Genomic DNA, 57,671 nt, shown 5'->3' on the forward strand with positions numbered 1-57,671 from the left:
GGCGATGATGAAGCGCTTTGCTTTATCTCGCTAGGGCTGCGCATGTTACGCTTTCCTATTTTTTTGTCAACACTTAATTTGAAGTTTTTGTTTTACTAAAAAGTCATTTTAAGTTTTACTCAACGCTGACTCGTTTTGCTTTGCTTATTGTGCGTAGCGCTCCGTGTCAGTGGGGTCGCATTATAGGGCGATCCTTTTTTTGATCAAGTGTTTTTTTCAAAGTATCGCTCGTTTGCGCATTTAATAAGCTAAATATACATAAAAACGTTTTTCCGCATATTTTTAATGCAATTTTCTGAGCTATATCTACTTTTATTATTGCGAAGTTTATTAATCTAGTTAAGATAGCTTCCTTATTTGTTAAATTAATGTATATCCCCTGTTTATTGGTAACTTTATTATGAAATCATCATCTCAGAAGTCTTTTTTAATTACATTTATACTGGCTATTATTGGATTTATCGTAATGCAGCTATTATTTTCTAGCATCCAGGTCAGCGCCCCACTCGCATTAGCGGTTGGAATTCTAATTGGTGGCTTTACTGTGACTTTGGCTTCTTCAAGCCAACCGTCTAGTGACAAAGCTGAAGTCGCCACTAAAACTCTCTATGTAGGTAACTTGCCGTATAAAGCAAATGAAGGTGTGGTTCGTGAATTATTTGCTCAACAAGGACAAGTATTCAGTGTTCGATTGTTAAAAGATAAGAATACGGGTAAACGCCGTGGTTTTGGCTTTGTTGAAATGGCTGAGAAAGACGCTGATAAAGCAATTTCCCAACTTAATGATTTAGAATTTCAACAACGCACATTAAAGGTACGCGCTGCAAAGCAAAAACAATTCAATGATGAAGAAGAAAGTACTAGCAATTTAGGTTAATTGCTCGCAGTACAATGTTCGTATTGCCTGTCAAATTGTTTGGGGCCGTTGCATAAAAATGTAACGGCCTTTTATTAATTGGCTTTTGGTAACCTAATTTATCATTCAACAAAAAACCTACACGCTTAGCGATAGCAACGCCCGAATCGATGAGCTCAACCCCCTCTCCATAGTAAAGTTTTAATTGTGCTCTTAATATGGGAAAGTGAGTACAACCTAACACAATGCAATCTACCTGAGGGCTTATATTAATCTGCTCTAACTCACTGTAGAGGAGCTCAATGTCAAAATTTTGATACCAATAAAGTTGCTCAGCAAATGAGACCAAGTGTGTTGAATGATGTAAATCTACTTGGCAGCCTTTTGCATATTCACGTATGAGTGAATTTGTATAGGTGTTATTTGAGGTAGCTGGAGTTGCAAGTAATGCAATATGCTTTTTACGGCTACTTTCAGCTGCAGGTTTTATAGCTGGCACTACCCCAACAATAGGAATGTCCGTTATTTCTCTCGTAGCCGCTAAAGCGTGTGTTGATGCTGTATTGCATGCGATAACAATAAGATCAACAGAACAATGAAATAGATTAACTTGTTTTACTAAGCAAGCTAGGCGCGCCTGAATGGTTTGCTCAGATTGCAAACCATAAGGTAGAAGTGCATTGTCCATCACATAACTATACTCTGCATAGGGCAGTTGTGCTTGAATATGCTCAAGTACACTTGTACCACCTACGCCTGAATCAAAAACCAAAATGTGCGGCAAAACACTGCAACTCCTCTACTCTATAGCTGGCGCAGTGTGCCATGGACGACGCTAAAAATAAATTAATTCTTGTCTTGTGCTTGCGTATTGAGCTGGTCAAAGAACCCTTGAGCATAATCAAGAAATTCATTTAACCTGCTTTGTCCATCATTTATCCAAGCAAGAATATCAGGTAATTGTTTCTCAATACCTAGCTTTCTCCCTTGATCATGAATGTTTTCTAATTGCTTATCTAAAGGCTGTAGCCCCTTTTCAATGTCTCTAACAGGATTAGTTTGCTGGTACTGACTAATTGCTGCCGTCGTTTTTGATTGGCGAAGATCCATAGTGAAATTAGCAATTTGATCGTTGTCTATATTGAGTGCCTTAGCTTTATCAAAAGCATCTTCATAATCACCTGAAAAAAATGAATCGCTGACATTACGCACATCTTCCATCATCTCATTAATAGCTTGCTGCTCTTGTTCATTAAGTTCACCATTTACACTTATGGAAAAGCTCACCTCATGTTGACTCTGCTGTCCCATTGCAAATCCGTGATCATTACCCTTTTGACTGTAGCTTGCTGCATTCGTTTGTGAGCGAACATCACTAAAGGTGATTTTTACTTCATCTCCCTCCGCCGTCTGAAAGTTGTATTGCGCTTGATTAGATAAGCTAGCGTATTGCGCCCCACTTACCTGCATAGACTGAGATTGAGGATTAAAAAGGGCCTCTTCAAACTCATCAAGTCCATTAAAAATGCCTTCTTTGGCTTTTTCTATACCTTGTTCAATTTCGCTATTAAAGGCGCTAGCTCCCTTTAATTCATCAGTTGCTTCATCAATCCCCATCTGTACACCTTTACGGGCAGCGCCAAGCATATCTTTGAGCACATCATCATCTTTACCGTCAGCCTGAGCACGCTTTACAGCTAAAGTAACAAAGTCCAGCACATTTTTAGTGATAGCTTCAAAATCAAATACCGGTTTTTCTTTTTCAGCCTTTTTCTCTATTCCTAATGCCTGCGCAAGTTTGTCATCTAATACCATCGCGGCAAGTTTATTTTTATCACCAGAGTAACTGTCTGAATTAAAGTTAACACTAGGCATAAACACATTAGGCTTGTTTGCTTTGTTTGTCATTGCTGGGTTAAGCAATTGATGTAACTGTCCAATTTTCATAACATGGCTCCAAATATCGAGGTCATTTTTCATTTAATATAACCACACGTTCCTTGTTATCGACCGAAATGACCTAAGCTGTAGCTTCTTAGTATAAAAAAGAAACACTTTTTATGCGATAAACTGGACAAATCTGCCATGCTCCCTAAAATAGCGCGTCTCTAATTTGTAAGGTACTGGTAATTATGGCTGTCATTTTAATTGATACTTCCACCTATGAGCAACAGCTCAACGAGAAACAACAACGCATTAATAAGCAATTTGCAAAATTCAATGCACCTAAATTGGAAGTATATGACTCGCCCAAAGCTCAGTATCGGCAACGTGCAGAGTTTAGAGTCTGGCATGATGGTGATGATTTATTTCATATCATGTTTGATCAAGCTACCAAACAAAAAATACGCGTGGAGCGCTTTGACCCTGCCGCGCCTCTCATTCAAGAGATGATGCAAGTAATGATGAATAAGCTACGTCACAATGATATTTTGCGACGTAAACTTTTCCAAATTGATTATCTTTCAACACTCAGCGGGGAAATTTTAGTAAGCTTGCTTTATCACAAGCCATTAGATGAGCAATGGCAAGAAGCAATGCAACAATTGCGACTAGAGTTACAACAAACGTATCAAATCGATTTTATTGGCCGAGCTAGAAAACAAAAAGTAGTCTTCGGCAATGATTATGTTACTGAGCAACTCAAAGTTAATGGCCGTGACTACGTGTATCAACAAGTAGAAAATAGCTTTACTCAACCAAACGCTAAAGTAAACGAGAAAATGCTGGCTTGGGCTCAATCGCTTTGCGCACCGCTGGATAACGACTTATTAGAGCTATATTGTGGAAATGGCAACTTCTCTATTGCACTTGCTGATAGCTTTGACAAAGTACTTGCAACTGAAATATCTAAATCTTCTGTTTACTCAGCACAATATAATATCGCAGCGAATAACATTAAGAATTTAGATATCATTCGGATGTCGAGCGAAGAGTTCACTCAGGCAATGAACGGCGAGCGCAGTTTTTCAAGACTCAATGGCATCAGCCTACAAGACTATCATTGTCAGACTATATTAGTTGACCCACCACGAGCGGGGATGGATGAGCTCACTTGCCGATTAGTCGCCAATTACGACAATATTATTTATATCTCTTGTAACCCTGATACATTGGAGCGTGACCTTGAACTTTTGTGTCAAACACACTCCATATCACGCATCGCTATTTTCGACCAATTCCCTTACACCCACCATGTGGAGTCGGGTGTTTTTCTAAAGCGTAAATAGCGCTTTACTTTTTAAGTATAAAAAAGGCCAGTTGCTTTGAGCTCTGGCCTTTAATCATGTTTAATGGTTTTAACTTACTTCACAGCCAAATAATTGATCAATGCGCTTATCTGATCAGGCGTTGTGGTTTTCGATTCACGCAATAACAACTTATATTTACCATTTACAATAAATGTTGGTACGCCTGTTAATGCGCCTTTATTTTGAAATTGCTCTTGCATGCGAGTCATACGCGACGCTTTAGTGCGAACTGAAAAGCTCTTATATAATTTATCAAACTTATCGCCATCTACCCCTTGTGATACAAAGATATCTTTTATATCCGCAAGCTCATTAATTTTTGCGCGTTTGGTATGAATATGAGAAAACAGCGCTGAAACAATGTTATCTTTTTGTGGTAACACAGTCGCTGTCGCCAGTGCATTGGCCATTATTTTTTGTAGTTCAGGGTCACGAGGGCCTACAAAGTTCACATGACTTTTCTTGAATTTAACATCATTATTTAATTTTGGTGTAAAATCTGCAATCAGAGGCTCAAACGCCTTACAAGCTGGGCAATAAAATGAGAAGTACTCTGTCACTTCAGGTTTTTTGGTACCACGCTCTGAAACAACTTCATAATGAACACCCTCTTCAAACTGTGCCGCATTTGCAAGCATTGGCAACATCATTGCCACTGCTGCGGCTTTAATTAATTTCAACATACCTTTCTCCAATTCTTATTTTGCTAGTAAGTACTTAACCAATGCTTCTAAATCTGCTTGGCTTTTAACCTCACGCATATTAATTTTGTACTTATCATTGACAATAAAAGTAGGTACACCTGAAAGCGCCCCAAGCTTACCAAACAGTTCTTGCTGCTCTTGCATTTTTTGTTCGGCAGCAATCACCAACATACTGCTCATACTTTGGTCAAAATCTTTTTCACTAATACCGTTAAGTTCTAGTAACTTCTTTACATCTTTAATATCTGACAATTCAGCTTTTTTTTGGTGAATACTATCAAATATTTGTGCGGTTACTTGCTGCTCTTTACCAGCCTGTTGCGCGATAATATAGGCATAACTCAAATTGCTTTGCACTTGCGCTGGTAGACCTTGTAAAAAGTTTACATGACTTTTTTCAAATTCAGCCCCCTTTGGTAAACTCTCTTCCAATGCCATAGCAATTGGTTCAAACTGATAGCAATGAGGACAGTAAAAAGAGAAAAACTCCGTCACCTTTGGTGTTTCACTTTTATCATTTTCTATCGTCTGATAGTGCTTACCATCAGTAAAATCAGCTGCGTTGACTGCAAATGCCAACATCGCAATACACAACAGCAAGAAGGATTGTTTTATTGTTTTAAACATGGATATCTCTCAATTTTTATGGAATTAACCTAAGCGCAGGCTCATGTAATGTTGCAAACTGCTCTTTTAGAGCCAATATTTGCTGCTCCCAGTATTTGTCAGTTGCAAACCACGAAAAGTTCCGTGGAAAAGCAGGATCTTGCCAACGAGTGGCAAGCCAGCCCATATAATGCACCATACGCATTGCTCGCAGCGGCTCAATTAAACTTAACTGACGCTGTTCGAACGAATTAAACTCTTCATAGCCCGACAGCAAAGTGTCGAGCTGTACTGCCTGCTCATGCCTGTCACCATTTAACATCATCCATAAGTCTTGGATCAAAGGGCCTTGTCGACAGTCATCTAAATCAACAAGCATTAAACTATCACCAGCCCACAGAATATTGCCAGCATGACAGTCTCCATGCAAACGGATTTGCTCAACTTGATGATATTCTTGCTCTGTTTTTGTGATTAAACGATCTAAAATGGTGATAAAGGGCGTCTCTAAATGCATCGGCAAAAGCTGACTGTTTAACACGGCAGACTTAGCTTTATACAGGTAATCTTGGCAATTTACCTTAGGGCGGTGGCTAAATTGTTGTGACCCAGCCACGCTATGCATCCGCCCTATGTAACGGCCCAATATTTCAAGGTGGTCTAAGTTATCCATTTCAAATTGGCGACCACCAACGCTAGGAAACAAGGTAAAGCGATATCCTTTGTAGTGGAATAGGCTCTCTCCATCACGAGTAATTGGCGCAACAACCGGTACTTCCGCTTCTTGTAAGCTAAATGCAAATTGATGTTCTTCCAAAATTTGCTCATCACTCCAACGCTGCGGACGATAGAACTTAACAACATAGCGACAGTTATCTTCTGCCTTAAATTGATACACCCTGTTTTCATAACTATTTAATGCCATTAAACCAGACTCTGGATATATCCCTATACTCTCAATGGCATCTAAAATGAAATCGGGGGTTAAATTAGCAAAGCTAAATTCGCTCATAATTCTCTCTATGTATAAAAAAGCGGGTTTCCCCGCTTTTGTATTTCAGTGCCAGTGTACTGAACTATTTACCCTTAAAGAAGTTTGTCTGCTGAGTTAAGCGACTGTTTGGCTCATCTATAGGATAAATGGCAAACTCAAACTCCGTCACAGGCTTTTTCAAGTCATAAGGGTCAATGATAATGGACAATGGAACATTCATTGAACGCCCAGCATCAACTGTTATTTGTTGCTTACCCAAAAACTCAAAATTACTTAAACCAACAACCTCAATATGAAACGCTTGAGCAACTTGGGCTTTATTGATCACTTTAAGGGTATAAGTATTTTCAACTAGTCCTTCAAAGTTGACCCGATATAATTGGTTTCTATCACGAATAATGTCCAACTCCATTGGCTTTCGCATAGCAATGTTTGCAATCAGAGCGCCAGAGAGTACCAATAAAATGCAAACATAACCGATTAATTTGCCTCTAATAGGTTTAGTTTTCTCTGCTGAGGCTTCTAGATTGCGCTCTGTTGTATATGAAATAAGACCCCGAGGGTAATTCATTTTATCCATTACCCCATCACAGGCGTCGATACAAGCTCCACAATTGATACACTCATACTGTAAGCCATTACGGATATCAATCCCTGTTGGGCAAACCTGCACACACAAGTTACAGTCTATACAATCACCTAAGTCGAGTAATTTTGGATCTTGCTTGCGTGAACGCGGACCTCTTGATTCACCGCGCGCTTCATCATAGCTTACGGTAAATGTATCTTTATCAAACATGGCAGACTGAAAGCGTGAGTAAGGGCAAATATGTAAACACATAATTTCACGCATCCACCCAGCGTTACCGTAGGTGCATATCGCGAAAACAATAATACTCAAGGTGGCATAACCACTGGCAGAAAAAGTCAGCAGGTTGGGTACTAATTCACGAATGGGTGTAAAGTAACCAACAAAAGTTAACGCGGTATAAAAAGAAAATAACATCCAACTGCTATGTTTAGCTGTTTTACGCCAAAGCTTGTCAAGGTTCATAGCTCGTTGATCTAATTTTTTTCGCTGGTTTGCCGTGCCTTCAAATTTTTCTTCAAACCAAATAAATATAAAGGTCCAGACCGTTTGTGGGCACGTATAACCACACCATACTCGGCCATAAAATGTAGTTACTAAAAATAACGCAAATGCGGCAATCATGAGAATGAATGCCAAGATAGTTAAGTCTTGCGGCAACAACGTTAACCCAAAAATATTAAATTTTTGTTCAAATAAATCAAATAACACCGCTTGCTGGCCATTAAAGTGTAGCCATGGCAAAAGCATAAAAGCTAACATACCCACAAAGCCGATTCTTTTCCTTAATAATTGATGAAGGCCTTGCACGGCTCGCACATAAATACGATTCCTCGGATTAAACCTATCTGGTTGCAGGTCATCCGGCTTTTGGATTTTGACCTCTGAAGGTATATTTTTAACTTTTATTTGCTTGTCCATCGAAGCTCCTTAGACCGCTATGATCGACTGTTACTTGCTACGGTAACCTCAACTAGAATAGGGATATTATACGCAAGCTTGGTAGGTGATTGATACCAAACAAATCAATATTCCCCCATAAAACAATCTGCACGTAATGTTTTAAGTAGGGCACAGTATTGAGTATACACACCATATCTGAGCTTGCTTTTCACTGTGCTATTTTATTAAACTCAAGGCGGTATTATCCTATCGAGATCAAAATTGCCGTTATTATGAAAAAATTTTTAATTTTTGTGTTGTTAGTCCTTGCACTATTTACAACCGATATTGAGGTTATAAAACAACCTAGAGAGCAATTTCTAGCGCAAAGTATCGACTTTTTGAGTGAATCAACAAAAGTGCAACGTCCATCAGCGGCAACGCGAGCACGTACACGCATAGACCAACAAATAGAGCTCACAGAAAAACAAGCGACTCATTTAGATGAACAACTAAGTAGTGAGATCGCGTTGAGGAAATTTTTTCAACAATACTGTGTAGAGCGTGAAATGAGCTTATTCTTTTTCACTGATAAATTAGAAAATATTTGCGACATAATAGAGCGTTCAATTCAAAGAACAGGAATATAATGGACTTTAGTCAATTCAATAAACGCCGTGCTGCATCATTCAACCAGCAAAAACAATTACTTAAAAAGCTTAGTGCTGGGAAAACAGTGTTGTGTGAAACATGTCAACAGCCTTTAAAACTTAATTTGGCCGTTGATATTGCTCAAAAAGGGCTTGTGTATTGCCAAAAGGGATGCACACAAATTGAGTTAGAAATCACTTAAAACCCTTCCTCTTCATCATATAAGCCACTCTCTAAAGCGACTGTTTCAATAAGCTGAGCATAGCCTTGTGCAAACTCTTGTGCTAACTCCCCTTGCTGATGCACAAAGAGAGCTTCATCGCAGTCATGACTTGCACAATATGCAGCAACTTGCTCATGTTCTAATGAAAAAAAAGCAAGCTGCTCAGTCGCCATTTGTAGCGCTTCTTTGAATTCACTGCTCACCTTGTTGGACGTTAACAGTGGCTCAAAGTAGCTGCTTGTACCATGTACAAAGCCAACACTCCACAAATGACGATCCCCATAATCAACCTCACCAGAGCAAGGAAGTTGATAGCACCCAGAAAATACTTGCTCACTGATTTGGTGATGTAATGCCATATAGGAAAATACAATGGTTTCATCCATTGCCAAATCGTTCCCCGAGACCTGTGCTAACCACTGTTCTACTTCGGTGGCATCAGGCCCACAAATAAGCGCAAACAAGTAACCTTGGACGGCACTCAAAGGCATCGCACTATCTCTTAAAGCGATGTACTCATTTAACTGCTGACGGTGTTGGGGTGTAAAATTAAATTCAAGCATTATCTTCTTTATAAATTTACTGGATAGCGACCTTCAGAGTCTGGACGCCCTAAAAACTTAACTGCATCGTGTACTTCTTTAGGTAAAGAAGCATCGGGTTTGATATTACCAGCAACACGGAACTGAAAATTATCAGCCAGTACCGCATCAGCTTGTAGCCCTAAACGGTTATCAGGGTCTACTAACACAGCGATGTCACCTGTTTTACAACTCAAATTACCACCAAGTTGGCCTATTTCAAACCAACCTGTTAGCCCCTCAACTGTAATGCCTGGACTACGGATCTCTCCTTGTAATGCCTCACAATAAGGCGCACCACTTTGATAGTTATCAATATCAAGTAATACACGCCCCTTTGCTTTAACAGGTAATGGTAAGGTCACTTGCGACATAGCTTGCTCAACACTAAACCGTATAGAAGCATCAGATAACCATACGGATTGATCAAACAGCCCAACAGTAAAGTCACCACGACCAGAAATATCTGACTTATCACGCGCATTACCAAAACGTACATTGCCTTGCATATCGCCCAGTAATAGCGCGGGTGCTTCTATACTCCACCGTACGTTGTTTAACTGTACATTACTCACTCTCACTTCGCTTACTTGTCCTTGCCACAAAGTGCCACTCACAGCACCAATTTGCAGGCTCGGTGGCAGTTGCTTACCAACAAGCTGCAGGGCAACTGACGCTGGCATGTTGAAAACTGTAAATAAACTAAAGGCCATAATAAAAATGAGTATTAAACTAACTGTCTTTTTCATATTTAATTCTCTAACAACAAACGGCTCACACGCACGTAACCTGGCAGGTTATCTTGCGCCAAATCTAAGCTCTCTATTTTCACGCCATGCTTATTAGTCAACTCATCTAACCAAGCGATCAATTTATTGAACTCTACTGAATCTATGGTGAGCCTCAGCGCACCTTCACTAGGCTGCATTTTACTGATATTAACTTGGTGCTGCCCGCGGGTGCGATTGACCAAAATCGATAAATTACTCGTTTTACCCGTTTTACTTATCACCGCGCTCTGTTTTAACTGAGCAACACTATTATTTACCCAAGCCACGAGCTCTTGCTGGCGAAGTTTATCCTTTTGTGCTTTTTCTACCGCTGCACTCAATGGTTTAAATACTCCCATAACGAGCACAAATATAACAAATACGATGCTTGCAACAATCAGTAGCTTTTGCTCTTGCTCTTTAAGCGATTGCCAATACTTTAAAGCTTGTTGTTTCATACATCACCTCGCAGTCGGATTTCTCCAATCACTACATCACCGTCATTATTTAAAGAGCCTTGCTGAACCGTTAAGCCTCGCTGCTCTAAAATAGCTTTGACTTGCCCAAATACTTGGAAGCCATTTGCTCGAGCACGAATTCTCAATTCATTCCTGCGACGGTCATAACGTAATGTCTCAGGTGTAAAGTTGTTAACCTCACCATATACCGCGACCAAATGATTCGTCAGCTCTAAAAAACCACCATGTTCGGTATTGCTCAAACCAGCAAGCTCACCTTCAATTTGCTTCTTGAGTAAATGGGGACGTACCACTTTGCCCGGAAAAGCTTGCTGATAGGTTGCTACTGCTTGCGCTTTAAAATCATCAGCTTGCTTTTGCAGCATGACTAATTGAGTGCCTTTAACAACCACAAAACAGCCAATAGCAATCCCAGCAGCAACTAACCCACTACGCCAATCTCGCCACCATTGTGGTTGCTTTTTCTTTGCAGCAAAAACACCTTGGCGTAAATTGAAAGTACTATTTCCTAACTGCTTAGCTAGCAGTGCTAAGGGAAGTTCATACTCTGACTCTTTAGCTTCTTTAGGTGCAACCTCAGGCACACCTTCAGCGGGGCTATAATGCACAATTTTACTCGGTTGCAAGGCGTGTAAATAATCGGCTCCCCAGCTTTTTTCAATCGCGCTAATATGCCAAAGCCCTAATCGGCATAGCCATTGCTCACCAAGTTCAATCATTGACAAAGTATTGTCTGGTTGCTCAGGTAAAAGTAACGCATCAGGCACAACTCGCGTTAACTCAATATCATGTGCATCAAAAAGTGCTAACCATTGCGAAAACCATTGCTTATCACACACTGCTACTTCAACGCAGTGTTGTTCACCATCAAGTGCTGGTTGCCCAATGGCAATAAACAACTCATCGACATCACAAGCAAGATGCTCTTCGAGCATAAATGGTAGCGCTTGCTCTAATTTTCGATTCCACTTTGTTGGTAAAGGCACCCGCTTTAGCTGTACTTGAGATGCACTTAATAACAGAATGACCTCTCTGTTCACCGCCTTTTGTGATAACTGCTCAAGTTGCTCTGTGCTTTGTAATTGTCCACTGGCAATGATTTGTTCATCTGCCGATGAAAATACCAACCAATGAATTGGGTTTTGGTGTGACTGATCCACACGGACCATTAATTTCTCTGTCACTGTACGCCTCCAAATTTTCGCGCCAGTATGGTTGCTTGACCTTGATTTATTTGAATAATTGAGGTCATTGCAAAGCGCCTATCGTCAAATAACGCTTTTGCGCGTAACTTAAAATAATTACTATCGATGGTGAATAATTCATTACTTTTTTTATCTACTTTAGCGCCTTGATTTCTTGCTTCTACAAAAAAATCTTCAACGCTATCAAAACCTTTTTCTGGCCGAGCTGATATCACCGCTTCTGCACCTGATGAGCTCAACCCCTCTAATAAACCACTTAACAACAATGCCTGTTCAGCTTTTATAGTGTTTACATTCACTTTTAATTCGATGTTACCCGGAATAACACAAACATAGGGTAATAATTTTTCCATCACTAAAGGATTAAAGCCTTTTATAACACGTAGTTCAGACTCTGATGCCAATAAGTTATTGGCACTTAAATAAGGTGTCGTTTTAGACATATATTCATCTTCTTCCGCGCCTGATCGAAAAGTAATACTGTCCTCATCTAACCAATCGTAAACACTATCGGCTAAAGCCTCCTCGCTTTCATCCAGCGGTAAATCTTCAATATTTTTCAATAGAGCTAACAATGCTTCATGCGCTGGATTTGTACTGGTCGAGCTTCCGCCTTGGCTTTTTGGCGCACGTAAAGCATTTAGATTTAAACAGGCCTGTAAATCACTCACCTCACCACTTAAGGTACCATGGTCAACTGGGTACGGGACATCACTTAACGCCCAAGGCTGGCCCAAATGTACTTTGTCTGGTTCCTCTTTTTTACTTTCCAAGAGTACTTTTTTTACTAGCTCTTCAGCACCGTAGCTATACCACTTAGCCTGCTGATGCGTTTGAATATTTTGTGCTCTTTGCACTTGCACCATTAAATTGGCCGCCATTTCTGCAGCAATAGTTGCTGCTAATGCCACAATGAACAAAACAATGATCAGGGCCGCTCCACGCTGCTGCTTCACTTTCGGCCTCCAGAGTTCAAGTCACCACCACGAGTAGGGGTCGAGCGCCCTTGTCCGTCGTCACTACGTGCTTGTTGCTCCTTGCCATCACCAGGTGTTAAGAACAAACGTCGAATTGGCGCAGCCCCCTCCACTTGCAAGGTAACAGCAACCGCTAATGGTAAAGCTTTTTTCTTCCAGTCATCTTGCCATTTTTGTTTATCATCTAAGAACTCAAACTTAAGCTCTTCGATATTTTCTATCACCACTTGCGAGCGTGGTTCAGCACCATCTAATTCATCTACATAAATACGGTATATACGTTCTAAATTATCATCTATGACACGATACCCTACCGCTTGTAATTCAGAGCGAGGTAATAAACTAATTGGATTTGTCCAACCATCACGAACAAAAGCAATACCATCAAATTGACTTTGTAATTCATAGCGCCCATGCAATACATAGCTGGGATTACTATCACCCGCTTCGTTACGTACTTCTCGCTTAGTCATTTGGCTGAAATCTTGATCCATCAAACGAAAAGTCGTCTGCAAAGATTCTAATTCAGCAATGGTAGACTCTGAAGCTTCTTTGGCTCTGAGGGTTGAGTCGAGTATTTGGTGTGTCGCTATTACGACAAATGCTAAGATCCCCAGCGCAACCATCACTTCCAATAATGTGAAACCACGCTGGCGCATCACGATTTACCTTTTAGCATAAACGTGCTTAAGTCATAAACCGAATGCTTTAATGCTTCATCGCTAAATACTTCAACCGTTACTTTTACAAAACTAGGATCAGCTGTGGCAATCACCTTTTGTTGCCAGTACCATGTACGTTCCGCTAACTCTTCTTCGCCTTTTTGGCCATTTTTCCCGGGCCAATTTTCAGCATTGGCTCGTATTGCTACAAGGCGGTTTTCTGCCACCCAAGAAGCATAAGTTTGCTCCTCTAATGTGGAAATATGAGTAATGTGTTCTCCGGTCGCTTGCATCGCTGCAATCCCTGCCATAGCACAAATACTCATCGCAACCATCACTTCAAGTAGTGTAAAGCCACTTTGCTTGCATGTCATGATTGCGGCTCCATTCTCAAGTTGACGGGTGCCATAAACTCACCTTCAATAAAATAAACAGGCTCACTTTGCTCAACCAACTCGATGGTAAATTGAAAAGCACTAACTTCACCTGAAGATAAAATGAGTACTTGTGGTACTTTGAGTTTTTTTAATTCCAGCAAACTTTCATCATCACTGGTACCCATCAGTTCTCGCCAATTTGCTTGTTCTAGTAAGTTATCTTGTGCCCATGCTAAGTCTTCGATGTTCAGCTCAACTTTGTATTGCTCACTAAACTCTATTGGCTTGTAGAGTTCTTCTGATTCTAATGCCGTCCATTTGTCACCATCAAATACCAACAGTTCTAGCGTGTTCTTATCTAAATGGAAGCCCAGCTCAAGCTGATTTAGCACAGCAAATTCAGAAGCCATATTAATGACGCTGTGAGTTCGTAGCGCTTTTTTTTCTAGTTCTTCTTCAATATCACCACCAAAGCTGTAAGTCACCATTTTGGTTGCAAAAGCTATGATGGTAATCACTACAAGGATCTCAATGAGGCTAAACCCGTTATGATGACTTGTAGTAGTGCGTTGAAGTGACAAATTATTCATAAAGGCTTAGTGTTACTTATCTTCATCCCAGTTACCAATATCATCCTCAGTCCCTACTTCACCGTCTGGACCCATTGAAAAAATATCAATTTTACCCATTTCGCCAGGACTAACTAGTTGGTACGGGTTACCCCATGGATCTTCCGGTAATTTAGAAATAAAACCGCCGTCAGGAAAACGCTTTGGTGCTGGGTCTATTGAGGTTTGTGTAACAAGTGCTTCTAAACCCTGCTCAGTCGTTGGGTACGCCTTATTTTTTAATTTATACATATTCATCGCATCTTCGAGCTGCTGAATATCTAAACCTGCTTTATCAATAGCGGCTTCTTCTTGTTGACCCATAATATTTGGCGCGACGATAGACATGATCATACCAATGATCACCAGTACCACCATAATTTCTAATAATGAAAAGCCTGATTGTTTATTCACGATATTTTCCCTCACAATTGAAAACTTAATGCAGCATGTTAGACACATGCCTATATGTTACTTTTTGACTATAAGCCAACGGCTTTATTCATAGCCATAATAGGTTGTAAGATAGCCATAACAATAAACAGTACGATTACCGCCATACTCGCTATCATTGCTGGTTCTAAAAGCTTCAGTGATACACTCACCATACTTTCGAACTCTCGGTCTTGGTTATTAGCCGCACGCTCTAACATCTGCTCCAACTCACCCGATTTTTCACCACTGGCTATCATGTGCAACATCATCGGTGGAAATAGCTTAGTTTGATGTAGCGCAGCGCGTAAGCTAGCACCTTCGCTAACTCGGGTCGCAGCTTCTGCAACCGCAGCTTTGATTTTTTGATTCTCTAAAACTTGTCCTGATATCTTCATGCCTTCAAGCAAAGGCACTGAGCTTGAAGATAAGATACTGAGAGTACGCGCAAAACGCGCTGTATTAATACCTCGACTAATTTTACCCAAACCCGGTAGTACGAGCAGCTTGCTGTCAAACCAAAAGCGAACTTTAGGCTGCTGTATGGCGCGCTTAAATAATACTACGCCACCAGTTATCACCACCAAGCTAATTAGCCAATAATCTTGAACAAAATTACTAGCAGCCATCACCCACTCAGTGGTCCATGGCAAAACTTGGTTAGATTTTTCAAACGTTTTTAGAATTTTTGGCACCACAGTACCGAGTAAAACCGACACAATGGCAATGGCAAAAATCACCAAGATAATGGGGTAAACCATCGCTTGAGTGATTTGACTACGCATATGCTGGCGTTGTTCGGTGTAATCAGCCAAGCGATTTAATACCTGATCAAGGTGCCCTGATTTTTCACCCGCTGCAACCATTGAGCGATATAAATTATCAAAGACATTTGGAAACTCCGACATACCATCTGCAAGCGTGTAACCCTCAACGACTTTTGAGCGCACTGACATCAGCATGCGCTTTAGCCGCGGCTTTTCACACTGCTCAGCAACCGCCATTACAGCCGCTTCCACTGGCAATGAAGATTGAATTAATGTCGCTAATTGACGAGTGATTAAGGCAAGATCGGCAACTGAGGGTTTGTATCCCTGAAATAGCTTAAAGCCACCATCTGGTTGTTGCTTATCTTTTTCAGCAGCAGGTGAAACCTCAAGTGGCATCATCGCTTTTTCGCGTAGCATTTGCCTGACTTGTTTAGCTGTATCTGCTTCTAGAATCCCAGATTTTTCTTTGCCTTTTGTATCTAAGGCGCGGTACTCAAACGCCGCCATACCTATCCTTCCTCACGTGTTACACGTAATACTTCTTCCAGAGTAGTTTGACCTTTAAGCACACGAGCTAAACCATCTTGACGAATACTCGGGCTTGTCTTACGAATATACTTTTCAACAGCCTGTTCGCCCTTACCATTATGAATAAGTTCACGGATCGCTTCGTCTACCACTAACAACTCGTGAATACCGGTACGACCTTTATAACCGTTGAAGTTACACTCTTCACAGCCAATGGCACGATAAATCATGCTTGGTTTATCTGATGACACACCAAGTAGTTCGCATTCACGCTCATCAGCTTGATGCGCTTCTTTACAGCTTGGGCACAGCGTTCTAACCAGTCGCTGTGACAATACACCTAGTAACGAAGATGAAAGCAAGAAAGGCTCAACACCCATGTCTTCCATACGTGTAATTGCACCTGCGGCTGTATTGGTATGCAGTGTAGACATGACCAAGTGACCTGTTAATGAGGCTTGAACTGCAATTTGTCCTGTTTCAAGATCACGAATTTCTCCCACCATCACCACATCAGGGTCTTGACGAAGAATGGCACGCAAACCTCGTGCAAACGTCATATCGACTTTGGTATTTACTTGAGTTTGACCAATTCCTGGAATTTCGTATTCAATCGGATCTTCAACCGTCAAGATATTACGGTCTCTGGAGTTAATTTGGCTCATGCCCGCGTACAAGGTGGTACTTTTACCAGAACCCGTAGGGCCTGTTACCAAAATGATACCATGCGGCTTACTAATAATATCAGCAAACAAATCACGGTTACGCTCTGTCATACCTAAGTCTTCAAGGTTCAGGCGCGCATTATTTTTATCCAGAAGGCGAAGTACCACACGTTCACCAAAGCTAGAAGGCATAGTTGATACCCGCACATCTACCGCACGCCCTGCGATACGCAAGCTAATACGACCATCTTGTGGGATACGCTTTTCAGCAATATCCAGTTTTGCCATAACTTTAATACGTGACACTAACAATGAGGCGAGCTTACGATTTGGTTTGAGCACTTCTTTGAGCACCCCATCAACACGAAAACGGATCACTAAATCTTGTTCAAAGGTCTCGATATGAATATCAGAAGCGCCTTCTTTGATGGCCTCACTTAGCATCGCATTGATCAGTTTAATAATGGGCGCATCATCATCAGCTGCGAGTAAGTCTTCAGTTTGTGGTAACTCCTCAGCTAATGAAAATAGGTCAACTTCGTTTCCGATATCTTCCATCATTTGTTGTGTTTCAGAGCTATCACGTTGGTATGATACTTCCAACAACAATTCAAACTTATCATCTGCTAATTGTTCTAGCTTAAACGCTTCACCAACAATGCGGCGCACCTCGAGTAGAGCCTCAACGGCAAGCTCCCCGCGATAATAAACCACCAAACCATCGGGCTGTTTGCTCAGCAACATGCCTTCTCGGCGCGCATAGCCAAACGGTAATCGCAATGGTGATTGCGCAATGTGTTCGGACTGTTCAAGCACTTCAGCAGGCATGTCTGTGGTGGATAACTCACTGACAGGCATATCAGTAACCGCCTCTAGCTTGCTCTCAGTCATCATTGTTAAGCTCTTTGTTGTTTTGCTTTTTCAAAAACTCTTCGTATGTAGGTGGCAATACCAGTGCATCATTCCACTCTGGCAATACTGGCGTTTCTTCAAACGGCATCAAATCAATTCCATCTTCTTGCTGAAGCTCTTGCTCGGTACGAATAAAGTTATATTTCGAGTGGCTTAAGTCATTCATACTGCGGCTATCACGAATAATGGTGGCGCGAATAAATACCAACAAGTTAGTTTTACGCTTAGTTGTGCTGGTCGATTTAAACAGGTGACCTAGTACTGGAATATCTCCTAACAATGGGACTTTAGAGACACTTTCTTGCACGTTCTCATCTATCAGACCACCTAAAATAACCATACCGCCGTCATCAGCAATCACTGTGGTATTAATCGCCCGCTTATTCACCGATATATCCACGGCGGTTGCGCCACTTACGCTAGATACTTCTTGCTCAATTGTAAGCTGTACCGCGCTACCATCATTGATTTGTGGGGTAACTTTTAGCTTAATACCCACCTCTTGACGGTCAACCGTTTGGAACGGATTCGAGTTATTGTCACCTGAAGTTGAACCAGTAATGATTGGTACTTCTTGACCAACTATCATCGACGCTTCTTCGTTATCCATGGTCGTTACTGAAGGCGTGGCTAAAATATTTGACTTAGTATCGGTTGAGATCGCTTGCACAATCGCACCCCAGTCATTTTTAACAATCCCCATAGCTAAACCATTTACACCGCCAAGTAACTGACCTAATGGGCCTAAGTCGCCTTCGATTGTCTCAGTGTATTCAGTTGCATTACCTGTATCGGAGCCAATGACATTCTTTTTAACATCTTTATCTCTAGCTTGCTGTGCCGCAACAGCTAAAGAGCCAACAGGAACTGTGTTGCCATTATTAAACTGCAGCATACCGCCTTTTTCAGAGATCCATTGCAAGCCAAAGTTAATGCCGTCACCTTCAAATACTTCAACGACAATTGCCTCTACTAACACCTGCGCACGGCGAATATCTAATTTTTCAATTACTTGAGTTAGGGAGCGCATCGTATCGGGCTGCGCGGTAATAACCAGTGAGTTTGAATCTGAGTGTGCTTCAATGCTGGTTTCATTTTTATTGCTGCGACTACGTGATTTTGTATTACCACCTTGCGCATCTTCTTGTAGAGTCTTGCTCACGCCTTGTAGAACTTTTACTAAATCTTCCGCTTTAGCGTAATTGAGGTAAAATACCTTGGTATTACCTTGATTCTCTAGTTCGTTGTCTAGTCGTTTAATTAATTCTGTCGCACGGCTACGCGCCTGAGACTCGCCACTCACAATCACACTATTTGTACGGCTATCAGCCACAACCTTAGGTATCAAAAAGTCAGGAATGGCACCCTTGCCGCTATCTTTATAGATACTTTCAACCACAGATACCACGTCATCAGCGGTTGCATGGTTAAGTTTTACAATATCAACGCGTTTATCACCCGCTTGGTCTACCGATTTAATAATATCAACTAAACGGTTCACAGATGCCGCATGACCTGTCAACATCATAACATTGGCAGAATTGAGGTTAGTAACGTGACCTCCATCTTTTTGGTCGCTAAATTGACGAATGAGTGGACCAAGCTCCTGTACGCTTACATTCCTAACTCGAACTACGCGGGTGATCATCACATCGCCATTACCCGCTTCTTCATCTTCAACTAAAGGTACATTACCTTTTTTGCCATCTGAACTGCGTACAACTTTTAAGACACCGCTGTCCATTTCTGTCACTGAGTAGCCGTACACTTCAAGCACGTTTAAAAAAAACTGATAATACAGCGACTCATCCATTAACTCATAACTGCGTACGTTGATATTGCCACGCACGTTAGGATCAATGATGATGGTTTTATTTAGATTTTTGCCAACAATATTAATAAACTCATTAATATCAGTGCCTTTGAAGTTGGCAGCATACTCAACAGCAGACACAGAAAGCGACAAACCAGCTGCAAACATCAGAGCTGCATATCTAGCTAACCCTTTTTTGATTTTTGTGAGGTGTAGCTTATTACCCATTATTTTTAAACTCCAAATTTAGTATCATTACAGGCTAAATTGCACGCTCATGACTTGACCATCACGTTCTACCGTAATAGTGGCATCTGTGCTATTTCTTAGCTCATTCATAGCTGACATGGCCTGTTTCATATCCGTGAGTTGATAGCCATTAATAGCAACGGCTAAATCATTATTTTTCAATCCCATTTTATTAAACAGAGCGGGGTCTTTGCCCGGGCTCAAACGGTAACCCATTAGCTGCCCTGCACTTCGAAATGGCGTAATGCGAATATAATCGAGCAATTTGCCAGGGTCTTTGAGTAACGCTTCTTTTTGCTCGGCCAATTCTCTAGGAATTGTACGTACGAGACTCGACTGCTTAGCCGGTGCTTTAGTTGTAATTGGCATGGCAACATTCTTTGAGAACTCAAGGCCATCGAGCATTAACGTCTCAAAACGGCCACTAACATCCAAAATGACTCTATCTGGTAAAACTTGCGCAAGCTTAGCACGAGTACCCTCAATTGCTTGACGCACTTCATAGGTTGATTGTCGGCCTTGAGATTCAATAATAGCAAGTCCAGCACTGTCATCTAAACTGACTGCTACAATACCCGTTAAACGCACATTAAGTGCTGTTTGTGGTGCATCAGAGATGATTGTTTTTGGCTTATCAACAGGCTTACTTTGCGCGTTACCAAATAAGTTTTGTTTGATGATGGCTTGGCTACCTGCTGCAGAGCTACTTGATGCATAAACTGAAGACATAGAAGGCAAAGATTGTGTTATTGGCTGTGGCCACACCAACCAAAACATGTGTGACAATAAATAAGCAATATAAACAACAGCCAAATAAACCACCATGCGACTAAGTTTTGCATGAGGCAGCGCGAGCAATGTTTTTTGTAACTGTTGTAATTGTAATTCCATATCCGTCTTTTCTTATTCTGTTGAGCGGCAAGTGTACCTTAATCAGTATAAATACAACAAGCACGCTAATATGACAGTTTGCTTTCGCCGTAATCTATCGGCTAACCCTTTGAACACAGCATAGAGCAAGAGTTCCACACGCTTTTTTTAAACGAGGAAATATGCTAAATTTATTGCATTATTACACGTTCTTTATGGTTAATAAATTGTGACTAAAAAAGCCCCCGAAAAACCCAATCAAAATGAGGCCATTAGGCTTGATAAATGGTTATGGGCAGCTCGTTTTTACAAGACTCGAGCACTCGCTCGAGAAATGATACAAGGGGGTAAAGTACACTATAACGGGCAACGCTGTAAACCCAGTAAATTAGTTGGGCTTGGAGCCAAGGTTAAGCTAGCACAGGGGGTTGACGAAAAAGAGGTGACTATTTTAGTGTTACTCGACAAACGACAAGCCGCACCAATTGCAGAGCAATCATACCTTGAATCGGAACAAAGTATACAAAAGCGCGAGCAAAATGCAATAGCGCGAAAAAATAACAGCTTCTTTGCACCACATCCTGTTAACAAGCCGGATAAGAAGCAAAGACGTGAATTACTTAAATTGAAGTCAAGCTAGCTAGGATTTTATAAATGCAACCTGATTTACTACACCGTTATATTTTCGAAAAACTCGATTTACGCGGCGAGTTGGTACAAATCGATCACACCTTTAACGAGATCATTACTGGTCATAACTATCCACAAGCAGTGCAAGCTTTACTTGGCGAGTTATTGGTCGCGACTAGTTTATTAACAGCAACATTAAAATTTGAAGGTGATATTGCTGTGCAATTGCAAGGTGATGGACCCGTTAAGTATGCTGTTATCAATGGCGACCACAAACAGAACATGCGAGGCGTGGCTAGATTACAAGGTGAAGTAACAGGGTCATCTATTCCTCAGCTGCTCGGTAAAGGGTATATGGTGATCACCATCACACCAATTAAAGGAGAGCGCTATCAGGGTATCGTTCCTTTGGCATCAGACTCGCTTGCGGCATGTTTAGAAGATTACTTTACCCAATCAGAACAGCTGAAAACGCGTTTGTGGTTTGCCACCCGCACACAAGAGAAGCGTGTGAAAGCATCAGGCTTGTTTTTACAAGTGCTCCCTGTTGATAAAGAAAAGTCTGTAGAAGATTTCACTCATTTAGAAGCACTGAGCGACACCATCAAAGATGAAGAGTTATTAGACTTAGATGCACAAACAATACTGACGCGTTTATATCATGAAGATAACCCCCAGTTATTTGAACCGCAAGAAATAAACTTCGTGTGTGGTTGTAGCCGCGAAAAAACCATTAATGCTTTAGTTAATGTAGGCCAACCAGCGTTACTCGCTGATATAGAAAAGCAAGGTGAAATCAATATTAGCTGTCATTATTGTTTAAAAAACTACACCTTTAACGAAAGTGATGTTAAGGCAATTTTTAATTAAATTAGCCTTAGCGGATGTTTCTAATATCAAGCCGTCAAAATGACGGTTTTTTTGTTGTTAAAAAATGACACCGGTATCACTATTTCAATAATTTTCATGACACCGGTATCATTGAAATTATTTAAGTTTTTTGACATTTTTATGCCTTTTTAGCGCCTTCAAAAGCTCGAATATATCAAAGCCATCTGTTACTATAATTTCAGCTTAAAGTTAGTCAGAACTTCAGAGCTATCCCGTTCAATTCTCACATTTAGGTAATAACATGACTTCAAGCGCTACTCGTTTTGTCGATTTAACTGCAGCCGAACTTGTCGAACACGCCATTAGCCGTGGCGAAGGCACTTTAGCCGCAAATGGAGCTTTCGTTGCAAAAACTGGCCGTCGTACAGGTCGTTCACCAAATGACCGATTTATCGTAAAAGAGCCAAGCACTGAGAACGACATCCAATGGGGCAATGTAAATCGCCCATTCGATGCCGAAAAATTTAATGCTTTGTGGGCTCGTGTTGAAGCACACGTACAAGATAATGACCACTTCGTCTCTCACCTTGAAGTGGGTGCCGATCCAGAGCACTACTTACCTGTAGTCGTCACAACCGAAACAGCATGGCACCATATCTTCGCCAAGAACATGTTTATTGAACCTAGCCGTTACAACGCCTCTGATTTACCGCAATGGCAAGTAATGAATGTACCATCATTTGTCTGTGACCCTGAGCGCGATGGCACAAACAGCGACGGCACTGTGATCATTAACTTTGCAGAGCGTAAAGTACTGCTTGCAGGTATGCATTACGCTGGAGAAATGAAAAAGTCGATGTTCTCAGTACAGAACTTTCTTTTACCAGCCAAAGGTGTGTTACCAATGCACTGTAGTGCGAACGTAGGCGAAGCGGGCGATACAGCATTGTTCTTTGGCCTTTCAGGTACTGGTAAAACAACACTATCGGCAGACCCTACTCGCTTCCTTATTGGTGATGATGAACATGGTTGGGCGCCTGGCAGTGTATTCAACATTGAAGGCGGCTGTTACGCTAAGTGTATCGACCTATCACAAAAGAACGAGCCGGTGATTTGGAACGCTATTAAATTTGGCACTATCTTAGAAAACGTAGTGCTAGATGAAAACCGTTTACCTGATTTCAAAGATACCAGCCTAACGCAAAACACGCGTGCCGCTTACCCACTTGAGCATGTTGAAAAACGCAAAGTAGAGAACCGTGCTGGTGAGCCAAAAGCTGTTGTTTTCTTAACTTGTGACGTAAGTGGCGTGTTGCCTCCTGTTTCTGTGTTATCTGAAGAAGCCGCTGCTTATCATTTCTTAAGTGGTTACACCGCAAAAGTTGGCTCAACAGAAATCGGCTCAACGGCTGATATTGAATCAACCTTCTCAACCTGTTTTGGTGCACCGTTCTTCCCACGTCCAGCTGGCGTTTATGCTGAACTACTAATGAAGCGTGTACGTGAATTCGGCGCTAAAGTTTACCTCGTAAATACAGGTTGGACTGGCGGCCCATACGGTATTGGTAAACGTTTTGATATCCCAACGACACGTGCTGTTATTGATGCCATCGTATCGGGCAAATTAGCCGGTGTTGAAACCACCCATATCGAGTCACTTAACCTTAATGTGCCTGTCGAAGTGCCTGGTGTTGAAAGTGCGCTACTTAACCCAATTAATACTTGGGAAGACAAAACAAAGTATGCTGAATATGCGGCAAAACTTGCAGCAGACTTTAAAGAGAACTTTGCTAAGTATGATGTGTCAGACGCCATCAAACAGGCTGGTCCTCGCGGCTAATTAAAACCGTTAGGTAAACCATTCGGTAAACCATTTCCTTTATCAAAAGCGCCCCTCGTTGGGCGTTTTTTTGTGCCTATTTAGTAGCTTTACGTATGCGACTTTTCAGCAAGAGCTGCTTTCATGATACTACTTGTGGGCCATAAAAATGCAAAACATGCAGCATTAGCCATACTTGTTTTAATAACGCTCAGCGTAAATGGTAGCAAAGTAGGCACAGATATGGTTTGATTACCTTTTGCGCATGATAAAAAAAGAACAGAATATGCTTGAAAATTTATCTTTAAGAAAAAAAATTCTTCTACTCATCGGTGGCACGATTTCTGTACTGCTGATCATCGCGGCTAGCTACTTTGTTAACCATATCGCAACGCTCTCAAGACAAGGTATTGAACGAGAAGCGCAAAGCTATATCTATGCTGAAAAGCTATCGATGGAATCATTCTTTGCTCAGTATGGTAAATTGGTAAAATCGTTTATTACCAGTCCACATATTATTGAATTTTTTGAGCAATACGATACTAGAGAAGCTAACTTATCCACTCTCGATGGTTATGAAAACATCAACAAAGACTTTATCCGCATCAGTAGCAACGATGAAAATGTGTTGTCAGCCTTTTTTGGCTCAGCAAACACTGGGGAGTATTTCAAAGAAAATGAACGCACCTCTAAGTTCGCCGATGGCAACCCTTACTACGCCTATAAACGCAGTTGGTGGCAAGATGCATTAAGTCACAACGGCTTATATGTTGGCTCTGCTACTGTTGATATAAATACCGGTGCAGTATCAGCCGTTGTTCAACAACCCGTGCGTAACCTTCGTGGGGAGCTTGTTGGCATAGGTGGCGTAGACTTACAGATTAACCGTATTAGTGCTTTAGTCGAGGAGATTCGCTTTCATGGTCAAGGTTTTGGCTTTTTACTCGACAACGACTTAAAAGTGGTTCACTTATCAAACCAAACAAACCATGACTTATCCATTACCGATGAAGGTCCCAATGGTAAAGAAGGGTTAGATGCACTAGAGCAGCGCTTTGAAAATACACACGGTTTTTCTGAACTAAATCGACAAATTGAAAATAACAAAGCAGGCACTGCTACAGTAACCTTAAAAGGTAAAGAGTACTATGTCGTATTTAACAATGTGCATTTAGATACGCCTGTTCTTGATTGGCATGTGGGTATTTTAATTCCGGTTAGTTTAATTGAAGAACCTGTACAGCAAGCAGTTATGACCACCATTTCTTCCGTTGTTGTTATTCTCGCTATTGTCATCGCGATGATCTGGTGGGCAACCCATATGATTGCAAAACCCATTACTACATTAACCCAAATTATGCGTGACATTGCATCTGGCAATGGTGACCTAACCCAACGTATTGATATTAAAAGCCATGATGAAGTAGGTCAACTTGCTCATCATATGAATACTTTTATCGATAAGTTGCGTGCCATGATGTTAGATACCGCCACGCAAGCATCTCAGTTAGGTAATGCATCAGCTCAATTAAGCGAAGTATCGGCAAATACCAATCATGAAATTCAACAAGAAAAACAGCAAGTAGATAGCGTCAGTGCAGCAGTGACCGAAATGGCCGCTACAGTGACCGAGATCTCACGTAATGCGCAAGAAACAAACCAAGCTGCAGAAACTGTTCAACGTATGACACAAGATGGTGCTACACGTTCAAATCAGGCACAACAGGTGATGATAGAGCTATCCACACACATTGGTGAGGCTGCCAAAGTTGTATCAGGCCTTGAGCAAGAAACCAGTAACATTGGTGCAGTGATTGATGTGATCAATGGTATTGCCGAGCAAACTAACCTACTAGCCCTGAATGCGGCAATTGAAGCAGCACGCGCAGGTGAACAAGGTAGAGGCTTTGCAGTAGTTGCAGATGAAGTGCGCTCTTTGGCCAGTCGTACACAAGAGTCTACTGATGATATTCGTAATATGATCTCTCGCTTACAACAAATTGCGCAGCAAGCCTCCACTATGATGCGTCAAGGGCAAGACCAAGCACAAGGTACCGTTGAACAAACGCAAGGGGTACTAGACTCGCTCACGGAAATAGCAGACTCAGTGATAACTGTGCAAGATCAAAGCCACCAAATTGCTACCTCAACGGAAGAACAAACCGTCGTGGCTGAAGATATTAACAATAGTCTCAGTACCATAAATGACTTAGTTAATAGCACAGCGCACCATGCGCAAACACTGGCAAGCGAAGCGCACGACCTAAATAATTTGGCCAAAGCCCTTAACGGTACTGTTAATCAATTCAAACTCTAAAAAGAACATGAGCCGCAAGTAATGCGGCTCGCCGCTTTTTGCGGCAGATCAATACTCGCTAAGGCAAAACCTTTTACACTATCGCCTTACTAAATAAGTTAACTTAGCGAGTGCGTAGCGTGATAAATTTTCCAACATGGGATGACTCCCTTATCAAAAAGTACAATGTCTCGGGCCCTAGATATACCTCATACCCAACAGCCCTATCTTTAGAGTCAGGCTACAATGCATCTACCTTACGCTCAGCCATTAGTACATCAAATAGCCGTGCGCTCTCGCTGTATGTTCATATTCCTTTTTGTCATCAGCTTTGCTATTACTGCGGCTGCAACAAAATAGTAACTCGACACCAACACAAAGCAGATACCTATTTAGATAACCTTGAACTAGAAATAAAAGCGCAAGCGCCTTTATTTAAACACTACACTGTTGAGCAACTTCACTTAGGTGGCGGTACCCCAACATTTTTAACTGCTGTACAAATGACGCGCTTAATTACCTTGTTAGAGCGGCACTTTGTCTTTTCAACCACTGCGCAACGAAGCATTGAAATAGACCCAAGATCACTTGCCGATAACATGTTGGCTCATTTAAAAGTCATGGGTTTTAATCGCGTTTCATTTGGCGTACAAGACTTTAATGATCAAGTACAAGAAGCTGTTAATCGCCCGCAGCATATGGATGATGTGATTGCTTTATTAGAGCATGCTCGTGAACTGGGTTTTAAATCAATCAACGCTGATATGATTTACGGCCTTCCTCACCAAACACCAGAAAGTTTTGCACATAGCATTAAGAAGTTAATAGCACTTAGCCCCGATAGAGTCTCGGTATTTAACTATGCCCACTTACCCGATAAATTTGCAGCGCAACGTAAACTAAAAGAAGCGGATATGCCAAGCCCGTGGCAAAAGTTAACGATGTTTAAAAATACCCTTGAGCAAATGACAAATGCAGGTTATCAATTTATTGGTATGGACCATTTCGCTAAAAAACAAGATGAGTTAGCTGTTGCTCAAAATCAAGGAAAATTGCATCGCAATTTTCAAGGCTACACCACTGGTGGTGATTGTGACTTACTTGGATTGGGCGTATCGTCAATCTCACAAATTGGCAATGCCATTTTACAAAATGAAAAAGACTTAAAAGCCTATTATGATGCTGTTAATCAGCAAGGCTTTGCCATTAACAAAGGCATGCAGCTCACTGGTGAAGACAAATTAAGAGCGGAAGTGATCAAACAGCTTATTTGCCATTTTGAGCTAGATATTAATGCCTTTGAAGCACATTATAATATCAATTTTACTACGCACTTTGCAGATGCGCTTACAGCATTAATCCCACTTGCTGAAGACGGGTTAGTAAAAGTAAATACCAACAAGATTGAAGTGACTCATAAAGGTAACTTGTTCATTCGTATCATTTGTATGTGTTTTGATGCCTATTTACAGCAACAACTCAAAACCTCACGTTTTTCACGAGTGATTTAGGGTTAATACCAATTTGATTAAAACATTGATAGTGCTAGCAAGTTAAATGATTTATTTAATGCAATTGCTTTAACAGCCCTCTATTGAGGGCTGTTAAAAATCAGTTAGGTTACTTATCTACTTGGCGCACTTTCTTGTGCAGCTATTTTCGCACTAATAAAGTCAGCATGAGCAACGTAGAGTAAACCCGAAATTTTACGAATAATATGATCCTCATAGCTGTCTAACTCACCATCAGCAAAAGCAACATGCCATAGCAGCTCGATGATATCTATTCGCTCTATATCTGACGTTTGTTGATTGATTTGTTTTACAAATGCATACATGTCGATAGCCTGTTCGACTTGTTTTTGTGCTTTATCGATTAAGGGTGTGACTTGCTCTACAGTTAGTTGGCATCGGTCAATCATGATTTCGCGAATTTTATCAAATTCACTCTCTAAAAGCTTACCATCGGCACGCATGACTTCGACTAACAAGGCTGCCAACGCTGTATTAAAATCTAATACTTCGTGCTCAGCTGTTTTTGAGTTTTTGTTTTGTAATAACTTTTTAAGGTGGTTTAACAAGTAAATACCTCCACTATGTTACACTTAAATAAACTTAGAAAAAGAATTGTTCTGCTATGATTTATCTAACAAGCTTTAGTTCAAACATACCACGCTGTAGTCAATTAATCATCGTAGCCATGTCATCAATGTTGATAGCTTGCCAACAAACGCCTATCATAATAGGCCAGTCAGAAAAGCTGTATGACTTTGACCATAAAGTACATTATGAACAAACTAAGTATAATAATGACCATTATTTATTAAAAATAAAATCAGATAACTACGAGCATTTTTTGCAACAAAGTGTGTTTTTATTACGCCATAGTATCAAGTTATGTCAAGGACAGGCTCCACAGTTAACGCTATTAAAAGGGGTCCAGCGCTTTGAAAAATTACCTACTACACCACGACCTTTTCAAAGCGATCTAGGTGTCGACGTGAAATGTGTTGATTAAAAATAAAATCGTATCAAATTACACAGGTTAAATACGTATCAACAGCCCAAAATTGCATTATTTAGCAAACGCATGCGCTTTCATTACATCAGCAACAATATGAATTGTATCAATCCATGCTTGGCGTAATTCGGTATTCCACTGCTCACCCAAGCCGACCTCTAAAGTATGCAATAAAGCATTCCCTACTGGTGTAAAATCTTTTGCTTGAACTCCATAACCCACATGACGTTCCGCTAAAGCTTGTAATACAGGTACCAATTTATCTAAATCATCTAGCCCTGCTACAGCTAACTTAAGTGTGGCCATTAATTTTTGCCCTTGGCTTTTAATACTGTTTTTAAATAATGGTTTTAAGGACGGATCATATTCAAATAATGTGGTGTAAAAAATATCCCCGGCCTGCTCAGAAATTGGCTCTACTTGTGCAAAACTACGCTGTACTAATAACTTTTGTCGCTCTGTTATCGCCATAACTTGTCCTTATTTAAGACGCCAACGTGATTGGCGTTTTATACCAATTGCATTAAATAAATGATCAGATACTGCGATAGATAAATTACTTAGTAACAAGGAAAAAATGATTCATACAGTTATTCTACATGAGTCATTTTTAATGCAGTTAACGCGTCATTTAGCTCGCTAGAGTGATCAATGTTTTAATAAAACGGGTAATTAGTAGCCTATTAAAAGTAGCCACTAAAACAAATTAATGCGAGTCTAAATTAGTCTTTATAACCCCAAGGTGCAGTGGGTGGTTTAATAGGCTGCGTTAAATCAAAGTCGACCCTAAACTCTCTCCCTTCACGTACCATACGGTAGCTAAACACCTCTTCATAAATAAACATTTGCCAAGTATTACCCATCGACTGCGGGATCCCTTGACGAACAAAAAGCTCTTTTGAATATTGATCTGCTGGGAACGACTGAACATTCGCATAACCGGCATCTAATGTATGACCGCCATACATAGTTGAAATATCATCGGCTCCATCTTTGTGGCGATGATCATGTTTTAAACTTAAGCCACTGCCAGTCTTAGTTATGATCCAAGTACGTGAAGCATCATCTCCAACATGAAATGGTACTTGTAACTGGCGCTCGTCACAGCGGCGAACATGCATAATCAACTTTTTATCGGCAAATGAACTAGGTCCTGATGCATTATCAACAGTTACCTCACCTTCATAAGCATTCCCACAGTGCGCTGCTATTTGATTAAAAAATGCATCATGTGTTGGAATAGAAACCAATGGTGCAGGGCGAGAAAATGCCATAGTACTGGTAACAGCCAAAACACTAAGCGCAAATAACTTCATAATGATATCCCTAAAAAGACAATACCTAAAAATAAAAAACCAAAGGGTAATCCTCCCTTTGGCTCGATGCAATCAAATGCGTTAAAGCTATTTATTCGACAAACATTTACTGCCAAGGCCTTTGCAATTTTAGCTGCTGCTCATACGCATTAATATGGTCATTTAACTGCTCAGTTTCACCGATAAAGTCCAAACCACTTAACAACCTTGCTTTAATATCTGAACGTATATCAAAACTGATGGCATCAAAGTATTGACTACGCAATTGCTGATTGGCCAAATCAACTTCCATTTGAATATCTTGATGTTGTTCGGTGAGTTTAAACAACTGCGCTAGAGTATCTGCTGGTAAAGCAATACACAGCATTTGATTATTGCCGCAGTTATTAAAAAAGATATCCGCGAAGCTTTGCGCCAAAATCACACTAAAACCATATTGCTTTAATGCCCAAGGCGCATGCTCGCGCGATGAACCACAGCCAAAATTATCTCGTGTAAGTAAAATTGATGCCCCTTGGTAGCATTCACGATTAAGCACAAAATCAGGACTTGGTTTTCCATCATCTAAGTAGCGCCAATCATAAAACAGCGCTTTATCAAATCCATCACGGCTAGTAGAAGTTAAAAACTGCTTGGGGATTATCTGGTCGGTATCTACGTTATTTTTATCTAACGGTGCCAATAAGCCTTGATGATAACAACTCATTACACTTCTCCTCGAATATCAGTAAAGTGACCCGTAATTGCAGCCGCTGCCGCCATAGCAGGGCTCACCAAATGAGTGCGACCACCACGACCTTGACGCCCTTCAAAGTTACGATTTGAAGTAGATGCACATCGCTTACCTGCCTCTAGACGGTCATCATTCATGGCCAAGCACATTGAACAACCAGGTTCACGCCATTCAAACCCCGCCGTTTTAAATATCTCAGCTAAGCCCTCTTGCTCTGCTTGGCGCTTTACCAGTCCTGAACCAGGCACAATTAAAGCTTCTACCCCTTTGGCCACCTGCTTACCTTTAACGATATCTGCAGCAGCACGTAAGTCTTCAATTCGGCTATTAGTGCAAGAACCTATGAATACAGTATCAACTTTAGCGTCAGAAAGTTTTTGCCCTGCCTCTAACCCCATGTACTGCAGTGCACTGCGAATTGCATCTGCTTTAATTAGGTTTGGCTCTTGTTCAGGGTTTGGTACACGCTCATCAATGCCAATTACTTGCTCAGGACTTGTGCCCCAAGTCACTTGTGGTTGAATGTCTTTGGCATTGAGCTCAACCACATAATCGAACTCAGCCCCTTCATCTGTACGTAATGTCTGCCAATAAGCAACCGCGGCATCAAAATCGCTCCCTTTTGGTGCAAATGGGCGACCTTTTAGATAAGTATAAGTCGTTTCATCCGGCGCAATTAAACCCGCTTTGGCACCCATTTCAATGCTCATGTTACATAAAGTCATACGTGCTTCCATTGAAAGTGCTTCTATGGCAGCACCACAAAATTCAGCCACATAACCAGTGCCACCTGCCGTTCCCAACTTGCCAATTACTGCCATGATCAAATCTTTGGCAGTAACTGTGGGGCGTAATACACCATTGATCTGAATTTTTAACGATTTGGCTTTTTTCTGCTGTAAGGTTTGCGTTGCTAAAACATGCTCTACTTCTGAGGTGCCAATACCATGCGCCAAAGCACCAAATGCACCATGAGTTGAAGTATGGCTGTCACCACAGACAATTGTCGTGCCTGGTAAAGTAATCCCCTGCTCAGGCCCCATTACATGCACAATACCCTGATTAATAGAGTTCAAGTCATACAGTACAATACCAAACTCTTCACAGTTGTTAGCTAATGCCATCAATTGGTTTTTTGATACTTCACTGGCAGCATCTAAAGAACGACTTTTCGTCGAGACATTATGATCCATGGTAGCAAAGGTTTTTTCTCGGCAGCGCACGGTGCGATTTTTTTCTCTTAACCCTGAAAATGCCTGCGGTGAGGTCACTTCGTGTACTAGATGTCTGTCGATATAAAGTAAATCAGTTTGTTCATTAATCTTGGTAACCACATGAGATTGCCAAATTTTGTCATATAAGGTTTGTGCCACTTGCTACGTCCTCAATTTTGTTGACAGCCTGACGAAGACTGCCAAATAAATAGGTTAAACTCTTGCCACTATCGCTTGGGCAACATCTTGTGTGGTATAGCCTGCCTGTGGAAAAATATCAGGGGTACCAACGCCTGCGGCCACCGCTTCTGCCACCGCTTTTTCTATACTGCGCGCAGCTTCATCTTGACCGAGTGAATAACGTAGCATCAGCGCCGCACTTAAAATTTGCGCTATAGGGTTGGCAATACCTTTGCCTGCAATATCCGGCGCCGAGCCACCAGCTGGCTCATATAAACCAAAACCTGATTGGTTTAAACTGGCTGATGGTAGCAATCCCATGGAGCCTGTGATCATCGCACATTCATCAGATAATATATCGCCAAACAAGTTATCACATAGCAGCACATCAAATTGCTTTGGTTGCTTAACCAATTGCATTGCCGCGTTATCAACATAAATATAATCCAGTGTCACTTCTGGGTAGTCTTTGCTTATTTCTGTTACCACTTCTCGCCACAACACACTCGATGCGAGTACATTTGCTTTATCTACTGATGTAACATGATTACGGCGTAATTTAGCCGCTTCAAAAGCAAATCGCGCAATGCGCTCAATCTCATGCCGTGAATAACGCTGAGTATCAAACGCCGACTCTTCTGACCCATTGCCTTCACGGCCCTTTTCACCAAAATAAATACCACCGGTGAGCTCGCGAACACATAAGATATCAAAGCCTTGCTCACTAATATCTGCGCGAAGTGGTGAGGCTGCGCTTAATGCAGGTAACAGTTGCGCCGGGCGCAAATTACAAAATAACCCAAAATGCTTACGCAGTGGCAATAATGAGGCACGCTCAGGCTGTTCATTGGGTGGTAAATTCTCCCATTTCGGGCCGCCTACAGAGCCAAATAAAATAGCATCCGCTGCCTCACATGCAACAAGAGTTGCAGCAGGGAGCGCTTGACCAAATTCATCAATGGCTGCACCACCAATCGCATGACTTGTAAGCGATAAGGTAAAATTAAACTTCTCGCTAACGGCACCTAAAACACTTAATGCTGCTGCCATTACTTCAGGCCCAATGCCATCTCCTGGGAGTACGGCAACTTGGTAACTTGCTTGGCTCATCCTGCTTTCCTTTGTTGTTTTAAACTAGAGACTTTTTGCGCTCTATCAATAAGATTGTAAACACGGATCATCGCCCGCACAGAGGCTTCAACAACGTCGGCCGCCAGACCTGCGCCGTGGTATTGTCGGCCATTATATTTCGCTATAATATCTACCTGACCCAATGAGCTTGCACCTTGACCGGTTGCGTCTAAGTTATACTCAAGCACTTCGACCGCCATGCCAGTAATGCGCTCGATAGCTAAAAACGACGCTTCTACAGGGCCATTGCCTGTCGCCGCTTCTTGTTTTGAGTGCTCCCCCGCTGTCATACCAATAGTGGAACTGGCGACCGATTGCGAGTTAGAGGTAGAATTTACAAACTCCAATTTATAGTGCTCATCTTTATCACTGATTTGATTAAAATAAATCATGGCCTCAAGGTCATAGTCATAAACTGTGCCTTTTTGATCTGCTAAGGCTAAGAAGCTCTCATATAGCGAGTCCATATCATAGTCTGACTTTTGATAACCTAATTCAGTTAAACGGTGCTCTATCACATGACGACCTGAGCGTGACGTCATATTCAATTGGTTATTTGGCACCCCAACACTTTCTGGAGACATAATTTCGTAGGTGTTTTGCGCTTTTAATACTCCATCTTGGTGAATACCAGAGCTATGGGCAAACGCATTCTCACCAACAATCGCTTTGTTTGGCTGTACCGCCATATTGCATATTTTTGCCACCTGACGAGAAGCACGATAAATCTCTTCGCTGTGAATATCAGTGCGCACATTTAAATGGTCTTGGCGCATTTTCATGATCATCGCGACTTCTTCTAACGAGCAATTTCCTGCACGTTCACCAATCCCATTCACCGTACACTCAATTTGTCTTGCCCCTGCCTGTACCGCCGCAATTGAATTGGCGACCGCTAAACCCAAATCGTTATGGCAATGTACACTCAAGCGGGCTTTATCAATGTTAGGCACGTTATTCATCAAATGATGGATCATCGCTGCATATTCATCTGGTGTTACATAACCAACAGTGTCGGGCAAATTAATGGTTGATGCCCCGGCGTTAATAGCTGACTCAACAATGCGACACAAGTCACTGTGTGGCGTGCGCCCTGCATCTTCACAAGAAAATTCAACATCATCAGTATAATTACGCGCTAGTTTAATCGACTTAACAGCCATTGCAGTGGCATCATCTAAGCTCATACGCAATTTATGTTCTAAATGCAGCGGGCTAGTTGCGATAAAGGTATGAATACGACTTCGCTGTGCACCTTTAAGTGCCTCGCCACATGCTTCAATATCTTTACTAACTGAGCGTGCTAAACCACAAATAACCGGGTTGCGTACCTCGTTAGCAATTCGCTGCACAGCTCTAAAATCTGCAGGACTGGATACTGGAAAACCAACCTCCATCACATCAACATTCAAACGGCTAATGGCATGTGCTAACTGTACTTTATCGTCTTCCGTTAGGCTGGCTTTTAACGCTTGCTCACCATCACGTAATGTTGTATCAAAAATCCATACTTTATCCTGCATAACTTATTCCTCATCCCCAAAAAATAAAAAACCCCGCAATGTGCGGGGTTGAAAGTAGTTGCTCTGTTTACGCGCACTACACCCCACTGACACAATTAATCAGTAAGAGGTTAAGCAGTAGTGACAAACGCGTAATATTTTTCATGGAGCAATTTCGTCCTGTTGATGGATTAGTTATGTTTTAACATGGGAAACAAAACAAAATCAAGCATAACATCTCTAAAAAACGATTTAAAAAAACAAAAAACCAAAAAACCAATCCACAAAAAACAAAAATAAAGGCATAAAAATGCAAAAATACAGCACCACAAGAATGACCATACAGATATACATAAAATATACGATTAGAATTACTTTTTTAAACTCGCCTACCCATTTGGTTAATGGTTAACCACCACTTTATTTTCAATTCAAGTCGTCTGTACTAAATAACTAGGACATGTTGATCTTTGCTGTGTGTTTTGGCAAGGCAGAACCTGCGACGCATAGTTATTCTATGTAAGTAATTTGATAACGTAGAAAAAATACCCGAATGTAACTTACTCAAATAAAGTGTCGTCTCTTATAAAGATAAGGACATGCTATTAATGGCATTGCCCTAGCCAAGGTTGTACAAAACAGGTTGCTCTTAGGTCTTCTAACTGGGACAGTTTCACATGGGCCACGTCAAGTTCAGCTTCTGCATTTGCTTGCTCCTGTTCAGTTGCAACTTGTAAGAATGCATCTGCTCGTTGATAACGCCGTAAGGCCTGCCCGAAACGTTGATCTATATCTCGCCATACCTGCTCATACTGCTCAACATTCATTATATTTTCATCTACATTTACATCAAAATGCCCTGATTCTTCATACGATTTGGTAACTATACTGCGCGGCAACTTCGGTAACGTACTCAGCTCATTGCTTAACTCTCCTCCAAACGTATAGTCAGCCAGCGCTTGTAAAGTGTTTAAGCAAGGGGATATATTACTGCCCCGACAGTGTTGTGGATTGCTATCAAGTAGCTGCTGCAGTTTGGGTGGTAACGTGCCATTGGAATTTGCATCAATGGTTAACACTGCATTTTGGGCAAGCTTTTCAATTTCTTTGATTTTGGTTTTAGTTTTGGTGAAAAACAACAAGCGAATTTTAATTTTTGTGATAAATTTTTTGTAATCTGCCTCTGATCGAAAGTGCAAACGCGTGTTGATAAACAAGTCTCGGCCAAAGTTCACTTGGTAAATAAAATTATCGCCACATTGCGTCCCCTCATTAACTATTTGACGGTTTTCTAACGTACTGTGGCCTTGCGACAATTTTAGGTGCAGTTGTGAGGTTAAACTTAAGTTATCTGTCGCGTTTTTATGTGTAATAGACGTTGAAACACTGCCAGCAACAATAAACAAGTTGATGCCACCGTGTATTTCCCCGAATGTTCGACGCCTTATTTGCGTTTCGTTTAAATGTTGCAAATAGTCTAATTGCCCGGCACTTTCTGTATGATATTTAACATCACCAGCTAAACATTGTGTCTGAGCTTGATAAAGCTGAGTGTTAAATGCTTTTCCTAAATCTTGTTCACTGAACTGTTCACTATAATAACGCTTTGCACACACATTAAACGCTAATAAAAGCATTAACCCTGCTGCTACTAATCTCATGATTGCTCCTTTAGCTAAATAACTAAGCCACATTATGACTTGTGACTTAGTTATGCTCAGTCAGTTAGCCTGCGTTAAATGCATTATCATAGGTGCTTAATGCCCCTTCACATAAACGCCAATTTAAAACACCGATTGCAGGTGCATTGATATTTATAAAAGTAGGTGCCCAACGCATATTGCGATACTTAACACTATCTTGCTCACTCACCACACCAGCGCGCACCGCTTCTTGACGAGCGAGTTCGCATTGCTTCCAGTCTAGGCGATCGGATTGTGGTAGCTGTAATTGCGTTATATCGTAACTAGCAGGGCAAATCTTGCCACGACGTGCACAATCATCTTTCATTTTCTGTACTTCGTCCTCACACGCAGTGCCAAATGGATTATCACGACAGAACTGCGCCGCATTAAATAAAAACCAAGCATTGTCGTAAGCTAGGCTTTGTATTGATTCAACCGCGCTACGTTGTACTTGTGGCAAATACGCATAGTAACTAGTCAATAATTTAGAAGCTCGCTGCTCATCCAATACAGCTTGTTTAAAGTCATCTTCCAACTCACTGATCAACCACTTTGTGGCATTGCGAATAGTTTGATAATCAGCAACCAGCGGGCGTAACGCCAATGATGCACTGTCATAACGCGTAGTGTAATAACGCACTACGTTATAGTCACTCAACGAGTTTAACTGCGAGCCAAACCCTGTTTTAGCGTATTGCACTGCTTCATAAAACATATCAAAACAAGGCTTTGGATTATCCAGCGAACAAGAGATAATATTATTTGGAATAATACTTAATAACTGCTTTGGGTCACCGCCATTTTGAATAGCACGCACAGTTATTTTAACTGAGGACTTAGTATCGTCTTGTAGGTACTTAAGCTGTCCACCCACATTAAATACCCCTCCGTAGAGATCCACATCAAGATAGCCACCAATTTCAGACTTATCTTTATTGCTACCGTAATCTATTTTCAGGTTCACCATAATATTGGCACCATATTCGATAGCCGATACAAATTCATCTCCGGCTAACTGTTGCAATCTAGCTTGATGTTTATTAGCTATCTCCTCACCGGCTTGTGATAAGGTATAACCAACATTGCTATCTTGAGGCAGATACAAACGCTTTTTAGGCGTACTTCGAGCACTGAAAGTATAAGAGCTTGAGTAAGTACTTGACGCCATTTCCTTTGCTAATGACGCACCCGCAGACACACGTACCACAGGAAAGTTGACATCTAAATCAACACTGCCGTTTAACGTGCTAAGTAAATCGTCATAATTCATGTCAATGCCGGTTTTGAAAGTGACCTCGCTGTTGCCATAAGTCTCATCAATACGACCCAAGACAGGCTGTACGTTTAGAAAACGCTTTGTTTGACTGTCATACGCTGTGCCAATGGCAATATGATCATTGATTAAGCCCGAAATAGACGATCCCGAATTGATAGTTTCTTGTGCTATTATTTCGCCTTGCTTAGCCATTGCTGTACCTGTGCAAAGTCCCATCAATAGCATCGTTGAGTAAATTGGTTTCATTGCTTTATCCTTAACGAATTGTCACCAGGTAGTCTTCCACCTCACCATACTGAATACGCTTACATACGTTGTCAGACCCACCACCAGCATCACTGGCTATACGCATTAATGTGACGCCATCGGGTACTTCAGTAGGCACTTCAAAAGTAAACTGAAAAATGCCATCAGAAGCAGACTTATACACCATTTCAGACTCGCTCATTGCGCCATCTTGATCCCAATCAATCCATACTCGCATTGCGACATATGAAGGGTATTGTGGTTCTTTATTGCCTGGCGTCACCGACATTTTCACCATCCTTCCTGCGGGCAACGTGACCACTTTACCTGTTATGGCGCTATAGCCATGGCTTAGCGATTCATGGCTAAACGCTTCAACGGTCACTTTTTCAATCCACTCCCATTCATTGTCATAGCTTTGATTATCGCAATATTGGTTTTTCAGTAATGTCGTTTGCAACGCAACTGGCACATACTCTGGTGGCATCGTATTACACGCATCACTAGCGCTATTACCTGCCCGCCATTCATATGGGTTGCTAAAATCACTATTCGCAAATGTCAGGTAGTTAACGTGCCCTTGCGCCACTTTTTCTGGTGACAACCAAAGTGCTCTTAGTTGATTCAGCTTCTCTTCTTTGCTGACTATCTGCGTGGTATCGTGTGATTGCTCCCAAATCTCTACTAATAGCCCGTCATAGCACTTTTCTAACCAAGCAAAGCGACCTTGGGCCTGCTCAACAGTTAAAAATTCACCCACTTCGTTATAGCTAGCTTCTTGTTCAAGTGCGGTATTGGCATACACTTGCGTTGTTGCACACATCACTGATGTGGCGATTAATAAACGTTTCATCATGTTCGTTTCCTTACTTCAAAACATCGCTATAGCCGCTGTAATCTACATAATAAACTAGGTTTGCGGCTTCATAATCAATACAGTAATTGCCTTCTGGATTTTGCTCACAATAATCCACCATATCGGCAAATAAATTGGCGTTATTACGACTTGCCGATTCAATATTACTTAGCTGTGTCAACTGCTCATTAGTAAATTGCGATGCGTAATAGCGCTGTAGGTTTTTCGCACGACGATAAGTCAAGCGCTCATCAATCCAGCGCCTTGTTAACTCTTTGACGACTAGCTTGGTTAGGTAGTTTGCACCTTCGTAGCCTTGTGCTGGAACAAGTGCTTGTAACGCAGGGCCTGAGTCTTGGTAATTAGCAATGTAAGCATCGGTTACGTTATAATCATCTAGTGAATCAAACTGATTAATATAATCATTTTTCAAATAATTAATGGCTGATTCAAATAGCTCAAAACAAGGCTCTGGATTAAGCAAAGTACAGCGCATAATACCGTTAGGTATTATGTTTAATAAACGATTTGGATCGCCACCACTTTGATAGCCACTAATAGTAATTTTAACCGATTGTTGCTTCGTATCATCGAGCTTTTGCAGCTGCCCATCAACTTTAACTTTACCTATCCAATCGACACTTAAGTAGCCACCAATTGCGCGCTTGTCTTCTTCATTGCGATAATCAATTTTCATATTGATCACCACATTAGAACCATAGGCAAAGCCATGTACAAAACCATCCCCCAAGTTATTCTCTCGATTACCCGGCTGTGCTTGGGCTAAATCAAGCGCGGCTTGTGTTGGCATATAGCCCATTTTGCTACTTGGCATCAACATCCGAGATTTCGGCTTCATTGATGAGTAGACGGTGTAAGTACCTGTGTACTTATCTGCACTAATGTCTTTGGCATAATTAGCACCAGCGTCAACACGAACTGCGGGGAACTTAAAACCTGCATCAACTTTGCCGTCAATGAGTTTCAATGCTTGCTCATACCCCAAGTCAACACCCACTCGAAAGTCTATTTTACTATTGCCCAAATGCTCAGCTTGTACACCCTTAACTGATTGCAGACCTAAGTAATTTTTACCCTTGCTGTGATAAGCCGTTCCCAATGGCACGGCATCTATATTATTGGGCTGCGCTTGAAATTGCTCTTCAGTCTCACTCAATGCCAATACTGCAGTTGAACACAATGCTGCCGCTAACAAGTTTATATGTATCAGTTTATTCATAATTCACTCCGTGAGATGGCCCTTACGGGCCATTCCTGTTACTTAATACTGTTGAGGTAGTCTTTGTGCCAAGGCTCTGGCAAACGAATCAGTACATCCTGCTCAGTCTCTACGTCATCTTTAAATTCATTGTTGCTTTGCATGGTAAGATCGCCAACTTGAAGGCCATTAGCAAACATACTAAATGTTTCTCCCTCTAAATATTTAGGGTCATTTGTGCTGCGAGCCAGACGTAAGTTATACACTTTGTCTTTGAACTTCACTTGTGTGATTTTGCTAACAAACTCAACACCATCTTGGGTATGAATACGGTCTCCTAACTGAACTTCATTCGCCCAAATAGAATGACCAGATTGCATAATCACAGGATGAGATTCGGTCAGTAATAATTTTTTACCTGATTTGGTTTTCAGCTCCACCATTGGAATTGCTTCTACACCAACGGAAATATCTGTGATGTCCAGTGCTAAATGGTTAGCAGGCGTGTATTGACTTGCACCCAACACTTGATCACCCACTGATAGTTTCTCAATGGGCATTTGAGTACCATTAGGTAGAGTAATTAAGCTTCCCTCAGCCAAACAGCTATACACAATTTGCATTTGTGGATAATCAATATCTTCCCATGAGCCCAAGCCTGCAGAGCCAATCACAACCGTTTCTGCACGAGGGGTTTGACCTGGTCGAGGCTCATTATCTACTGCAATATTCATAATCCAATTGGCATCTTGATAACGTCCATAAAGTGATGCATCGCCAAATACGCCTTGATTACGAGGAATGTTCCAAGACAATTTAGTCTTAGTACGACGGCCAAATGGGATGTACTCGACGTTAATGCTATCTGCAAAAAAGTTTTGAATGTCACTGTACTGATCGCCTGAAATAGAAGTAGCTCCACCCCCTTCTTTGGTTTGGATAAAGATGTTAGAACCAAAATCAATCACGTCTGGTTTTTGCACTTGTGGACCTGCGGTAAGCGTCGTACTACCGTCACCATTATCAACGACATCTACAACACTCCAATCTGGACGATAAATGCGAGTCACTTTACCCATCAAAATGTATTCACCCACAAATGGGATCTTTAACTTCAGCTGGTCATTGGGCGTGCCATGAGGATAAATATTTTCATAATCGCAATCACCGTAATTTCGGTTTAAACAAATAATAATTTTATTATCTAATTGGGCTTCGGCTTTAGAGCGTAAATCTTTTGGATGAGACAATGTAGAACCAAAATCAGTCCTCATTATACCTACATCTTGCTCAATGACTGACACGCCAACTTCTTGTGTCTCAACAGGGAGTAACCCTAACTCACCAAGCAAGGTTTCTTTTGAATACTCAACTTTCGAATTTCTATCTTCAACAACTTCGTTACCAGCTGCGTCTGTATAGACGATGGTTACCCAAGCATCTGCGTATATACGCTCAGCACTTTGTAATTTAGCGACGGCATCACTCAAACGTGCGGATGAATAAATTGACTTTCGCTTCTTCTCATCACCATCACCAAAAAACTCCGCATAACGGGGCAGCGTAATCGACTGACCTTTTTCATTCACTAAGGTGATATCAATAAACGTATAGTTGGTAGGGGCTTTTTCACTATTGAGCGCCGAGACCACCAAGTAATCTTCATTGGTACCCGGCAAAGTTGCCACTTCAACACCCATATGTTTAAAGAAAGAACACAAACTTGCATTATGCGCACCACACTCATTACTACTGTTCATGCTTGCAATGGTTGCTTTTGGTGTAGCAAACGCACGTTCGTATTGCTTGTCAATCACGCTAAATAAATGGGGCCTATTTTGCTTGTTAAGCCCATATTTATTTAAGCGCTGCTTAAGTGCATGCACGTTTGTTTTGCTGGTTAAATCTGATTGCGTAAAACCTTGTTTGATATCGAGCACCGATCTCTTTGCTGCTAAATTTACATCATCTCCTTGTGAGGCTTGCGCAAATGAAGCAGCCGCGCCCAATGCCAGAGCGACTGATAAACTGAGTAATTTCATCATGATTCCCTTTGTTATAATTGACCTTAAATGGCTTTTTTGAGCACAGGCTCAGGGGCCTTGCATCGAATAATGCAAGGACCCTTACTGCAAAAAGAATTTATTATTACCAGGTGGTTACGTTGAACTTCAGGTCAGATACTTCGCCATAGTGGAAATTATTACAGCCATCTTGACCTTTACCTGCTTGAGGTTGCTCTTCTAAACGAGCACGTATGACGTAGTCATTGTCTTCCCACCATCTAACATATGGCAGAAATAACGACTGACTAGCTTTGATACGGCAGCGACCATTACCATAACAATCTTTGGTATAGTTACTGTTCATATCACTGAAGTTTTCTTCGCCCGACTCAAACTTCTTATCTTGGTCTTTATCTAACCAAATCGTAAAACGCAATTCATTTTGACGGTTGTTAAGTAACCGTTCTGCGGTTGATTCATTGATTTCATTACTGACAATATCTACCGTTAGTTCTTGTGAGCGAATAAAGCTAAAACCTGTATCGAATGAAGCATAACCACTGCTACTAGTACCTTGTGCCCCAGTTACCGCGCGCCGGTTATTGATAGATGTCCACATTTTGACTTGGTCTATGTAAAACGTATCTGCATTATTTGGGTTACTGATCCCTACCACACACTGCTTAGGCTCTGATAGAGTAATATTACGACTTATCGTATCTATATCATCACTGCCATCTTGATAACTGACAGTGAGGGTAATCGTGTAATTGCCTGCTGTTTGCGGATAATCAATAATACCAGGGTGACGTTGCGCACTTGTACGTCCATCAAAACCAAATTGCCATTGAAAGCTTGGCTGACGTAATGCATTAACTTCAGAGGTATTGATAAATTCTACGCGATTATCAGCAAGGATTTGATAGTCAAAACCAGCTTTAATAGGAAGCTCTGGCACTTCAACATCCGCTTTTAGGTCAACCACCTGAGCCTGCTTTGTATGCCCACATGTGTCATAAAAGTTATATTCACTACCAATCGCAACACGCAACATAGTTATTCCCGCAGAGACCGTGTCGGGTAGTGTAAATTTGAGTGTGCCACTGCCAATTAGTTGATTGTTTAAGACCATCTCATCTGCCGAGAACAAACCATTACGGTTGCTGTCAACCAGCACCGTTGCTTTTTTATCACTCAAAGATGCTGGTAGTATTAAACTATGTTCATTATGCCTATTCAGTACGAGTGCATTTGACACTAAGCTTTGATAACGCGCGTTAGTCAAAGCCAATGCCTCTGCGTTGATTGACACATCGCTGGTATGCACTTGGCCTTGGTTAAAGTAAGGCTCGCATGCGGCATCAACTGCGCGACTATAAAAGTGACGATAGCCCACTTTCTGCTGACCATTTTTCAGCGTGACAATAAGTTTAAAGCGAATTAAATCATCAACTTCAACTTGTCGTGAGCGTGCTAAGTAATCAAAAACACTGGCGCTGTCACCTTGTTGCCAGCGCTCGATAGTGCCATCTCCCCAGTCAATATCCAGCTTTGCAATATCATCAGCGGGCACTGTGGCAAGTCGATAGTGAAGTGTGTCATAGTTGATTTCCCCCTCAAAATCGAGCGTGGATAACTCTGAACTTCGCGCACTAATACCGACCGAGTGTAACGTTTCGTCAATGTTAGATTTTAGCTGCTGCTCACTCCCTAACTCGGTAAAGTTTTGCGCTTGAGATAGCAAACACTGTCCTGCATCTTCAATACTGGCCCCTGGGAAAAAGCACTCTACATTAGCACGCAAAAATAGCTTGAAAGCATTTTCAATTGACCAGCCATGGGTTTTGACTAATTCATAAAAGGCTTTTCTTAGTACGCCTCCAATGTGGTAGGTAGATAATCCAGTTTGATAATCTTTGAAGTGATCGATACTACGGCCATCCCAAGATGGCATCTCAAAAAAACGAGCGCCTTTATCTTCATACATCACATCCCAGCCATACCACCATTTGCGGTTTTTCTGGTGATTGTGCACACTGTCACTGATTTGATCTAAATAGGCGGCTGATTGGCTATAGTCCCCACCAATATGTGATTGTAGGTAATCCAGCACTGCCACACTGGCGATATCAGAAAACGCCTCGTTAATCGCACCATCTTGATCTGCTGAGCCTAGTTGACTGTTCCAATGTGTTATAGCATGGCTTGCTTCATGAGCTACAACATCTAAGGTGGTATGAAAGTAATGTGTTCCACCGTAATTACCAGTACCGTAATTAACGTAAGTATCATCCCAATTTGCTTGTGTATTACCGAAGGTATTATTACCCACATTTTGTTGCAACTGCTTTAAACAAAACCCATTCGGGTCACAATTTGTAGACTGATTAGGATACATTTGTTTGAGTAGAGTATGATAAAATTGCATCACAAGGCCTGCATTAAAATGCGCCTCGTTTACCGCTAAATAGCTATAGTAGTCATAGTATTGATCGTCAATACGCTGCTTATCAAAATGTTCATTATTAGCGCCGCATTGATAGCTTGCCGCTACCGTCTTATCACCCATGTAATCAATGGTTTTTACATAAGGGTTTTCTAAAGTACAGGTATCGTTGTTTCGACTAACTACAAATGGGTAGCCTGAAAATGCTTGAAATATCGCACCATCTTGCACTTGTAATAATAGTTCTTGGCCTTTAGGACTGCTTGCATCAAATTGATAATTTAAGCAATTACTCATACTTTGCGGCTGTGGTGAATAACAAATCGCACCTAATTTTTCATTTCCACCAATACCACCACCAGCAACTAAGCCTTGATTTAATCTGTCTAAGTCTTGGGCTCTGCTCAGTACTTGTAGCGTTTTCGCATCTAGTACGTATCGATACATGTGAGCATTTATTATGCCCCTGAGCACAATAACAGGGGTTAGCTGATTATTGATAACTTCATAGGCTCGTTGTAGTTGCACATTTTTTGGCGCGATTTGTAACTTTGCTTCAATATCTGCTAATAGCTTATCATCTGCATATGAGAATCTTTTTGGTGTTATATATCGTACAGCTTGATCTACAGTGACCGCTTTACCCAAGCCTTGTTGTACATGACCATACTCACTCTTTATCAATACAAAGCGTGCACCGAGTATCGGCCATTGACCTACAAATGTTTGATAGTGTTGATACTCTTGATGCTTACCTGATGATTTTATAAGTCGATACTTTAACTGCCCCTCATGCAAATCAACTGTAGAGCTTATCTGTGACTGTATCGTGGCTTCGTATCTTCTTGGGGCAATAGACTGCTCAATAGTTGACCAAACATGAGGTTGGTTAATTAAAGAGTGCATCTCAATGGCTTGACCTCCTCCAGTCATACCAAGTAACCCACAGGCAATGAAAAGTGAATACTTGTTCATTTCAACTCCTTGTTGAATTCGCTTCAGAACACCTTGTTGATCTAAAGGTGGCTAATTATTAACTAGAGTAATGCATCAAAATTAACAATTAAATAACAAAAAAGAGTGAATATAACTTTCAACAACTATAAGATCTTGATTTAAAATAACTATGGTTATAAATATTTTTATTTACAAAGGAGGGTTCTTTGTGAGAATAAAATATTCATTAACATTTAAAAGTAAAATAAGGTACAAAGGCAGTAAAAATGGTTGATTATATATCTGGGAAAGAAGGAGTTATTGACCACCTTTACAGCAATTTAGTTGCTAAAATGCAATATTACTGAGGTGGTTCAATGAAGCAAATTAAGTATTTAGGACTGTGTGCCGTAATGATTGGCACCACGGGCAATGTAGCGTAACTGCCAAATTAACCGCTCAGTTAACTCCGCCCTTTGCTCAGCATCTTGGTCAAGTGCTTCGGCACCCGCATTAAATACTAAGATCACCATTGCCTCAGATTGCATGTAAGCATGATTTTGATTACACGGCGTTTCACTTTCAAGGTAATGGGCCAATTCAAGAATAAAGTGCTTTATTTCTCTGGCAACTGCAGCACGAAATGCTTTTGATGTACCTGAACGCTCTCTAAGTAACAATCTAAATTGGTTGCTTGAGGTCTCAATAAACTCCATAAAAGTTTCTACAGAAGTGATAATTACGCTCCCTCCACTGGCAATTCGCCTGCGAGCTTGGCGCATTAATTGACGTAAGGTTAAGCCAGCCTCATCAACCATCGTCAAGCCTAGTTCATTCATATCTTTAAAGTGACGATAAAAAGATGTCGGTGCAATACCCGCTTCACGAGCAACTTCACGTAAGCTAAGATTAGAAAAACTGTGTTCTGCACTGAGTTGATTGAAAGCGGCTTCTATCAATGCTTGCCTTGTTTTTTGCTTTTGTTGTGCGCGAACACCTGACATTTATCAACTCCAATCGCGATTTTTTTGAAACGATCTTAAGTCTAATACTTGACGGCAGCAGAATGAAATATTATTTTAGCTTACAAGTGTACGCTGAAATTAAACAATCATGAAAAAACCACCCATTATTTGGACCAACGTCTTGTTCTTTAGTCTGTCATTTTTGGCAGCAATTACCTTAGTGCCTTGGTATGGCATTACCTATGGATTCACCGCCACCCACTGGGTCGTCTTTGTATGCTGTATGTTCTATGCAGGATTATCGATTACGGCAGGCTACCACAGACTCTGGGCACATAAAGCCTATGACGCACACCCAGCTATTCAATGGGTTTTCGCCATAGGTGGTGCATTCGCCCTGCAAAACAGTGCACTGCACTGGAGTAGCGATCACAGAGTTCATCATGGCCAGGTAGATGACCCCATTAAAGACCCCTATGCAGCAACTAATGGTTTTTGGTACAGTCATATTGGCTGGATGCTCAGAGACTATCAAGGAGATAGCTACAATAATTACGCCAATGCACGTGATTTGCAACGCAACAAAATCGTGATGTTTCAGCACCGCCACTACTTAACGTTGGTTTTACTGACTAATATTGGCATTCCTTTAGCCCTCGGCTTGCTGTTTTCTAACGGTTGGTTAGAAGTGCTAGGAATGTTGTTACTGGCAGGAGTGCTCAGATTAGTACTCAGCCAGCACTTTACGTTTTTTATTAACTCATTGGCTCATATTTGGGGCTCTCGCCCTTACACTGAAAAAAATACCGCACGGGATAATGGCTTCTTAGCCTTATTTACCTATGGTGAGGGTTACCATAATTTCCATCATATTTTTGCCAGTGACTACCGCAATGGTATTCAGTGGTATCACTATGACCCCACTAAGTGGATGATAAGAGTACTGGCAGCGTTAGGGCTTGCATCAAAACTAAAACGTACTCCAATAGAGCGAATAGAAAAAGCAAAAGCAGAAACTTTGTTATTAAAAACAAAAGTACGCCTCGCAAAATTGCCTTTAGCGCAAGATAAGCTTACATTGTTACATCAAGAGTATGAATTGCTTCTAAAAAAGCTTCAGACGTTTTGCTGTGTGCAAAAGCAATTAATTGAAGCAAAAAAAGATTCCATGCTTGAGCACTATGATAAGTCTGCATTGATGAGTCAATATCAAGAATTAGAAGCAGCTTGGCACAGTCAAAAACAGGCGTGGTTAGCATTAAATGCGAGGCTGCTAAAACCGTCTTTTAGCTAATATTTGGCGGCCTCCAAAATAGAATGAGGAAGAGGCCGTGACTAAGCCAAAAAATAAACCTGCCCCCGTAGCACAGACAGGTTCAGATACATTTCAATATGATGCAATAATTATAGGTACTGGCCCTGGTGGTGAAGGGGCCGCCATGAACTTATCTAAAAGCAACAAAAAAGTAGCGGTGATTGAACGCCAAGAATCAGTAGGTGGGGGCTGTGTACATTGGGGTACAATTCCCTCTAAAGCGCTTCGTCACTCTGTCAGTCGATTAATTGAATATAAAGCCAACCCTTTATATCGCTTTGCTGAAAAGCCACAACGTCATACCTTTCAGGATATTCTAAATCACGCTAGTACCGTAATATCCAAGCAGTCTAATTTACGTAGTAGCTTTTATGAACGTAATCGTATTCATTTGTATCAAGGTAATGCAAGTTTTGTTGATCAGCACACCATTAAAGTTGAACACATTGATGGATCACAAGATTTAATTACGGCACGCACCATTGTAATAGCCACTGGTTCACGCCCATATCGTCCACCTGAAGTAGACTTTGCTCACCCAAGAGTTTATGACAGCGATACCATTTTAAGCTTAAAACATAATCCACAGCGCGTACTCATTTATGGTGCTGGTGTAATTGGCTGCGAGTATGCATCTATTTTCAAAGGGTTAGGTGCTAAAGTCGATTTAATTAATACTCGTGACCGTCTATTGGCTTTTATGGATGCTGAAATTTCGGATGCGCTAAGCTATCACTTTTGGAATAGTGGCATTGTGATCCGCCATAATGAAGATTTTGCAAGGGTAGAAACTCGCGACGATGGTGTGATTTTACATTTAAAATCTGGCAAACGCGTCAAAGCAGATTGCATTTTATTTGCTAATGGTAGAACAGGTAACACCAATGGCCTTAATTTACCAGCCATCAATTTAAAAGCAGATGGACGTGGACAGTTAAAAGTAAACGAAAACTACCAAACTGAGATAGATAATGTGTATGCGGTTGGTGATGTGATTGGCTACCCGAGTTTAGCAAGTGCTGCGTTTGATCAAGGCCGTATTGCTGCCGATGCCATTGCCCACGGCGAATGTGCTGACAAATTAATTATCGATATACCGGCCGGCATTTATACGATTCCTGAGATGAGTTCTGTAGGGAAAACAGAACAGCAACTCACTGCAGCGAAAATTCCCTATGAGGTTGGTCGTGCGCAGTTTAAACACCTTGCTAGGGCACAGATCACAGGCACTGAGGTCGGTAGTTTAAAGCTGCTATTTCACGTTGAAACTAAAGAGCTTTTGGGCGTACATTGCTTTGGCGAACGCGCTTCAGAAATTGTACATATCGGCCAAGCTATCATGGAGCAAAAAGGCCCAGGAAATAACGTTGAATATTTCGTCAACACCACCTTTAACTACCCTACCATGGCCGAAGCATATCGAGTAGCCGCACTCAATGGCTTAAATCGTTTGTTTGATTAAAAAATAAAGCGCCAATTGGCGCTTTATTTTTAAAACTGATATTGTGCGGTTATTCGCCATATCTGCTCATCTAACCCAAGCGTTCGACCTACGGCTAATCGAGCATCGGCTTCATAGTCGATAAACTGCAACTCTGCACCGAGTTGCCACTTTTCAGATAACGACTTTTGCACGTTGATAGTTGCTCCTTGAGTAAAGCTGGCATTTTCATCAAATTGCCAGAAATCTTTATCTATTACTTTAGATTGCTCTGCTTTGGCACTCACTCGGTAATCATCAAACGTATGACTAAACATGACAAACCAGCTGTAAAAGTCATTATCAACCCCTCGATTTAACCCCATCGCTGTGTTACCTAACATTGCTTGCATAATAACCTGTGATTGCGCACTCAATTTTGCGCGCCAAGCCAAACTCCAAAATTTGGTATCCCATGCATATTGCTTGGTCACGTAATTAATTGCGCTAGGATCGCCATTATTATCGTACCAATAAAGTCGCACGTTATGACGCTTTAAATAACTCCAATGCAGCCCTGTATAATAGCCAAAACGCCCGTCAATTTCAGTAAATGGTTCAACATACTGCCCTTGGAGGCGTAACTGCGGCGTGCTAAGCGATTTGAGCGGAGCAAACCCGATGCGCTCATTAAAAACACTTTGTCTATCATGAGGTACAAAACCGCGCCACGCGATGAGCGTGCCTGCTGGATCATTTCCTTTAAATATTGCACCAATCATGCTGATATCATGCTTTGAGCGAAACCGCCTTGCTGCACGCTTAAGTTCAAATTCAGCGCCAAAAGTACGCACTTCCTCACCCAGCCATGCATTCAAAGCTGAGTAATGATAGGTATAAGGAGAAGCCCAGCCAAGTGCCGGATTTTCTAACGACATCCTTGGATAAAATCCGCCTATTCGAGCACTAAATTGATATCCTTGTGCCAATGGTTGATACTGAGCATAGGCCTCTGTTAGCCCAAATTTATCCTTGGGGTCCGCAACATACTGCGCAACACCATGTGCCGACCAAGCAGAACTTAAATCGACTCTCGTACTTAACACAGCACGACTCACACCTAATTGATTACTTCCTTTATCAAACCTTGCGATACCCCACCCCTGCTGATGCCAAGCTTTCATATTACTGGGGTTGGTTAAAGAGACATCAATCGCACCTTTAAAGTGCGTCGAGATATCTTGTGCTGCTACATAGGGACTTAGCAGTAACACACTTAGCATAGCGCTTAATTGTTTACTCGTAATCATCTGTTTCATCAGTGAGGAACTCCATTTTTTCGAGTAACGGCTGCTTAATTTGATATTTCACAGACTGAGATACTTGGGTAATAGTCAATGACATACTTTCTGGGTCATCTAGGTTCTCAAAACGTTCGTGCCATACATTTAATTGTGCGTTACCCAGCTGAGTACTGTTAATATCAAGGTTGACCTTACCTTGAGCATTACTGACACCATAAACCCCTGAATTGACAATCAAGATATACCCCAGCATCCAATCATGAATATTACACCCCAGCTCTACCACACCTGTTTCCTTAAAATGCACAGGTGCCAAAGGCTTATCACGATAAAGCTTTAATTCGAATGACTTAGCTTTAGAAAATGAATACACATGGTGAAGTATCGAATCAAAATTTGGGAAGTCTACTTTGCTCTTCGTTGGGATGATCAACGTATGTGGCACAAATGCTCTATTTTTTTGGCCCATACTATACACTTTGTCTTTTTGAGATTGACTAGCTTGCCATTGGTCACCAGCCAACCACACAGCAGCTCCTGAAATTGCCTTACCTTGAGAATCGCTTATGGTTACTTCAAGTGCAGGGCTTGAACAACTTACAAATCCAAACAAAAACAGTATTTTTCTCATGTGTATTCCGTACGTGTCATATGGTATTGAATATTGTGCACACCAAGCTATTAGGAGAGTAGACCTAAGATACGCCTTTTAGTATTCAAAATGAATACGTATGCAGAAATTTCAGAGTTTCCCTATGTGCGCCGTATGCTAATACAACACCATAAATGACCACAAATAAGGGAACCCTATGCGCTTAATCAGCACTTTGGTAATGTGCAGTAGCTTGTTTTGTTCAACAACCCAAGCGGCAAACTACTCTGTTAGCTCTCCCGATGGCACTATCGAGTTCACTATTGACGATAGCCAATCTCAACCTAAATACCAAGTTAAGTTTAACGATAAGCAACTATTAAGTAACTCCAAATTAGGCTTTGAGTTTAAACATGCTCCTGCAATGAGAAACAACTTAGAAATTGCCAAAGCAACAACCAGCAATTACCAAGATACTTGGCAACAACCTTGGGGTGAAGCGCGCTTAATTGAAGACCATCATAATGAATTGGCGGTTAGCTTTCGTGATATAGATAATAAAAAATCAGCATATCTATTGAGAGTACGCGTATTCAATGATGGCTTGGGCTTTCGTTATGAAGTCAACCAAAGTAATGCGCTATATATCACTAAAGAGTTAACTGAATTTAATTTTGTCGATAGTCAACACAGCACAGCATGGTGGATCCCTGCCAGAGGTTGGAATCGCTATGAGTACACCTATAACACCACAGCCTTGCAAAAAGCCGCTCATGTACATACACCTTTTACATTAAAAAATGCAGATGGTGTGCATATTAGCGTGCATGAAGCTGCCTTAGTCGACTACGCTGCGATGACACTGAACCAACGTCGACCTGGCACATTTGTAGCAGATTTAACTCCTTGGTCTGACGGGATAAGAGTAAAAACAAATGGTCAATTTAAAACTCCATGGCGCACCTTACAAATTGGTGATGCTGCAATAGATTTATTGAACTCTCACTTAATCTTAAATCTTAACGAGCCAAATAAACTCGGCGATGTTTCTTGGGTTGAACCGGGTAAATATTTAGGTATTTGGTGGGGCATGCACATTGGTAAAAATACGTGGGGCAGTGGTGAAAAACATGGTGCAACTACCGCCCACACCAGAGAATACTTAAGCTTTGCCGCCAAACATGGTTTCGATGGTGTATTAGTTGAAGGCTGGAATACCGGTTGGGACGGAGATTGGTTTTTTAACGGAGATGTATTTAGTTTCACTCAAAACTACCCAGACTTTGATATCAAAGCGATTGGTGAATACGCAAAGCAGGTGGGTGCACGACTAATTGGCCATCATGAAACCTCTGGGAACGTAAGTAACTATCGTCTGCAAATGAAAGATGCCTTTGAATTGTATCAACAGATAGGCGTTCGCCAAGTAAAAACAGGTTATGTCGCAGATGGCGGCAATATAAAGCGCATTGATGAACGTGGCCATGCGCGTTTTGAATGGCACGACGGTCAGTTTATGGTGAATGAATATTTACATAACGTAAAACAGGCCGCCAATTATCACATTAGCATTAACACCCATGAGCCAATTAAAGATACCGGCCTACGTCGTACCTACCCTAATTGGCTTAGTCGTGAAGGCGCGCGAGGACAAGAGTTTAACGCTTGGGGTACACCACCCAACCCACCAGAACATACTCCAATGCTCGCATTTACACGCATGTTAGCTGGCCCGATGGATTTTACCCCTGGTATTTTCGATATGAGCTTTAATGGCTTAGGCGATAAAACCAATCGACCACAAACCACGCTGGCAAAACAACTAGCTCTTTACGTTGTGCTATATAGCCCCATTCAAATGGCCGCTGATTTACCAAAAAACTACCTTGCCAAAGCTGATGCCTTCAAATTTATCAAAGATGTCCCGACTGATTGGGAAAGCAGTATCGCACTATCCGGTGAGGTAGGGGATTATGTGGTATTTGCCCGTAAAGAAAGGCAACGCGGTAAATACACTGGCAAAGATTGGTATTTGGGCGCGATTACTGATGAACACGCACGTACTATCACAGTCAAATTAGACTTTTTAGAACCGAATCAAAAGTTTGAAGCGCAAATTTACCAAGATGGTAAAAATGCACAATGGAAAACTAACCCATATGACATAAACATCAGTAAACGTCTCGTTACGAACAAAGATAAACTCACTTTAACACTTGCCACCAGCGGCGGTACGGCAATCCGTTTCAAGGCACTTTAATTGACATATAAACATCGGTATCTTAACGATGCCGATGCTTTCTGCCGCACCGTAGCCCTACTCTCCCTCTGCTATAATTAACCTAAGATTTGGATAAGGCTTTGCAAGAAAAAATACTTTGTTGGTAACATTACTTAGTGAAATTGCTTAATTATTCGTATTTATAACCACACATTATTTTTGTTAAATCGTAACCACCTGATAAAAAAGAAATAATAAAATGGCCTACTCATTGCTTTATAATTTTAAATAATAAAAATGCGACATAGAGAGAATAACGTGCCAGTACCAATTAACGACAGGCCTGTAGAATCGGTAAGAGAAGAAGTAATAGACCAACTTATCTTAAACTACAGTCATGGTGAAATATCAGCTGATGCATTTGAAAGACGACTAGACAAAGCATACAGCTTAAGCGAGCCTGAGCAGCTCCAAGCTTTAGCAGCGGACCTACCTCTGCAGTCAGACCCTCGCTATCACAGTGAAAAGCAAGCCAGAATGCAACCTAAGTTCACGGCATCTGAGCAGCACCCTGACACTCTCAATATTACTTCTATTTTAAGTTCTGACCAACGCACAGGAGAGTGGATTGTTCCTAAACATATCCATTTAAACAACTACTTTAGCGGCATAGAACTGGACTTTAGAAATGCAATTTTCACTCACCCAGAGGTGACGATCGAAGTAAATTGCATTTTTGGCAGTGATGAAATCATTGTACCTGAAAATATCGACGTGATTACCAATACCACCAATATATTAGGTCAAGTGAGTAATAACCGAGCGGGGCTTTCATCCAATACCTACAATACTCAGCGCCCTAAGCTTTATATTCAAGGTAAGGTGATTTTAGGCAGCGTTGATATTAGCGTTAAAAAAACCATGCAAGAAAAAGTCAGACAATTTGCCGACAGCTTAAAATCACTGTTTGATGAAAAAGGAAGCTCTTAAGCCGCCGCTTATACATCCGCAGAGCCTTAGTCGCAGTTAGGCTCTGCATAAACCATAATAATATGCATCTGCGCGCTCATTACCTAGTTTAAAGTGACTACGTAAATACCCTTCTCGTTGCATACCTAGCTTTTCCATTAACTTCCATGATGCAACATTGTCAGTTGCACACAATGCCGTAATTTTCATCACCGGCTGTTGCACAAATAGCTGAGTTATAAATGCATCTACTGCCTCAAAAGCATAACCTTGACCGATAAAGTCTTTATGTAATCGATAGCCAATTTCGCCTATCAAGCTTTCTGTGTTTACATATTTAAACATCAATTCACCAATTAACCGACCACTATAATTTAGTGTAATTCCCAAAGCTAAACGCTGATGCTCTTCGCCATGCCAAGGTTCACACCCTTCTAATAAACGTGCTTTGGCTTGATCTAAAGTCAAAGGCTCACCAATATAACGAGACGTGGTAGTACAACTGCGATGTTCAAAACATGCTTGGATGTCATCAGGCGTCACACGTCTTATGACTAACCGCTGCGTATTAAATTGCATTAACTAATCCTTACTAGTGTGTGTTTAAAACACTGATACCCGCTATTTGTCGGTCCTTTATCAATAAAGAACCGCCTCATCTAATAACCTAAAAAATATATAATTTCAAAAACTTAGCACCTAACGTAATATAAAACTGGCACCGTAATGTATTAAAAGAAGTATCGAAATACCACTTTTAATACGCCAACTCTCTCTTTATAGTGAACTCGATAATTGTGCCTGACGACGTTGTAGGTGCCACCCGATAAACTGGCTTAAAATTAAAGAGCAGACAGCTAAACCGGCTCCAAAGTAAAATACCAATGAGTTATCATATAACCAAACAACTCCAAAACTAGCCGGAATGACAACGGCAGCGATGTGATTAATAGTAAAACTTACCCCTGCAGTTGAAGCAATATCTTCTGGCCTCGCTATTTTTTGAAAATATGTTTTAAGCGCAATTGCCATCGCAAAAAATAAGTGATCAACAACATATAACACCGCGGCAAAGTCTGCAGATTCAACCAATGCATAACCAGTAAATACCAGTATTAAACCCGTATATTCTATCGTTAGTGCCTTTTGTTCACCCATCTTGGCTATCATTTTACCAATCATGGGGGCCGCAAAGATATTTATCACATGATTTAGCATATACAATGCGGTGATCTGAGCGACATCAAAACCAAACTTCTCAACCATCAAAAAACCAGCAAACACCATAAATATTTGTCGGCGCGCACCAGAGAAAAACACTAATAGGTAATACAGGCTATATTCCTTACGCAAAATGAGTTTTTTATTCTGGATACTATGTGCCTGAAAATGTGGAAATGCATTTATCATAAATAATGTAAGAATTAGTCCTATACCACCGAGTAATAAATACAGCCATACGTACCCAACCTGTAAAAAACTCACGAATAACCAGATCATTGCAAATGTAACTAATGACGCCATAGACTTTATCGACATCAATTGCCCTAACTTCTGCGCAGCTTCGTCTTTGCTGAACCACTGAAGACTGAGTGATTGATTTAGTGTCTCAAAATAGTGAAAACCAACAGACATTAATACCGTGGTCGCATAAAGGCCATAAATAGTCGGGAAAAAACCGGTCACAGCAACCCCTATCGATAATAAACATAAGCTGATTAGCGCAAAGGTCTGTTCTTTCAAAACCAAGAGCACAAACACGGCAGTAAACGCTAAAAAGCCAGGAATTTCTCGCAAAGATTGCAGCATACCCATGTTCGCACCATTAAAGTTCGCAGCCTCTATCGCAAAGTTGTTTAACAAGGCTGTCCATGCAGCAAACGTCACCGCCATCACAATTGTTGCCAGCGCTAAAAAGCCAAATGGTGTTTTCCATTTTTGAGCAGGTACATGTTCCATTGCCTCTCCTAAAAGCACGTTGATTAAATTTCATGCTCATTGTATGCTCAATTTTAAATGACCAAAATACAACACCATGACAGAAAGTTTATCAAACCAGACAAGTTTAGGCTGGGTGAGCAGTCAAACACGATTTAACCTAACCCACTTAGGTAAGCCTGTTTACCCAAGAGCAACCACTATGCCGCCTTGGCAACATGTACAAACACATCAACATACTTGGGGGCAACTTGCTTACACCAGCAATGGTGTAATGACAATTAACACCCCTGCTGGGAATTTTGTTATTCCACCCGATCAAGCTCTTTGGCTCCCCCCTAATTTACCTCATGAAACATTTTGCCGTTATGGCGGACATTTTCGTAGTGTTTATATTGATGGTGACTATATTGACGTTTTAGGTCGTGATGCCAAGCTATTGCACGTAGATGAGTTACTAAAATCTATCATTTTAGAAATATGTCAATGGGATCCTAACTATACTCTCGATGAAAAAAAGCTGCGTTTTATTGATGTCTTTATAGACAGGCTCGAATCAGCTCCAACTAGCGCCTTTTTTATGCCAACAGCTCAAGACCCTAGATTATTGCCCATAATCAGTGAGCTTCATGCTAACCCCGGATGTAATAAAACACTACAGCAATGGGGTGAAGAGGTTGGCGCGTCAACCAGAACCCTTAACAGGCTGTTTCACAAAAGCTTTACAATGAACTTCAGCCAATGGAAACAAAAACTGCGAGGATTAAGAGCGGTAGAGATGATAGAAGCGGGTTACAGTCAACAACTTATCGCGGAGCAACTGGGGTTTGAATCAAGCTCAGCTTTTAATACTGCCTTTAAGAAGGTGTTTGATTGTACTCCAGGGCAATACTTACGTAAATAAACGTTATAAGTAGGCTTTCGTAAATAAAAACCTACTAGTGCAACATAAAAAACCAATGCAACTTAACGTATTTATTTTATAACTACAAACGTGCCTTCAAATTTTGCAACCAATACATCACCATCATATACGTTAACTGGCACAACATATTTTACCTTAGACTCATCTGCTAACGTATCAAGGTTACCTTCACACTCGGATAATGATACTGTCGCATTCGGCGCTGCCGTCAAAGGTTTAAGGTACTTAATATTGGCATCTGCTAATACAATATCTCCTTCTATATTTAGCTCTTTCATCGCCAAATAAGTTGCCCCCCAACCTGTGAGAGTCGCCATACTATAAATTGAGCCAGCAAACATTGAGCTATGAAGGTTAAGGTTCGCTTTCAAATCAGCACGCGTTGAAAATTGCCAGTCGGTGTAGCTATCTACTTTAATACCCATCGCATCACTAATGGGGATTGATTCACGCCAAGTATCTTGTAAAACTTGCGTCCAATCAGGATGGCGAAACCAACCAGGCTCTGTGGGTTTTTGCTTAACCA

53 protein-coding genes (1 of these 53 running past the window's edge) are annotated in these 57,671 nt (G+C 41.2%); 15 read left to right on the top strand and 38 right to left on the bottom strand.

Annotated elements, in window-relative coordinates:
* The first annotated feature begins 400 nt into the window (after nucleotides 1–400).
* Nucleotides 401–877 carry an RNA recognition motif domain-containing protein gene (locus OCI93_RS19400; protein ID WP_261595139.1) on the top strand — a complete coding sequence of 159 codons (477 nt, stop codon included), beginning with the start codon at nucleotides 401–403 and terminating at the stop codon, nucleotides 875–877.
* On the opposite strand, the gene murI is transcribed toward OCI93_RS19400, so the two are convergent.
* Nucleotides 861–1,640 carry a glutamate racemase gene (gene murI, locus OCI93_RS19405; RefSeq protein ID WP_261595140.1) on the bottom strand — a complete coding sequence of 260 codons (780 nt, stop codon included), beginning with the start codon at nucleotides 1,638–1,640 and terminating at the stop codon, nucleotides 861–863. The genes OCI93_RS19400 and murI overlap by 17 nt on opposite strands.
* A 62-nt stretch (nucleotides 1,641–1,702) precedes the next feature.
* On the bottom strand, nucleotides 1,703–2,803 hold the full coding sequence (locus OCI93_RS19410) for a DUF5610 domain-containing protein (protein WP_261595141.1): 1,101 nt from the start codon (nucleotides 2,801–2,803) through the stop codon (nucleotides 1,703–1,705).
* A 185-nt stretch (nucleotides 2,804–2,988) separates the two neighbouring features.
* Between OCI93_RS19410 and trmA the strand changes: the two genes are divergently transcribed.
* A complete protein-coding gene (gene trmA / locus OCI93_RS19415) occupies nucleotides 2,989–4,086 on the top strand; it encodes a tRNA (uridine(54)-C5)-methyltransferase TrmA (RefSeq protein ID WP_261595142.1) in 1,098 nt (365 codons plus the stop codon).
* 74 nt (nucleotides 4,087–4,160) lie between these two features.
* Here the strand turns inward: trmA and OCI93_RS19420 are convergent, their stop codons facing one another.
* From OCI93_RS19420 to ccoG, 4 genes are all read right to left on the bottom strand, one after another.
* The gene (locus OCI93_RS19420; RefSeq protein ID WP_261595143.1) at nucleotides 4,161–4,790 is read right to left on the bottom strand and encodes a thiol:disulfide interchange protein DsbA/DsbL; all 630 of its coding nucleotides are present in this window, start codon (nucleotides 4,788–4,790) and stop codon (nucleotides 4,161–4,163) included.
* Nucleotides 4,791–4,805: 15 nt separating this feature from the next.
* Nucleotides 4,806–5,438 (bottom strand): thiol:disulfide interchange protein DsbA/DsbL, encoded by a 633-nt coding sequence (locus tag OCI93_RS19425; protein ID WP_261595144.1) that lies wholly within the window; start codon nucleotides 5,436–5,438, stop codon nucleotides 4,806–4,808.
* Between the two features lie 16 nt (nucleotides 5,439–5,454).
* Nucleotides 5,455–6,429, bottom strand: a complete 975-nt coding sequence (locus OCI93_RS19430) for a serine/threonine protein kinase (RefSeq protein WP_261627091.1) — start codon at nucleotides 6,427–6,429, stop codon at nucleotides 5,455–5,457.
* 64 nt (nucleotides 6,430–6,493) lie between these two features.
* A complete protein-coding gene (gene ccoG / locus OCI93_RS19435) occupies nucleotides 6,494–7,921 on the bottom strand; it encodes a cytochrome c oxidase accessory protein CcoG (RefSeq protein ID WP_261627092.1) in 1,428 nt (475 codons plus the stop codon).
* Between the two features lie 254 nt (nucleotides 7,922–8,175).
* Between ccoG and OCI93_RS19440 the strand changes: the two genes are divergently transcribed.
* Nucleotides 8,176–8,532, top strand: a complete 357-nt coding sequence (locus OCI93_RS19440) for a hypothetical protein (RefSeq protein WP_261627093.1) — start codon at nucleotides 8,176–8,178, stop codon at nucleotides 8,530–8,532.
* Nucleotides 8,532–8,735: a hypothetical protein gene (locus OCI93_RS19445; RefSeq protein ID WP_261595148.1), complete on the top strand. Its 204-nt coding sequence runs from the start codon at nucleotides 8,532–8,534 to the stop codon at nucleotides 8,733–8,735. The genes OCI93_RS19440 and OCI93_RS19445 overlap by 1 nt, the downstream gene beginning before the upstream one ends.
* Here the strand turns inward: OCI93_RS19445 and OCI93_RS19450 are convergent.
* The 13 genes from OCI93_RS19450 to gspC all read right to left on the bottom strand — a co-directional run bounded on the left by OCI93_RS19450 (nucleotide 8,732) and on the right by gspC (nucleotide 20,675).
* Nucleotides 8,732–9,319 carry a YecA family protein gene (locus tag OCI93_RS19450; RefSeq protein ID WP_261595149.1) on the bottom strand — a complete coding sequence of 196 codons (588 nt, stop codon included), beginning with the start codon at nucleotides 9,317–9,319 and terminating at the stop codon, nucleotides 8,732–8,734. The two genes, OCI93_RS19445 and OCI93_RS19450, sit on opposite strands and share 4 nt — an antisense overlap.
* A gap of 8 nt (nucleotides 9,320–9,327) precedes the next feature.
* Nucleotides 9,328–10,086 (bottom strand): type II secretion system protein N, encoded by a 759-nt coding sequence (locus OCI93_RS19455; protein ID WP_261595150.1) that lies wholly within the window; start codon nucleotides 10,084–10,086, stop codon nucleotides 9,328–9,330.
* Nucleotides 10,087–10,088: 2 nt separating this feature from the next.
* Entirely contained in the window at nucleotides 10,089–10,565 is a 477-nt protein-coding gene (gspM, locus tag OCI93_RS19460) for a type II secretion system protein M (RefSeq protein WP_261595151.1), read from the bottom strand.
* Nucleotides 10,562–11,770: a type II secretion system protein GspL gene (gspL, locus tag OCI93_RS19465; RefSeq protein WP_261627095.1), complete on the bottom strand. Its 1,209-nt coding sequence runs from the start codon at nucleotides 11,768–11,770 to the stop codon at nucleotides 10,562–10,564. The genes gspM and gspL overlap by 4 nt, the downstream gene beginning before the upstream one ends.
* Nucleotides 11,767–12,747, bottom strand: a complete 981-nt coding sequence (gene gspK / locus OCI93_RS19470; protein WP_261595153.1) for a type II secretion system minor pseudopilin GspK — start codon at nucleotides 12,745–12,747, stop codon at nucleotides 11,767–11,769. Before gspK ends, gspL begins: the two co-directional genes overlap by 4 nt.
* A complete protein-coding gene (gene gspJ / locus OCI93_RS19475) occupies nucleotides 12,744–13,427 on the bottom strand; it encodes a type II secretion system minor pseudopilin GspJ (protein WP_261595154.1) in 684 nt (227 codons plus the stop codon). Before gspJ ends, gspK begins: the two co-directional genes overlap by 4 nt.
* Nucleotides 13,427–13,804 carry a type II secretion system minor pseudopilin GspI gene (gene gspI, locus OCI93_RS19480; protein WP_261595155.1) on the bottom strand — a complete coding sequence of 126 codons (378 nt, stop codon included), beginning with the start codon at nucleotides 13,802–13,804 and terminating at the stop codon, nucleotides 13,427–13,429. The genes gspJ and gspI overlap by 1 nt, the downstream gene beginning before the upstream one ends.
* Nucleotides 13,801–14,397: a type II secretion system protein gene (locus OCI93_RS19485; RefSeq protein ID WP_261595156.1), complete on the bottom strand. Its 597-nt coding sequence runs from the start codon at nucleotides 14,395–14,397 to the stop codon at nucleotides 13,801–13,803. Before OCI93_RS19485 ends, gspI begins: the two co-directional genes overlap by 4 nt.
* Nucleotides 14,398–14,409: 12 nt before the next feature.
* Nucleotides 14,410–14,829 carry a type II secretion system major pseudopilin GspG gene (gspG, locus tag OCI93_RS19490; protein WP_315942736.1) on the bottom strand — a complete coding sequence of 140 codons (420 nt, stop codon included), beginning with the start codon at nucleotides 14,827–14,829 and terminating at the stop codon, nucleotides 14,410–14,412.
* Nucleotides 14,830–14,897: 68 nt separating this feature from the next.
* On the bottom strand, nucleotides 14,898–16,124 hold the full coding sequence (gspF, locus tag OCI93_RS19495) for a type II secretion system inner membrane protein GspF (RefSeq protein ID WP_261595158.1): 1,227 nt from the start codon (nucleotides 16,122–16,124) through the stop codon (nucleotides 14,898–14,900).
* Between the two features lie 2 nt (nucleotides 16,125–16,126).
* Nucleotides 16,127–17,638 (bottom strand): type II secretion system ATPase GspE, encoded by a 1,512-nt coding sequence (gspE, locus tag OCI93_RS19500; RefSeq protein WP_261595197.1) that lies wholly within the window; start codon nucleotides 17,636–17,638, stop codon nucleotides 16,127–16,129.
* A gap of 55 nt (nucleotides 17,639–17,693) precedes the next feature.
* Nucleotides 17,694–19,763, bottom strand: a complete 2,070-nt coding sequence (gspD, locus tag OCI93_RS19505) for a type II secretion system secretin GspD (protein WP_261627097.1) — start codon at nucleotides 19,761–19,763, stop codon at nucleotides 17,694–17,696.
* A gap of 27 nt (nucleotides 19,764–19,790) precedes the next feature.
* On the bottom strand, nucleotides 19,791–20,675 hold the full coding sequence (gene gspC / locus OCI93_RS19510; RefSeq protein ID WP_261627098.1) for a type II secretion system protein GspC: 885 nt from the start codon (nucleotides 20,673–20,675) through the stop codon (nucleotides 19,791–19,793).
* Nucleotides 20,676–20,883: 208 nt separating this feature from the next.
* Between gspC and hslR the strand changes: the two genes are divergently transcribed.
* From hslR to hemN, 5 genes are all read left to right on the top strand, one after another.
* Entirely contained in the window at nucleotides 20,884–21,294 is a 411-nt protein-coding gene (gene hslR, locus OCI93_RS19515) for a ribosome-associated heat shock protein Hsp15 (RefSeq protein ID WP_261595161.1), read from the top strand.
* 14 nt (nucleotides 21,295–21,308) lie between these two features.
* Nucleotides 21,309–22,154 (top strand): Hsp33 family molecular chaperone HslO, encoded by an 846-nt coding sequence (hslO, locus tag OCI93_RS19520; RefSeq protein ID WP_261595162.1) that lies wholly within the window; start codon nucleotides 21,309–21,311, stop codon nucleotides 22,152–22,154.
* Between the two features lie 262 nt (nucleotides 22,155–22,416).
* A complete protein-coding gene (locus OCI93_RS19525) occupies nucleotides 22,417–23,955 on the top strand; it encodes a phosphoenolpyruvate carboxykinase (RefSeq protein WP_261627099.1) in 1,539 nt (512 codons plus the stop codon).
* A gap of 265 nt (nucleotides 23,956–24,220) precedes the next feature.
* A complete protein-coding gene (locus tag OCI93_RS19530; protein WP_261595165.1) occupies nucleotides 24,221–26,251 on the top strand; it encodes a methyl-accepting chemotaxis protein in 2,031 nt (676 codons plus the stop codon).
* 119 nt (nucleotides 26,252–26,370) lie between these two features.
* Nucleotides 26,371–27,741 carry an oxygen-independent coproporphyrinogen III oxidase gene (hemN, locus tag OCI93_RS19535; protein WP_261595166.1) on the top strand — a complete coding sequence of 457 codons (1,371 nt, stop codon included), beginning with the start codon at nucleotides 26,371–26,373 and terminating at the stop codon, nucleotides 27,739–27,741.
* Between the two features lie 113 nt (nucleotides 27,742–27,854).
* Here hemN and OCI93_RS19540 read toward each other — a convergent pair whose 3' ends face one another.
* Complete coding sequence (locus tag OCI93_RS19540; RefSeq protein WP_261627100.1) at nucleotides 27,855–28,310, bottom strand: tellurite resistance TerB family protein; 456 nt, start codon at nucleotides 28,308–28,310, stop codon at nucleotides 27,855–27,857.
* Nucleotides 28,311–28,429: 119 nt separating this feature from the next.
* On the opposite strand from OCI93_RS19540, the gene OCI93_RS19545 reads away from it, so the two are divergent.
* On the top strand, nucleotides 28,430–28,747 hold the full coding sequence (locus tag OCI93_RS19545; protein ID WP_410007652.1) for a hypothetical protein: 318 nt from the start codon (nucleotides 28,430–28,432) through the stop codon (nucleotides 28,745–28,747).
* 57 nt (nucleotides 28,748–28,804) lie between these two features.
* Here the strand turns inward: OCI93_RS19545 and OCI93_RS19550 are convergent, their stop codons facing one another.
* The 13 genes from OCI93_RS19550 to fabR form a co-directional block, all read right to left on the bottom strand.
* Nucleotides 28,805–29,221, bottom strand: a complete 417-nt coding sequence (locus OCI93_RS19550; protein ID WP_261595169.1) for a globin family protein — start codon at nucleotides 29,219–29,221, stop codon at nucleotides 28,805–28,807.
* Between the two features lie 251 nt (nucleotides 29,222–29,472).
* A complete protein-coding gene (locus OCI93_RS19555; protein ID WP_261595170.1) occupies nucleotides 29,473–30,066 on the bottom strand; it encodes a hypothetical protein in 594 nt (197 codons plus the stop codon).
* A 106-nt stretch (nucleotides 30,067–30,172) separates the two neighbouring features.
* Entirely contained in the window at nucleotides 30,173–30,772 is a 600-nt protein-coding gene (gene leuD, locus OCI93_RS19560) for a 3-isopropylmalate dehydratase small subunit (RefSeq protein WP_261627103.1), read from the bottom strand.
* Nucleotides 30,772–32,172, bottom strand: a complete 1,401-nt coding sequence (gene leuC / locus OCI93_RS19565; protein WP_261595172.1) for a 3-isopropylmalate dehydratase large subunit — start codon at nucleotides 32,170–32,172, stop codon at nucleotides 30,772–30,774. The genes leuD and leuC overlap by 1 nt, the downstream gene beginning before the upstream one ends.
* Before the next feature lie 54 nt (nucleotides 32,173–32,226).
* Entirely contained in the window at nucleotides 32,227–33,303 is a 1,077-nt protein-coding gene (gene leuB, locus OCI93_RS19570; protein ID WP_261627105.1) for a 3-isopropylmalate dehydrogenase, read from the bottom strand.
* Nucleotides 33,300–34,847 carry a 2-isopropylmalate synthase gene (gene leuA / locus OCI93_RS19575; RefSeq protein WP_261595174.1) on the bottom strand — a complete coding sequence of 516 codons (1,548 nt, stop codon included), beginning with the start codon at nucleotides 34,845–34,847 and terminating at the stop codon, nucleotides 33,300–33,302. Before leuA ends, leuB begins: the two co-directional genes overlap by 4 nt.
* 584 nt (nucleotides 34,848–35,431) lie before the next feature.
* Nucleotides 35,432–36,487 carry a hypothetical protein gene (locus tag OCI93_RS19580; protein WP_261595175.1) on the bottom strand — a complete coding sequence of 352 codons (1,056 nt, stop codon included), beginning with the start codon at nucleotides 36,485–36,487 and terminating at the stop codon, nucleotides 35,432–35,434.
* 64 nt (nucleotides 36,488–36,551) lie between these two features.
* Entirely contained in the window at nucleotides 36,552–38,033 is a 1,482-nt protein-coding gene (locus tag OCI93_RS19585) for an internalin (protein WP_261595176.1), read from the bottom strand.
* Nucleotides 38,034–38,043: 10 nt separating this feature from the next.
* Nucleotides 38,044–38,889, bottom strand: a complete 846-nt coding sequence (locus OCI93_RS19590; RefSeq protein WP_261595177.1) for a GEVED domain-containing protein — start codon at nucleotides 38,887–38,889, stop codon at nucleotides 38,044–38,046.
* A gap of 10 nt (nucleotides 38,890–38,899) precedes the next feature.
* On the bottom strand, nucleotides 38,900–40,129 hold the full coding sequence (locus OCI93_RS19595) for a hypothetical protein (protein ID WP_261595178.1): 1,230 nt from the start codon (nucleotides 40,127–40,129) through the stop codon (nucleotides 38,900–38,902).
* 38 nt (nucleotides 40,130–40,167) lie between these two features.
* Nucleotides 40,168–42,153, bottom strand: a complete 1,986-nt coding sequence (locus OCI93_RS19600) for a Hint domain-containing protein (RefSeq protein WP_261627106.1) — start codon at nucleotides 42,151–42,153, stop codon at nucleotides 40,168–40,170.
* A gap of 103 nt (nucleotides 42,154–42,256) precedes the next feature.
* On the bottom strand, nucleotides 42,257–45,535 hold the full coding sequence (locus tag OCI93_RS19605; RefSeq protein WP_261627107.1) for a M4 family metallopeptidase: 3,279 nt from the start codon (nucleotides 45,533–45,535) through the stop codon (nucleotides 42,257–42,259).
* 356 nt (nucleotides 45,536–45,891) lie between these two features.
* Nucleotides 45,892–46,500: an HTH-type transcriptional repressor FabR gene (fabR, locus tag OCI93_RS19610; RefSeq protein ID WP_261595181.1), complete on the bottom strand. Its 609-nt coding sequence runs from the start codon at nucleotides 46,498–46,500 to the stop codon at nucleotides 45,892–45,894.
* Nucleotides 46,501–46,609: 109 nt separating this feature from the next.
* Between fabR and OCI93_RS19615 the strand changes: the two genes are divergently transcribed.
* Nucleotides 46,610–47,755 carry an acyl-CoA desaturase gene (locus OCI93_RS19615; protein WP_261595182.1) on the top strand — a complete coding sequence of 382 codons (1,146 nt, stop codon included), beginning with the start codon at nucleotides 46,610–46,612 and terminating at the stop codon, nucleotides 47,753–47,755.
* A 37-nt stretch (nucleotides 47,756–47,792) separates the two neighbouring features.
* A complete protein-coding gene (sthA, locus tag OCI93_RS19620; protein ID WP_261595183.1) occupies nucleotides 47,793–49,238 on the top strand; it encodes a Si-specific NAD(P)(+) transhydrogenase in 1,446 nt (481 codons plus the stop codon).
* Nucleotides 49,239–49,267: 29 nt separating this feature from the next.
* Here sthA and OCI93_RS19625 read toward each other — a convergent pair whose 3' ends face one another.
* Nucleotides 49,268–50,515 (bottom strand): hypothetical protein, encoded by a 1,248-nt coding sequence (locus tag OCI93_RS19625; protein WP_261595184.1) that lies wholly within the window; start codon nucleotides 50,513–50,515, stop codon nucleotides 49,268–49,270.
* The gene (locus OCI93_RS19630) at nucleotides 50,493–51,131 is read right to left on the bottom strand and encodes a cupredoxin domain-containing protein (RefSeq protein WP_261595185.1); all 639 of its coding nucleotides are present in this window, start codon (nucleotides 51,129–51,131) and stop codon (nucleotides 50,493–50,495) included. The genes OCI93_RS19625 and OCI93_RS19630 overlap by 23 nt, the downstream gene beginning before the upstream one ends.
* 178 nt (nucleotides 51,132–51,309) lie before the next feature.
* Between OCI93_RS19630 and OCI93_RS19635 the strand changes: the two genes are divergently transcribed.
* Together OCI93_RS19635 and OCI93_RS19640 are read left to right on the top strand one after the other, a co-directional pair.
* The gene (locus tag OCI93_RS19635) at nucleotides 51,310–53,352 is read left to right on the top strand and encodes a glycoside hydrolase family 97 protein (RefSeq protein WP_261627108.1); all 2,043 of its coding nucleotides are present in this window, start codon (nucleotides 51,310–51,312) and stop codon (nucleotides 53,350–53,352) included.
* Between the two features lie 279 nt (nucleotides 53,353–53,631).
* Entirely contained in the window at nucleotides 53,632–54,303 is a 672-nt protein-coding gene (locus tag OCI93_RS19640; RefSeq protein ID WP_261595187.1) for a cell wall-active antibiotics response protein, read from the top strand.
* A gap of 36 nt (nucleotides 54,304–54,339) precedes the next feature.
* Here the strand turns inward: OCI93_RS19640 and OCI93_RS19645 are convergent, their stop codons facing one another.
* Nucleotides 54,340–54,861: a GNAT family N-acetyltransferase gene (locus OCI93_RS19645; protein WP_261595188.1), complete on the bottom strand. Its 522-nt coding sequence runs from the start codon at nucleotides 54,859–54,861 to the stop codon at nucleotides 54,340–54,342.
* Between the two features lie 198 nt (nucleotides 54,862–55,059).
* Complete coding sequence (locus OCI93_RS19650; protein ID WP_261595189.1) at nucleotides 55,060–56,241, bottom strand: MFS transporter; 1,182 nt, start codon at nucleotides 56,239–56,241, stop codon at nucleotides 55,060–55,062.
* Nucleotides 56,242–56,317: 76 nt separating this feature from the next.
* On the opposite strand from OCI93_RS19650, the gene OCI93_RS19655 reads away from it, so the two are divergent.
* On the top strand, nucleotides 56,318–57,124 hold the full coding sequence (locus OCI93_RS19655) for an AraC family transcriptional regulator (RefSeq protein ID WP_261595190.1): 807 nt from the start codon (nucleotides 56,318–56,320) through the stop codon (nucleotides 57,122–57,124).
* Nucleotides 57,125–57,195: 71 nt separating this feature from the next.
* Here OCI93_RS19655 and OCI93_RS19660 read toward each other — a convergent pair whose 3' ends face one another.
* Nucleotides 57,196–57,671 carry the 3' portion of a bifunctional GNAT family N-acetyltransferase/hotdog fold thioesterase gene (locus OCI93_RS19660; protein WP_261595191.1) on the bottom strand. 418 nt of this gene lie beyond the right edge of the window, so only the last 476 of its 894 coding nucleotides appear in the window; the start codon falls outside the window, past its right edge; it ends in the stop codon at nucleotides 57,196–57,198.

The organism is Pseudoalteromonas holothuriae, assembly GCF_945859825.1.
Lineage (GTDB): Bacteria > Pseudomonadota > Gammaproteobacteria > Enterobacterales > Alteromonadaceae > Pseudoalteromonas > Pseudoalteromonas holothuriae.

Bases quoted from the DNA above. Each gene is read 5' to 3' on its own strand.
- OCI93_RS19625 (WP_261595184.1), bottom strand. From the start codon at position 50,515: ATGAAACAGATGATTACGAGTAAACAATTAAGCGCTATGCTAAGTGTG.
- OCI93_RS19545 (WP_410007652.1), top strand. From the start codon at position 28,430: ATGTCATCAATGTTGATAGCTTGCCAACAAACGCCTATCATAATAGGC.
- gspJ (WP_261595154.1), bottom strand. From the start codon at position 13,427: ATGCGCCAGCGTGGTTTCACATTATTGGAAGTGATGGTTGCGCTGGGG.
- OCI93_RS19635 (WP_261627108.1), top strand. From the start codon at position 51,310: ATGCGCTTAATCAGCACTTTGGTAATGTGCAGTAGCTTGTTTTGTTCA.
- OCI93_RS19445 (WP_261595148.1), top strand. From the start codon at position 8,532: ATGGACTTTAGTCAATTCAATAAACGCCGTGCTGCATCATTCAACCAG.
- OCI93_RS19440 (WP_261627093.1), top strand. From the start codon at position 8,176: ATGAAAAAATTTTTAATTTTTGTGTTGTTAGTCCTTGCACTATTTACA.
- fabR (WP_261595181.1), bottom strand. From the start codon at position 46,500: ATGTCAGGTGTTCGCGCACAACAAAAGCAAAAAACAAGGCAAGCATTG.
- OCI93_RS19430 (WP_261627091.1), bottom strand. From the start codon at position 6,429: ATGAGCGAATTTAGCTTTGCTAATTTAACCCCCGATTTCATTTTAGAT.
- trmA (WP_261595142.1), top strand. From the start codon at position 2,989: ATGGCTGTCATTTTAATTGATACTTCCACCTATGAGCAACAGCTCAAC.
- OCI93_RS19525 (WP_261627099.1), top strand. From the start codon at position 22,417: ATGACTTCAAGCGCTACTCGTTTTGTCGATTTAACTGCAGCCGAACTT.
- gspE (WP_261595197.1), bottom strand. From the start codon at position 17,638: ATGCCTGCTGAAGTGCTTGAACAGTCCGAACACATTGCGCAATCACCA.
- OCI93_RS19585 (WP_261595176.1), bottom strand. From the start codon at position 38,033: ATGAAACCAATTTACTCAACGATGCTATTGATGGGACTTTGCACAGGT.
- gspM (WP_261595151.1), bottom strand. From the start codon at position 10,565: ATGAAACAACAAGCTTTAAAGTATTGGCAATCGCTTAAAGAGCAAGAG.
- OCI93_RS19425 (WP_261595144.1), bottom strand. From the start codon at position 5,438: ATGTTTAAAACAATAAAACAATCCTTCTTGCTGTTGTGTATTGCGATG.
- OCI93_RS19410 (WP_261595141.1), bottom strand. From the start codon at position 2,803: ATGAAAATTGGACAGTTACATCAATTGCTTAACCCAGCAATGACAAAC.
- OCI93_RS19550 (WP_261595169.1), bottom strand. From the start codon at position 29,221: ATGGCGATAACAGAGCGACAAAAGTTATTAGTACAGCGTAGTTTTGCA.
- OCI93_RS19655 (WP_261595190.1), top strand. From the start codon at position 56,318: ATGACAGAAAGTTTATCAAACCAGACAAGTTTAGGCTGGGTGAGCAGT.
- OCI93_RS19590 (WP_261595177.1), bottom strand. From the start codon at position 38,889: ATGATGAAACGTTTATTAATCGCCACATCAGTGATGTGTGCAACAACG.
- OCI93_RS19650 (WP_261595189.1), bottom strand. From the start codon at position 56,241: ATGGAACATGTACCTGCTCAAAAATGGAAAACACCATTTGGCTTTTTA.
- OCI93_RS19485 (WP_261595156.1), bottom strand. From the start codon at position 14,397: ATGAATAATTTGTCACTTCAACGCACTACTACAAGTCATCATAACGGG.
- leuD (WP_261627103.1), bottom strand. From the start codon at position 30,772: ATGAGTTGTTATCATCAAGGCTTATTGGCACCGTTAGATAAAAATAAC.
- hslO (WP_261595162.1), top strand. From the start codon at position 21,309: ATGCAACCTGATTTACTACACCGTTATATTTTCGAAAAACTCGATTTA.
- leuA (WP_261595174.1), bottom strand. From the start codon at position 34,847: ATGCAGGATAAAGTATGGATTTTTGATACAACATTACGTGATGGTGAG.
- OCI93_RS19455 (WP_261595150.1), bottom strand. From the start codon at position 10,086: ATGAAAAAGACAGTTAGTTTAATACTCATTTTTATTATGGCCTTTAGT.
- gspC (WP_261627098.1), bottom strand. From the start codon at position 20,675: ATGGAATTACAATTACAACAGTTACAAAAAACATTGCTCGCGCTGCCT.
- leuB (WP_261627105.1), bottom strand. From the start codon at position 33,303: ATGAGCCAAGCAAGTTACCAAGTTGCCGTACTCCCAGGAGATGGCATT.
- ccoG (WP_261627092.1), bottom strand. From the start codon at position 7,921: ATGGACAAGCAAATAAAAGTTAAAAATATACCTTCAGAGGTCAAAATC.
- OCI93_RS19615 (WP_261595182.1), top strand. From the start codon at position 46,610: ATGAAAAAACCACCCATTATTTGGACCAACGTCTTGTTCTTTAGTCTG.
- OCI93_RS19595 (WP_261595178.1), bottom strand. From the start codon at position 40,129: ATGAATAAACTGATACATATAAACTTGTTAGCGGCAGCATTGTGTTCA.
- OCI93_RS19420 (WP_261595143.1), bottom strand. From the start codon at position 4,790: ATGTTGAAATTAATTAAAGCCGCAGCAGTGGCAATGATGTTGCCAATG.
- OCI93_RS19580 (WP_261595175.1), bottom strand. From the start codon at position 36,487: ATGAGATTAGTAGCAGCAGGGTTAATGCTTTTATTAGCGTTTAATGTG.
- OCI93_RS19450 (WP_261595149.1), bottom strand. From the start codon at position 9,319: ATGCTTGAATTTAATTTTACACCCCAACACCGTCAGCAGTTAAATGAG.
- OCI93_RS19530 (WP_261595165.1), top strand. From the start codon at position 24,221: ATGCTTGAAAATTTATCTTTAAGAAAAAAAATTCTTCTACTCATCGGT.
- OCI93_RS19605 (WP_261627107.1), bottom strand. From the start codon at position 45,535: ATGAACAAGTATTCACTTTTCATTGCCTGTGGGTTACTTGGTATGACT.
- OCI93_RS19630 (WP_261595185.1), bottom strand. From the start codon at position 51,131: ATGAGAAAAATACTGTTTTTGTTTGGATTTGTAAGTTGTTCAAGCCCT.
- OCI93_RS19600 (WP_261627106.1), bottom strand. From the start codon at position 42,153: ATGATGAAATTACTCAGTTTATCAGTCGCTCTGGCATTGGGCGCGGCT.
- gspD (WP_261627097.1), bottom strand. From the start codon at position 19,763: ATGGGTAATAAGCTACACCTCACAAAAATCAAAAAAGGGTTAGCTAGA.
- gspF (WP_261595158.1), bottom strand. From the start codon at position 16,124: ATGGCGGCGTTTGAGTACCGCGCCTTAGATACAAAAGGCAAAGAAAAA.
- OCI93_RS19555 (WP_261595170.1), bottom strand. From the start codon at position 30,066: ATGAAGTTATTTGCGCTTAGTGTTTTGGCTGTTACCAGTACTATGGCA.
- OCI93_RS19645 (WP_261595188.1), bottom strand. From the start codon at position 54,861: ATGCAATTTAATACGCAGCGGTTAGTCATAAGACGTGTGACGCCTGAT.
- OCI93_RS19400 (WP_261595139.1), top strand. From the start codon at position 401: ATGAAATCATCATCTCAGAAGTCTTTTTTAATTACATTTATACTGGCT.
- gspI (WP_261595155.1), bottom strand. From the start codon at position 13,804: ATGACATGCAAGCAAAGTGGCTTTACACTACTTGAAGTGATGGTTGCG.